Source organism: Microbulbifer sp. SE14, from assembly GCF_059834885.1.
This window is the reverse complement of sequence record NZ_JCBAJA010000038.1, coordinates 1-45,136: the sequence shown is the minus strand read 5'-3', so window position 1 is coordinate 45,136 and position 45,136 is coordinate 1. Positions and strand designations below refer to the sequence as shown.

Below are 45,136 nucleotides of genomic sequence, written 5' to 3'. Positions count from 1 at the left end.
TGAGCCTGGAGTTGCTGTTCGAGATCTTTGTTGTCCATTGTTCTGCTCATGGTATCCTCCGGTGCAGAGTACGGGGGCATGAGCAGTTACACAATTTAATTTACAGTCTCGTTGCGCGCGACTGTTTCCGAAACGCATCGTCGCTATACAAGGCGGATAAATTTCCGCGAAGGTTGGCGGGGGCATCTTTGGCAGGAGCGCTTTCATTCCTTTCCGATGGATGAGCCCTACTTGCTGGCTACGGTCCGCTATGTTGAGCTCAATCCCGTTAAAGCCAAGTTGGTTGTAGATCCACAGGATTGGCCTTGGTCCAGCGCCCGAGCGCGTTCTGGGGCGACGGTGGACAGATTGACGCAACGGGAACCGCTGAACAGCATGATACAAGACTGGCCTGCATTCTGGTCTTCCGGCGACGCTGATCGGGCTGAGGAAATCCGCCGGCATACACAGACAGGCCGTCCGCTCGGCACGAGCAGTTTCATAGCCAAAGCTGAACGACGATTGGGCCGCGTACTGCGCCGACAAAAGCCGGGCCCGAAGCGGGGCAGCAAAACTAATAATGCTCAGTTAGAATTTGAGAGTTAAGTATACTGTCCCCGGAAATCCTGGCGCCCTTCGCCGATGCCGGTGCCGACCAGAAGGTGGATACCGGTGCGGCGGTGATGTTGGACGGCAGCCAGTCCTCCGACAGTGACGGCAGTATTGTCGGCTATCGCTGGCGTCAGGTTTCCGGAACAGTGGTCAACCTCGAGTATTCCCCGGAAGGCTACGCGACCTTTGTCGCCCCGGATATCAGTGGCCCGGTAAAAGAGATCCTGGAGTTCGAACTCGAGGTTGAGGACAACGGAGGCTTGCGGGCGACGGACCGGGTGTCGGTTATTGTCGAAGGTGCGGCGGCCCCCGTCGCCATTGCCGGTGAGGACCAGTCTGTACACGCGGGCGCTTCGGTTCTGCTCGATGGGGGCCGGTCATGGGACAGCGATGGCAGTATTGTCGAGCACCGCTGGACCCAGGTCTCCGGCACGCCAGTGGAGCTGGTGAACACGTCGGGTAGTTCCGCCAGTTTCGTGGCCCCAGTGAACGCCAATGGATTGGACATCGTATTGGTGTTCGAACTCGAAGTGGTGGATGACGACGGCCTGACGGGAAGGGATACCGTCAATGTCATCGTCGAGGCGAATGAGGCTCCGGTCGCCGTCGCCGGTGTTGCGCAGACAGTCAGGCAGCAGAGTGTCGTCGAACTCAATGGCTCCGAGTCGACGGACATTGATGGCAGCATCTCCAGCTACCGCTGGGCCCAGCTGTCCGGTCCCGGCGTTGTGTTGGCCGGTGTCGATACGGCCATCGCTACCTTTACCGCGCCCAAGCTGAAGTCCCTGAAGCAGGCAGAGTTGGTCTTCGAACTTTCGGTCACCGATAATCTGGGCGAAATCTCGACCGACCGGGTGACGATAACCGTTGTGAAGTAGTTTGCGCGGGTTCTCCCGCCTTTCCGATAGCTTCTCTTTTGGGGCAATCCGACGGTCAGAGGGTTCAGGGTGAAACCTTTGGTCGCCGGATTGGGTCCATCCCTTCGAGCTCTACTTTTCTTCCATCTGTAGTTTCGCTTTGAGGTGGTTGTTTTTTGAGCGCTTGGGATTTAGTGGGCGATTGTGCGACCCTGTCCTGTTAGGATTGTTGGAGATAACCGCCGTCTGGCTACGAGGAGAAAACAATGACAGAACTTCTGCATAGCCTGCCGCTCTGGCTGTGGTTCCTGCTGGCGCTGGTGGCATTGTTTGTCGCGCGCAGACCGGTGCACCAGGGCATCTTTTCCCTGGCGCGCTTCTTTCACCAGTCCCTGCGCCTGGGCGCCAATGCGGTGGCCGGCGCCGAGCAGCGGCTGCAGGAGCGCAACCGCGAGGTGCTGCTGGCCGTCGGGCGCGAGGCGGCGGAGCGCCATGTGGAGCGGGAGTTCGACCGCATCGAAGCCACGATGAAGAAGGAGCTGGCGCAGTACCCGGCCCTGCACCGCAAGCTGTGCGAGCAGCTGACCGCCATCGACGAGGACTATGTGCGCAGCGCCGAGGTGCCGCCGGAGCCCACCAACTGGGCCAAGGCGATCAAGGCGGTGGCGGAAATCCCCGCCAAGAGCGACCCGGTGGTGGGCGACGTGCTGGAGACCATCCACCACTCGATGCGCAAGGCGGAGGCCAAGGCCCTGGAGGCCTACCGGGAGTCCGCCCGCGAGCGCCACCAGCTGCTGAAGCGCATGATGCCCAACTGGCGCTCCATGCTCTCCACCCTGGGGCGGGTCAACAAGAGCGTCGACTCGGTGATCCGCCGCGCCAAGGCGGTGGACGGCCATATGGAGCGCTACGAGGAGATCGTACAGGGCAGCGACCGCGCCCTGCGCATGCTGTCCTCCTCCTCCCTGAGCCAGTTCTTTATCGCCGCCTTCGTGCTGGCGATCGCCGTCGGCGGGGCCCTGATCAATTTCCACCTGATCGCGCGACCGATGACCGAGATGGTCGGCGGCACCAGCTATATCGGCAACTTCAAGGTGGCGGACATCTCCGCGCTGGTGATTATCCTGGTGGAGATCACCATGGGCCTGTTCGTGATGGAGTGCCTGCGCATTACGCGGCTATTCCCGGTGATCAGCGCCCTGAACGACAAGCTGCGCATGCGCATGATGTGGGCGGCTTTCGTGCTGCTGTTCTTCCTCGCCTCGGTGGAGGCCGGCCTGGCCTTTATGCGCGAGATATTGATGCAGGAGGACCTGGCGGTCAGCGCCCAATTGCGCGGCGGTGAGGTGGAGGCGGCCACCAGCGGTGTCTACTGGATCACCACGGCGGCGCAGATGGGCATGGGCTTTATACTGCCGTTTGCGCTCACCTTTGTCGCCATTCCATTGGAGAACTTTATCGCCTCCGCGCGCACGGTGATCGGCCTGCTGACCACCTTCACCCTGCGCATCCTGTCCGTGGTGCTGCGCCTGCTCGGCACCGCGGCATTGCGCACCGGTTCCCTGCTGGTGCGCCTCTACGATATCGTAATTTTCCTGCCGCTGTGGCTGGAGAATCTGTATTTCAGCTGGCGGGCCGGATCGGCCGACACGGCAGCCGCGGAGAAAGCCTGATGAAAAGAATAATCGCAATCCTGAGTATCCTGCTGCTGGCCGCCTGCGGCGAGCCGGTGGCGCGCAACCAGGGCGTCTATATGCTGATCGACACCTCCGGCACCTATACGAAGGAGCTGGACAAGGCGCAGCAGGTGATCAATTACACATTGGCGAAAATGAATCCCGGCGACACCTTTGCGGTGGCCAGCATCAATACCGGCAGCTTCAGCGAGAAGAATATCAAGGCCAAGGTCACCTTCGACGACCGCCCCAGCGTGACCAACAGGCAGAAGCAGGCCTTTCAGCAGGCGATACAGCAGTTTGTCGATGAAACACAGCCGGCGGCCTATACGGATATCACCGGAGGCCTGCTGCAGGCGGTGGAGTTTCTGAATGAGAAACAGCCGGGGCGCAAGACCATCCTGATCTTTTCCGACCTGAAGGAGGAGATCAAGGAGGGCTACAACCGCGACGTGCCACTGGCGCTGGAGGGCTTCAGCCTGGTGGCCCTGAACGTGACCAAGCTGCGCAGCGACAATATCGATCCCACAGAATACCTGGGGCGGCTGCAGGAGTGGCAGGGCAAGGTGGAGCAGAGTGGGGGCAGCTGGCGGGTGGTCAACGATCTGGAACGGCTGGAAAAAATCCTTCCCTAACTGACCATTGAAATATTCGCTGTAGGAACGGCGGGGCGGCCACCCGCCGTTGGCCGCGATCGATCCATCAAACCCCTCTGGAATTCGATCGCGGCCAACGGCCGCTCCTACAAGGGCAACTGAATACTTTTGGGTGATCGATGTTCTGGCCTTCACTCTTCTGCGTACTGTTAATCATACTCTGGCTCTACGCCAGGTCGCGGCCCGCGCCCCCATCATTGCTCAACCTGCCTCAAAAAGATCGTCCACTGGTCATCGCCCACGGCGACGAGGCCGGCAACGGCCTCTACCCGGGAAATACGCTTTTCTACCTGCAGAAGATGGTCGAGCTGGGGGTGGACGCGCTGGAAATCGATGTGAACCTCACCGCCGACGGCCACCTGGTGCTGATGCACGATTCGCGGCTTGAGCGCACCACCGACGGTGAGGGCGCCGTCGCGGACAAGACGCTGGAGGAACTGCGCCAACTGAATATGGCCCACAACTGGAGCCCTGACGGCGAGACTTATCCCTACCGGGGCCAGCCGCTGCGCATCGCCACCATCGACGAAGTGTTTGTGGCCCTGCCGGACACGCCGATGATTATCGAGCTGAAGGACAAGAGCCCGCGCGCGGCCCGGGCCATGTGCGAAAGCCTGCGGCGCTCGGAAAAGCGCGGCCAGGTGATCGTCTCCTCCTTCCACCAGGGGGTGATCAACGAGTTTCGCCGCCTGTGCCCGGAAGTCGCCACCGGCGCCGCCACCCTGGATGCGATGCTGTTCTTTGCCGCCCAACTGCTGCACGCGGAAAGACTGCTGCGGCCCGCCTACCAGGCGATGCAGTTGCCGATGCGCTACTACGGCATCCCGGTTTTCTCGCGGCGGTTTATGCGCGCGGCGAGAAAGCTCGATCTGCATGTGTCCGCCTGGACGGTCAACGAGCCGGGGGATATGCAGCGCTATATCGACCTGGGCCTGGACGGCCTGGTCAGCGACCGGCCGGATAAATTAATGGCCCTGCTCGCGCAGTAGCTTTTGTAGGAGCCTGCTTGCAGGCGATCAAATCGCCTGGAGCGATTTGACGCAGCGAAGTTGCCCGAAGGGCCGGGCACAGGGATGTGCCCGGCGAATGGCTACGGAGTCATATCCTTTTCGCCTGGCAGATTTTTGCTCCTGCAAAATCTGCATTTCCGCCATCCATGGCGGTCACAGCAGGCTCCTGCAGTGGAGCCCAACCTACGATTCTGTGGAACGGGACAGTTTGCGGCTCACCGATTGCCAGATTCCGAGCAGCAGCGCCCCCAGCTGCGCAAAGGCCCGGGCCAGTCTGCCCGGCTGCCGCTCTTCCGCCATCTCCCCTTCTCGCCCCCCCTCTCTAACTCGAAAGAAGGCCGCATAGAGCGCCGGCAGGAACAGCAGCGTCAGTGCCGTGGCCACTATCAGCCCGCCCATGATAGCCACCGCCATGGGGCCGAAGAAGTCGCTGCGCGAGAGCGGGATCATCGCCAGCACCGCGGTCAGCGCGGTCAGAACAATGGGCCTGAAGCGGCGCACCGTGGACTCGACGATGGCGTCCCAGGGCGTCAGCCCCTGCCCGATATCCTGCTGTATCTGGTCCACCAGGATGACCGAGTTGCGCATGATCATGCCCGCCAGGGCGATGGTGCCGAGCATGGCCACGAAGCCGAACGGCTGGCCGAACAGCAGCAGGAACAGGGTAACGCCGATAATGCCCAGCGGCGCGGTCAGGAACACCATCGTGGACAGGGAGAAGCTGCGCAGCTGCAGCATCAGCAGCGTGATCACCACCAGCACGAACAGCGGCATGCCGGCGTTGACCGAGTCCTGGCCGCGGGCGGACTCCTCCACGCTGCCGCCGATCTCGAGCAGATAGCCCGGCGGCAGCTGCGCGCGGATATCCGCGAGGCGCGGCCAGACTTCGTTGACCACCGTCGCCGGCAGTTCTTTGCCATAGATATCCGCGCGCACCGTCACCGTCGGCAGCCGATCGCGGTGCCAGATGACCCCCTCCTCGAAACCGTATTCCAGGGTCGCTACCTGGTTCAGCGGCACCCTGTCGCCGCTGTCGGTCTGTACGGCCAGGTTGCCTATCCGGCCGAGGGCGTGGCGCTCGCGTTCGTCGCCGCGCACCTGCACGTCGATCAGCTCGTTGCCCTCGCGGTACTGGCTGACGGGAATGCCGGTCAGTGAGCTCTGCAGCGCGCGCGACAGGCTGGCGGAATCGACGCCCAGGGTGCGGGCGCGGGCCTGGTCGATATCCAGCTGCACCGACTTGCTCGGCTCCTCCCAGTCCAGGTGCACATTGGCCACCGCCGGGTTTGCGCGCACCTTTTCCGCCACGGCGCGGGCAATTTCCCGCACTTGCGGAATGTGTTCGCCGGACACGCGGAACTGCACCGGGTAGCCCACCGGCGGGCCGTTCTCCAGCCGCGATACCCGCGAGCGCAGGGTGGGGAATTCCTCGCGCAGGGTTTCGATCAGCCAGCTGCGCACTGTCTCCCGCTCCTCCACGCTGCGGGTGAGCACCACGAACTGGGCGAAGCTGGCCGCGGGCAGCTGCTGGTCCAGGGGCAGATAGAAACGCGGTGAACCGGTGCCCACATAGGCTACATAATTGTCCACCAGTTCGTTCTGCGCCAGCAGGTTTTCCAGGCGCTCGGCCTGGTATTCAGTGGACTTCAGTGAGGCTCCCTCGGCGAGTTTCAGGTCCACCATCAGTTCCAGGCGGCTGGAAGAGGGGAAGAACTGCTGCGGCACCTGGCGGAAGAGCGCGATCGAGCCGGCAAATATCGCCAGGGTCAAAACGATCACCGTCTTGCGATAGCGCAGGCACCACTGCACCAGCCTGCGGAAGCGGCGGTAGAAGGGTTTGTCGTAGGGATCGTGCACGGCACCTACGCTGTCGCGGCGCGCAAGGTTCGGCAGCAGTTTGTCGCCCAGGTAGGGCACGAAGACCACCGCGGCGATCCAGGAGGCCAGCAGCGAAAGTGTCACCACCTGGAAAATCGAGCGGGTGTATTCGCCGGTGCCGGACTGGGCGGTGGCGATGGGCAGGAAGCCGGCGGCGGTGATCAGGGTGCCGGTCAGCATCGGGAAGGCGGTGCTGGTCCAGGCGAAGCCGGCCGCCTTGAGGCGGGACAGGCCCTGCTCCATTTTGATCGCCATCATCTCCACGGCGATGATGGCGTCGTCCACCATCAGTCCCAGCGCCAGCACCAGGGCGCCGAGGGAGATCTTGTGCAGGCCGATATTGAAATAGTTCATCAGCGCGAAGGTCATCGCCAGCACCAGGGGTATCGACAGGGCAACCACCAGGCCGGTGCGCGCACCCAGAGAGAAGAAACTCACCAGCAGCACTATCGCCAGCGCCTCCGCCAGTACCTGCAGGAATTCACCCACGCCGCGCTTCACCGCTGCCGGCTGGTCCGACACCTTGCGCAGTTCCAGGCCCAGGGGCAGGTCCTGCTGCAGCTCGGCAAAGGTGGCGTCGAGGTTTTTTCCCAGCTCGAGAATATCGCCGCCGGCCTTCATGGATACGGCGATGCCGATGGCGTCCTCGCCCATAAAGCGCATGCGCGGCTGCGGCGGGTCGCTGAAACCGCGCTTGATTTCGGCGATATCGCCGAGCATCTGGGTGCGGCCGTAGGCTGTGATCGGGAAGCGGCGGATTTCCTCCACCGACTGGAACTGGCCGCTGACGCGGATGCGCACCCGGTCGCTGGCGGTTTCCACGAAGCCGGCGTCGGCCACGCTGTTCTGGGATTGCAGCGCTGCCTGCACCGCGGACATGGGGATGCCGAGGGACGCGAGCTTGGTGTTGGAAATCTCCACCCAGATTTTTTCGTCCTGCAGGCCGAGCAGCTCCACCTTGCCCACGTCCTTCACCCGCTGCAGCGCCAGCTGCAGCCGCTCGGCGTAATCCTTTTTCAGCGCGTAGTCGAAGCCGGAGCCGGTCAGCGCGTAGATATTGCCGAAGGTGGTGCCGAACTCGTCGTTGAAGAAGGGACCGCGGATATCCGGAGGCAGTGTGTGGCGGATATCGCCGACCTTTTTGCGCACCTGGTACCAGAGATCGGGGATCTCGCTGGAGTGCATATCGTCGCGGGCGACGAACAATACCTGGGACTGGCCGGGGCGGGAGAAGGAGGTGATGCGCTGGTAGTTTCCAGTCTCCATCAGCTTCTTTTCGATGCGCTCGGTGATCTGCCGCGACACTTCTTCGGCACTGGCGCCGGGCCAGATGGTGTTGACCACCATCACCTTGAAGGTAAAGGGCGGGTCCTCGCTCTGGCCCAGCTGGGTATAGGACATGGCGCCCATAAGCCCGAGCACGAGCATGGCGTAGAGCACCAGCGGGCGGTTCTTCAGTGCCCATTCGGAGAGATTGAAACGCATGGCGGTTGTTCCGATTTTTCGCCCGCGTTCCGCGGGCGTTGCACAGGTTTTTTCTTCGCTTGTAGGGCCGAAGGCGCCGTGAATGCCTGGAGCGGCCGGGGCGGCCCATGGCCGCGATCAATGGTGGTTAAGTTGTAAGATTCTGCGGTTTCGGCAGAGTCCAATCGCGGCCATGGGCCGCTCCTACAAGGACAGTTTCGAACTCCGGGTTTTTATTCCTGCCGGGCAAAGGTTCTGTCGAGATCGATCGGGCGGTTCATCCGATCCACCGGCCGCACCCGCTGGCCCTCCCGCAGCAGGTGGGTGCCGGCGGCCACCACCCAGTCGTCGGGCCCGAGTCCCGCCAGCACCGGCACCTGCTCCTCGCCGTAGGGGCCGAGGGTTACCTCTGTCTTGTGCAGTGTCTGCTGCAGCGGATCCAGCACCCACACATAGGGCTGGCCGCCGTCGGCGGTGACCGCGGACAGGGGCAGGGACAGGGCGCCGCGGGGCGCGTCGCTGTCGACGAATACCCGCGCGCTCTGGCCCAGTTCCGCGCCCACTTCGGCGTTGTCGAAGGCCACCCGCGCCTCGAAGGTGCGCGATGCCGGGTCGGCGGCAGGGGAAACTTCGCGAATATGCGCGGGGAAGGGGCGGCCGGGCTGCGACCAGAGTTCCACCGCCAGCACCTGGCCCACTGCGAAGCGGTTGATATCCTGTTCCGGCAGGTCGATGCGCACCTCGCGGTCGCCGTCCGCCGCCAGTGTGAAGACCGCCTGGCCGGCGGCCACCACCTGTCCGGCCTCGGCCTGGCGCCGGGCGATAACGCCATCCCGGGGGGCTTGCAGCACCGCGTATCCGGCCTGGTTGCGCGCCACATCCAGCTGCGCCCGGGCCTGCTTGAGCCGCGCGGCACTGGCGTCGAAGCGGCTCTCCACCGCGTCGAACTGGGAGGCGCTGACCAGCTGGCCCCGGAGCAGTTTGCGGTAGCGCTCCAGTTCGCTCTTGGCCAGGCGGTGGTCCGCCTCGGCGGACGTGAGCTGCGCGCGCGCCGTATCCAGTTGCAGGCGCAAATCCTGCGGGTCCAGTTCCGCCAGCGGCTGGCCCTTCCGGACCCTGTCCCCTACGTTTACCAGGCGCCGGCTGATCTTGCCGCCAATGCGAAAGGACAGCGCCGGCTCGTAGCGGGCGCGGACCTCTCCCGGGTAGATATCCTGCTGGGCCCCGGCGACCTTCGGCAGCACCATCACCGCCGGGCGCGGTTTCTCCTCCCCTTCCTTCTGTTCCGCCGGGGCGCAGGCGGCCAGGGCCAGGCAGAGCGGAAGTGCGGCGAACACTAGCGGTCGATACATAAGCGGGTTCCTTCCTCTGTGGGTAAACAGTTCAGGTTCAGATTGGCAGTGCGGTGAAAAGCGGCGCCGGCGGGGCCGGTAATGCTATACTGGCCAGTATAGTAAATTTAATGAACTCACGAGTCCAGTATTTGGAGACCTATGTCCGAACAGACTTCAGAGGTCGCGCCCCGCGGCCGCCCCAAGGACCCGGCCAAGCGCCAGGCCATTCTCGATGCGGCCAAGGGCCTGTTCCTGACGCAGGGCTTCGCCGGCACCAGCATGGATGCGGTGGCCGCCGCTGCCGGTGTGTCCAAGCTCACTGTCTACAGTCACTTTTCCGACAAGGAGACCCTCTTCACCGCGGCCATCGAGGCCAAGTGCGAGAGCATGATGGCGCAGCCGATCTTTGCGCTGGAGAAGGGCGATTCGATTGAGGTGGTGCTGCAGCGGGTCGGCGGGGCCTTCCTGAGCGTGGTCGACGGTGAGGACGCCATCCGCCTGAAGCGGCTGCTGTGCGCCATGGCGGAGCGGGAACCGGAAATGGCGCAGCTGTTCTTCGAGGCGGGACCGAGGCGTATGCTGGAGCAGATGGAGCGCCTGCTGAGCCGGGCCGATGAACTGGAGCTGCTGGAGGTGGCGGACCCGGCCGTCGCCGCGGAACAATTCTTGGGCATGCTGCTGGGCTGCGGGCATATGCAGGTACTGATCGGCTGTTGTCCGCCGCCCACAGAGGCGGAAATCCACGAGCGCGTGGCCGCGGCGGTGCAGACATTTATGCGTGCCTACGGAGTCCGAGTATAGGGGGCTGCTTGCAGTATATGCCGCGCACTTTTGTCTCTACTACTTTTTTGATTCACGGTTTCTGCCTCGATGGACTCAGATAAATTCACACAACGCGGAATCCCGTTTATTGTCAGACAGGGAATAACCAGATGGCATCAGGGACCGGCCCTCGTAGAGTACCGCTGTGAATTCAATCCAGGCGCCTACGACGATACTCTGTTCCCGGCCCTGTTCATTCCCTTCCACGAATCACTGAAGCGCGCGGTGGTAAAGCGCAAAGCAGAGTTTTTGGCCGGGCGTCACTGTGCCCGAAACGCTCTGGCGTCACTGGGCGTTGAAAACGCCACCGTCGGTATGGGGCCGCATCGCAATCCACTCTGGCCCGGTGATGTCAGGGGATCGATCAGCCACTGCCACCAGGTGGCGACCGCGGTTGTCTGCTCAAGCCCCGAGATTCGGGGGATAGGTATAGATATTGAAAGCCTGGTTGAGGCGAGAGTCCTGGACCAGATTCGGTATATGGTCCTGAATCAGGACGAATTGCCTCTTCTCCAGCACTCCGGCTTCAGCGATTCTGAGATATTTACGCTCATATTTTCCATGAAGGAGAGCTTTTTTAAAGCGGCCTACCCTATAGTAGGAAAGTATTTCGGATTTAATGCAGTATCAGTGGTCGATATCGAAGCAGAGAAAGAGGAAATCACCTTTAGAACCAATATCGACCTGCATAACAGTCTGCCGAAAGGTCAAGAGTTTACGGCGCGGTATGTATTTTCAGGCTCGAATATACTGACTACGATTGTCTGGATTTGAATATTCCCGTGCTGTCGGATGGCACAGGCATCGGGTCGAACCGACGCCTCGACAGGGAAACCCCGGTAGCCGGCCCACCCCGGGTGCTGATTCGGTATCATTGCCTCAATGTCAACCTGGATCTTTGTGCCCCCCCCCCCTAAAAATTCGTTTTTCGTCAACCCGGGAAGGCAGGGGGAAGTAGCCACAGGGTTTCTGAATTCCCCTCCACGGGAATGACGGTTTTTAGGGGTTAAAAGTACGCTTTCACACCGACGGATAGCTGCCGATTCAGGAAGCGCCCGAACTCGGTATCCTCCGCACCGGAGAAATGGTTGACGCCGCCATAGAGCGTCAGGGAATCCAGCCAGCGGTACTCAACGTTCAGCGACTGTTGGCCGCTTTGGTCACTGAGGTTGCGAATCAGCACATAACTGACATCGGTATCGTCCCGGATATTGTTCCGCTGCAACATGGTGAACACGTAGGAGTTCCCCAGCTGATAGAAGGGTAAGTTATTCACCCGGGTCAAAAAATCCAGGTACTCGACCTCGGTCTCCCCCGCCAACAACCGCGCAGTATATTCGCGGTTTAGCGCCAGCAACTGCTCGCTGCCGGACTCGTCCAGGCCCACCTGGTTGTGGTAGTAGTCCAGCGCGAGGTTCCAGCCGTTTTCGAAGGTGTAACTGGCTCCCGCCACCGCTGCCAGCAGCGATTCGCCTGCCGGTGCATCTTGCCCCGGCAACAGCCGCTCCAAATTGCGCCCCTCGCTGAGATAAAGGAAATCCCCGTAGACAATCAGCGCGTCGTTCACCGTCCACTGGCCGTAACCCCCGACGCCATAGCCCCGCTCGGGTTTGGATACCAGCGCGGTGGTGCTGACCTGCGTACCTTGCCAGGTCAGCTGCAGATCGCCGGTGGTTTTAAAATCCTCCAACTCCTGCCCTCCCTCGCCGGTGTTCACGGTCAACTGGAGCTGCCAATTCGAGTCCAGGTGGCCGCCCCACTCCACATACTCCCGGGCCATCAGCTCGGTGTTGGGGTCCGTCTGCCCGGTGTCCGAGTGGTAGCGGTTGCTGGGAGACAACAGGCGCGCCGGCCCCCAGGAATTCACATAGCGGCCCGCCTTGAGCCACTGGTCGCCGAAGTAATAATCCAGTTTCCAGTAGCGCAGACTCAAGTCGCTGTCGGATCTGTCACTGCCTCCCGGAACGCGTACTTTGGAATGGGTCGCGCGCGGTTGCAGCGTCAACTCGAACCGGTCGCTACTGAGTAGAAGCTCCGGTCGTAGCTCCAGGCGGTCCGTCTGATCGGACAAACGCAAGATGGCGTTGCCGGGGTTGTTGCCGCGATCCAGATCAAACTGCTGCCATTGCTTTTGATACTGGGCCTGCCAGTACCACTCCGCATCGATATCCGCGTGCGCGGTAGCGGCTAGAAACGAAAGGCCGATCAGTAATTTTCTCCGCATCACTCAGAGCCTGAACCTTGCCGCCGGAATGGACTTCACCTCGATATCGCTGTACTCCAACACCGAGCGCTGAGTGCGGTTGATCTCGTCCTGGATCACCATGCGACTGATAAACGGTCGCGTATCGTCATTTACTTCGATGGTGTTGTCGTACTCGAAGGTGGCGGACTTCAACAACCGGCCGGCCGAGGTGTAAAACTCCGCCTTCACGCCCAGTCCGCTCTGCTGATCCACCCAGTACTTGATACGGTCATAGGTCACCGAGGCGCTCTTGGCCTTGAGGTCGAATACATAAGCCGGTTTGTCATTCAGCGTATCGTCTGGCAGACGCGCAGACTCGTAGTCATCAACGTAGTTGGTGGAAGCGATGTCGCCGTTGGCGGCGCTGCCTGTGAGCCGCTGGCGCTGGGAAATGGGCACCGGCTTACGCAGCCCCTTCTTGGTGAACCACATATTGTCGCCGATCTGCAGCAATTTGTTGCCCAGCACATTGCGCGGTCGCTTGAACTCCGCCAACCAGTCACCGGAGGTGGCGCTCACCTCCAGCTTGAAATGCTCGCTGCGATCACGCTTGAGCGTGGATTCCACGTCCACCTCCCACTGCAGCCCGGGCAGGCCGCCGCCACGGGAGGTGTCGGCATAGCGAAGAATTTCCTCGTCGGTCTTGGCCAGGGCTGTCGCGCTGAGCAGCGCCACGAACAACAAACCTACAAGTTTCGGGATCGTGAGTTTCATATAGAGTCGCCTCCTACACATGTCGCAGGGAATCGGTGATGCCCGCACTGGCTGCGCGCCGGGCAGGAACAATGCTGGACGCAATGGCAAAGGCGGACAGCGCCGCCAGAGACCCCAGTATCAGCACCGGCTTGAAGTCGATCAGCAGTCGCACCGGCGAGGAGGAATTGGGTGGCGTATAGGTGAACTCCGCCGCATTCACCAAAGCGCCCACTCCGAAGGTCACCAGCAGGCCGATGGCGCAGCCCGCCACGGCGATCATAAAGCCCTCCAGGGAAAACAGCCGCAGCACCCGCCCCCTCTGCATGCCCAGCGAACGCAGGGTGCCGATTTCCCGGGTGCGCTCCACCACCACCATGCTCATGGTGTTGATGATGCTCATCACCACGATGATCAGCACAATGGAAAAGATAAAACTGAAGATCATGTTGAACAGGTTTTTCACCTGGCGGTAGAAACTGGACAATTCCTCCCAGGTGCGTACTTCCAGCCCCAGGCCCTGTTCGGCGAACAGCGCCTCCATCTCCTTGCGCGCGGTTCCGGTGGCCGCCGCGTCCTTCAGCACCACGGTCAGGCTCTCGGCGCCGTCGGTGGCGAGCAGGTTGCGGGCCAGCTCGAGGGGCAGGATGATGGCTTTGTCGTTGGTGGCGGCGTTGCCGGTATCGTAGACGTCGATGATGTCCACGTCGTAGGCGTTGGCTTGGCCCGCCAGGGTGGAGCTGAACAGCACCGCCGTGCTGCCCGGCTCCAGCGCCAGGGCCTCGGCCAGGTTTTGCGCCACGACGATGCCCAGCGGGTTTTCCTCATCCAGAAAACCGCCGCGCTCCGGGCGGAAGTCCCTGCGGATACGGCGCAGGTCGGTGCGCACCAGGGCATCGCCGATAAAGATGGTGGACAACTCGCCATCGCTGATCAGGCCGCTCAGGGACAGCCGCGGCGAGACAAATGTCACCGACTCCATGTCCGCCAGCAGGCTGGAAATACGATCGATCTCGTCGCCGCTCAGGATGTAGTCTTCCTGACTGATGTTGCCCTGCTCGAAATAGCCCGAGCGGGCGACCGTGAGGTGTCCCAGCTTTTCCCCCTGAATGGCCTGACGCTGCAGGCCGGCGAACACATTGGCGATGTAACCGCCGAACAGGTTAACCGACGCGAAGCCGGCCATAATGGCCAGCACGGTCACCAGGCTGCGGCGACGGTTGCGAAAAAGGTTTCGAATGGCAAGTTTCAGCAACATTTACTGGGCCTCCGCTTCGGTTTCTGTTTCTGCTATTTCAGCGTTTTTGTTCGGTGAACCAACATCGGAAGCTGTAATGTCCGACGAGATTTCGCCGTCCACCAACTGAACGCGGCGTCTGGCACTGCGCAGCAACACCTGATCGTGAGTGGAAAACACGAAGGTGGTGCCGTGTTTGCGGTTCATCTCCGCCAGCAGATCGATAATTTTCTGACCGTTGACCGAGTCCAGGTTGGCTGTGGGTTCATCGGCGATGACCAGCTCCGGCCGGTTGACCAGCGCCCGCGCCAGGGCCACGCGCTGGCGCTGGCCGCCGCTCAGTTCATCGGGCCGGTGATCGGCGTATTCACTCACCCCCACCTCCTCCAGCAGGGCGGCTGCGCGGCTTTTCAGCTCCGGGTCGACCCTGCCGCCGTGCAACTGCCCCGGCAGCATGACGTTTTCCAGCGCGGTCATCACCGGTACCAGATTGAAGCTCTGGAAGATGATGCCCACCCGCTGTTGCCGCAGGCGGGTCAGTGCCCGGTCGCCCATGTTCAGCACCGATTCGCCGTCGATATGGTAATCGCCCTCGCTGGGCAGATCGATGGTGGACAGCAGGTTGAGCAGGGTGCTCTTGCCGCAGCCGGAAGGACCCCAGATCACCGTGAACTCTCCGGGTTCGATATCCAGTGTCACGTCCTTAATGGCGGTGACCCGGGTGGCGCCGAGCTGGTAGTGCTTGGTCGCCCGGTCGAGCGAGAGAAAACTCATGGCAGTCTCCTATTGGTCCACGTGATGGGAAATGTTCATGTGATGGGGATCGCAAAAGGCATCGGGTTTCTCGGCGATGCGGATCGGCATAAAGCCGAACATCGAGCCCTCTTCGAATTGGCGTTGCATGACCGCAAAAACGCGCTCGACCTGTTCGCCGCTGGGATAGTCGACATCCGCGTTGAGGTGGCGCCGCACCCGCAGCAGGCAAGTGGGCAGCCAGGTCAGATCCGCCAGCAACGGTTGCAGGTCGGTGTGGACTGCCACGTGAACGCAGATGGCGGCCGCGTGCAGCAGGGCGTACTTTTCCGCCAGGCGGTAGCTCTGGGGGCTGTAGTTGTAGTTTTTCTGCAGTTTTGCTTTTTGCGCCTGCATCTGTTCGCGCAGGCGGTCGATGTCTGCCGGAATCTGTCGTGCCAATTCGAGGGTGCTCGAACGGGTCGCCGCGTCCAGGCCCCGCTGGTCCAACCTGGCTTCGAGTTTTTCGAGGCTGTCGTTCAACATCAGCAGCACCAGATCCTTGCGGCCGCTGAATACCGACAATTCGGAAAAGCGCGCGTCCGGCTCGCGTTGGTTCAGATCGAAAAACTCGGCGAAGCTGGCCTGTTCCTCCTCGCTGGGGGTGCGGTCTTTCTGCAGGTAGGGCAGGGTCACCTCCATGTGCAGGGCGATGTTTTTCAGGTTCACCTTTTCATTGCCGTCCACGAAGCTGGTCATTTCCGCATCGCGCATGGCCTTCTGGAACAGACCGTAGGCGAAGGTTTCCCGCAAGTAGTAGCGCGCGCCTACGGCGCCTGCCAGGCGCGCGAACCCCTGGCGGGAGAAGGTAGGTACCAGGTACTTGGACACCGCCGCCTGCAGGAACATGGCCTTGGGCGCATAGTGCAGTGCGCGGGTGGCAGCGGTGACCACCAGCTCGGACAGCAGCAGGTCGCAGAAGGTATCCGTCAGCTCCAGGCGCGTGATCGGAATGTCCGCCAGCCGCTGGCCGAAGATGTGGCGCGAATTGGCGAAGCTCAGCGCGATGCGCAGCCCCGTGTCCAGCGCGCCCAGGGCCATGGTGACCGCGCCCACGCGGTGCAGTTGCGCGGTGCGCAGCATCAGCTCCAGGCCGTTGCCGGGCTTGTCGATGACGCAATCGGGTTCCACCCGGCAGTTCTCCAGGCGGAAGCCGCTCAGATCCAGGCCGCGCACGCCGTGGAGTTTTTCTTTCGGCAGGCGCTGGTACTCGCGCTCGCTGTGGCGGCGGCTGTCGACGCAAAACATTGTGAAGCTGTCCGGCGTATTGCCCCCCGGTGCCTTGGCCAGAAACATGGCCATCTCGTTGTGTCGCGCCATGCCGATCAGCCACTTGGCACCGTCCAGCCGATAGCGCTCACCGTCCCACTGCGCCGTGGCGCCGCTGTTGATCAGGTCGCTGCCGTGTTCCCGCTCGGTGACGCCCCAGGAGATGCCACAGCCGTTGAGAATCTCCCGGCCGTAGTAGCGCTTCTGCTCGTCGGTGCCGGCGATCAGCACCGGACCCAGGCCGATGGCTTTGAGTACGTAGAGCGTGGCCAGGGTGACGTCGCGGCGGGACAGCATCCGGATGACGTAGTACAAATGCTGGTAGGAGTGCAGCTTGCCGCCCAGGGCCTGGGGTACCAGGTAGTCGATTACCCCCAGGTCCCGCAGCAGGGTCATGGCGTCTCCCGGCAGGGCCTCGCCTTCGTCGTGTTGCATCGCCTGTTTGTAGGAAAACGGCTGCGCCTCGTCGAAGGGGTCGCCCAGTTGTCGTTCCAGTTCGTTCAGGTCCGCAATGTGATCGGGTAGGGTCATGGCTTGGGTCTCACTGTTCGTACAGCGCCACCGGCAGCAGGGACAGCGCCCTGTCGCCATCCAGCGCCCGCGTCAAGAATTCGAATACCCGGTTTTCCCGGGCCTGGGGCGCCGCTTCCGGCTGCAACTGAAAGGCGATCAGCTCGCCCAGGCATTCCGGTGCCAGCGACGGATTGGCGGCGCTCAACAGCACCAGGGACGCGCAGGCGTGCACGCGGCTGTAGGCTTCCGCCAGTTCGATGGCGCCGGCGGACTCGGCGAAGGAGGCGCCCGCGCTTCGCGACAATCGCTGCCACAGGGCCTCGATGGCCAGGTGCACCCAGCCCGCGGCCTCGGCGAGGGCGGCGCCCCGGCCGGGCTGCCGCGCCAGGGCGCCGAGGGCATTGATCACCCAGTCGCCGCCGGCATTGGTCACCGACAGATTGCGACGCTCCTCGGCGAAGTAGCTCCGCTCCAGGTCGAGCAATTCCAGCACGCTGTCCAGTTGCGCCGTCGCCTTGGCCTCGTCCAACCGTTGCCATTGGGCGTGCACCGCCGGCAACTGGGTGGCGATGTTTTTCAGGTTCACCACCGGGTTGGTGTCGATGTAGCGCACCATGGAAAGGTCGTCCGCCACCTTGTGGAAACGGTGGAAGATGGGCTCCCGGTCCAGGGCGTAGTTGACGCTGATGATGTCCCGCAAACGCACCACCACCGCGTCGCTGCCGTGGAGCGCCACCTGCTTGGCGACGCTGGAGGCGATGCTGAACTGGGAGCGTTTGGCACCGATCATGCAGCCCGCCGACAGGGCCGCGGCCTCCGCCAGCAGCAGGTCCGATACCGACTGCGCCAACAGATGGCGCACATGGGCATAATCACAGAGCCGGCGTCGGTGGCGCTCGGCGCGGGCGAATTCCGCCACGTCCCGCACCAGGCAGTGACAGCCGCCCACGTTGGCGGCGGTGCTCAGGTACTTCACCAGTTGCTGCACCTTTAATGTGGTTTCGAAGCCGCGCCCGGCCTCGCCCACCAGGGCGCCTGCCCCCACCGCCAGGCCGTCGAACTCCAGATCCACGAACTGCTGACCGGACATGCCCAAGCCGCGGCAGTGAAACACCCGCGCCGCGTCCATCGGCACCTGAAAAAAGCTCAGGGACTCGGGCCCGCCCCCGCCGGTGCGGGCCAGGATCAGCGCCTGCTGCGCCCGCGGCGACCAGCCCAGCGGCCCTTTGCGGCCGGTGATGCGCCAGCCGCTGTCGCCGGGTTCGGCGCGGGTGCCTATCTTCAGCAGCTCGGTGCCGGACACCGCCTCCGACAGCCCGAAACAAAACTGTTCGCCCTCCGCCAAGCGGGCGAAGGCGGCCTCCCGCTGGGCTTCGCTGCCCACCAGTTCCAGCACCGCCGCCGGCCCCACGCTGTACATCACCGCCGGCATGACGTTGATGTTGCGCCGGGTGGCCAGCGCCACCTGCAGCCACAACTGCAGCCAGTTGCGGCGCAGACCACCGGAGGACTTGGGCACGAATACCTGGTGGAAGTTGAGCCGGTAGAGCGCCGCCTTCAGGTCACTGACCGACTTTTCGTCGTCCTCCTTGCTGTTGCGCCGCCAGGACAGCGGATTGCCGCGGTCGCGCCCCGGTCCAAGGGCCCGCTCCCACTCGGCGAGATCCTCGATCAGGTCACGCGGCATGGCGACGCGCCTCCCCCGCCAGCGGTAGCAGCGGGTAGCGGTTCAGCGTTGCGGGCAGACACTGGTTCTGCAGGCCCAGCAAATGCAGACGCTGCTTGTAGGCGCAGCCACGCACTATGTGCTCGGCCACATCCACCACGCGGCGGTTCTGCGGCGCTTCCAGGTAGCTGCCCGCCACCCAGTCGTTGAAGGCACCCATGGCCGGGCCGGCCCAGATCTGGTAGTCCATCACCCGATCCGCCACACCGGCGTTGGCCCAACCGGAGGACTGGCCCAGATAGGAGCGGAACACCAGCGCCATCTTGCGTTTGGGATCGTTTTCCGCGCGCTCTATCTGAGCCGGGTCGCGGCGGTTGAAAAAGTCGCGGGTTTCGGCCCAAACCTGCTCCAGTGAGCGTTTGAAAATCTGGCTTTCCAGTTTCGCGCGCACCTCCGTCGGTATGGCGTCCAGGCCCGGGTAGTTCTGGTACAGCTCGTAGAGCTGGCGCGCGCGCATGGGAAACAGGGTGCCGCGCTTGAGCACCTGCAACTGCACACCCATCTCGAACATGTCCGCCGCCGGCGCCATGTCCACGTCGGAAAAATCTGCCTGGGCCAGGAGTTTGCGCACCGGGTCGCTGCTGCCGGATTCGATGCAGCTCTGGTTCACCGAGCCGGTGACCACGTAGGCGGCGCCCATGGCGAAGGCGGCGAGGGCGGATTCCGGCGTGCCGATGCCGCCGGCGGCGCCCACCCGCAGCAACCGCGGGTAACCGAAGTGGGCCTGCAGGCGATCGCGCAGGGCGATGATGATGGGCAGCAGCGCGGTGAGGGGGCGGCGGTCGGTGTGGCCGCCGGAGTCGGCTTCCACGGTGATGTCGTCCGCCACCGGCAGGTGTTCTGCCAGAGCGGCCTGATCCGCGCTCAGTACCCCCTGTTGTACCAGTCTGTCCACCATCGCTTTGGGCGCCGGCGACATGAAGCGCTCCGCCACTTCGGGGCGGGAGATCTTGGCGATCACCCGGTTGCGGCTGACCACCCGGCCCTGCGGGTCTCGGCAGATGCCCGCCAGGCGATAGTGAATCAGCGGCTCGGTCAGCGCCATAAACGCCGAGGCCTCCATCACCGACACGCCGTGCTTGAGGAAAATTTCCACACCGCGGCGCTCCATCAACGGCTCGTGGGGCGAGTGAATCAGGTTGACGGCGAAGGGCTGATCCCCCAGGGCCTGTTTGATGCGCTGCACGTCCTGTTCCACCTGTTCCGGCAGCACACCGCCGGCGCCGTAGGAGGCCAGCAGCCCCGCGCGCCCCATGGCAATCACCAGTTCGGCGGAGGCGATGCCGTTGGCCATGGCGCCGGTCATGTAGGCGTAGCGGCTGCGGTAGGCGCGGCAGAAATCGGCGTCCCCCAGTTGTTCCGGCGCCACGCCGGGCAGTGCGGCCAGGGCCTCGACGGTGTCGGGCAGTTGCGACGGATCGCCGTCGAAGAGTCCGGTGCGGTCGCCGGCGCGCACCAGCAGCAGGGGCCGGGCGGTGTCCGCCAACAGGTGGTGCATGGCGTCGGTGTCAAAAACCGGTTGAGTCGCGAGTTGTTCAGACATGGGCGAAATCCCCCTCGGTGATGGCCACGGCCATGCGGTCCACGTGGTAGATGCGTAGTTTGTTTTTGAACAGATCCGCATCGGCGATCACCACAATGCGGTCTGCCTCCTCGCGCACGGCTTGGATGTGTACCTCGATATTCATGTCGCGGTCGCTCATCAGCAGTTGCCCGCGGTAACGCCACTCGGTTTCCACGTCGGTGGCGATGCCGAAACGGGGCGACTTGAACTTGTCCACGCCCAGCCCGGCATCCAGGGCGAACAACTGAATGGCCTGCACGAAAGCCTCCAGCCCCAGGGAGCCGGGCATCACCGGATCGCGGTGGAAGTGACATTTGAAATACCAGTCGCTGTCGCGGATTTCCCGGTAGCCGTGCACATAGCCTTTGCCGTACTGGCCGCCGTCGCGGCTCAGACCTGCGCGGTGCAGCAGGTTCAAGGGTCCGTTCGGCAGGCGGTAGTACGGGCGCGCCGGGTCGGCGGTGAACAGCGGGTTGTCGGTTTCGGTTTCCAGTTCAAACTCGATCAGCTCGGCGCCCTGGGATTCAAACCAGAAGTCCCGCTCGCGACCGTTGTCCAGGCCCAACTGGTTTTGCAACGCTTGTTCCGGGAAGTACCCGAACAGGGACTCACCCTCGTAGATGGGCTCGCCGTCGGCGGTCAGTTCGAAGCGGAACTTCTGCAGAATGGAACCGTTCAGGGCGCTGGTGGACAGCAGGGTTTCCCTGTGGCGAATGGTCTTGCCGCGCAGGTCCATGTCGCTCAAGTAGGTGGCCTTGCCGTCCAGGTTGCGGATGGACAACTCCTGATCGGGGAAGTCCAGGGTCACTCCCAGGAAGTAACCCAGCAGGATACTGGCCTGCAGCGCCGACTCCAGGTAGACGCAGTTGGGCATGGCGGGGTAGCTGTTCCGGCGGAAGAACCAGTCGTCGGCGGGCACGTCGTACTCGGTAATCATCACCGAACCGTTCTGGTATTTCCCGCGGTCGCCGGTGAGGGTGACGGCCCGGTCCACGAACTGGAAGTCGCCGTTGGGGATGTGGGGCGCGCGGTGGTTGGGCCCGTAGATGTCGAACTCGCGACCCATGGCGGTTTTCAGATCGCCCTTGGCGGCGTGTGCCAGGTGGAATTCGTTGAGCGTCACCGGCGAGCCGTCGGTCAGGCGCCGGCCGCTGAAATAGTCCGTTTCGCCATAGCGCGGGTAGACGCTGCAGCCCGGCTTTTCCTTGAGGCACAGTCCCAGGTTCTCCACCGCCACCAGGGGCCGGTCGCCGTCGTAGACCACCACATTGGCCTTGACGTAGGGCCGCGGCAGAAAGCCGTTTTCGAAGATCTCCACGGCGTAGCGCAGTTCCCGCACCTTTGGCGTGATCTGGCCGCGCACCTTGATGTCCATAAGCAGGTCGGGGATGGGCTGGAATTCCGCACCGGGAAAGCACTGCTGCATGCCGATGGACATCAGGTGCACTTTCAACAACTGGGTGGCGCCCTCCGCCACCAGACTGCCGGGCAGCACCGGGTCGTCCACGAAGTGGGATTCGAAGTACCAGCCCTTTGGGTCCAGCTTCTTGTAGGCTTCAATCGACAGGTAACCGGAGTCCAGCGGGCGGTTGAGCACGCTGACCCGGTCGATCATCAGCAGCTGCTGTGGCGGCAGGCGCACGCCCGAGGCGGCGGCGGGGTTGGCGCCGGGGCCGAACACGGTTTCCAGTTCGCCGCGGCTCAGGGTGACGATGTCCCGTTCGTCCAGCGCCGTTTTGGCGCTGTGGTACAGCGGTTTGACCAGGGAGGCGCGCTGGTTTTGCGGGTGGCTCACCAGGCCCTGGCCCTGTTCCAGTTGTTCGCGGGAAAAGAAGCCGGCACAACCGCGTTCCAGTTTCAGCGCCAGCTCCCCGTCCACATAGCCTTCGTAGCTGAAGAAGAACAGCAGCACGCCGCCCTGGCGCACGTAGGAATTGATGTGGATGTCGAAGCGCAGTGTCTGGCCGGCGCGGGGCAGGTCGCCGACAAAGGCGAGCTTGCCGTCCAGCAACCGGTACATACGCTCGCCTTTGTTTTCAAAATCGATGCCCAGGTAGCTGATCAGCAGCAGATCGCTCTGTCCCGCCTCCACCGCCACGCCCGGCGGCATGACGCCGTCCACCAGATACCAGGCATCCTCGGGAATGTCGTACTCGGTGGTGAGCATGCAGGGCTCGTAGCGGCCGCGCTGGGCTTCCAGGCGCGTCACGCGGCTGACGAAAAAGTACGGCGGCGAGGGCAGGCGCACCCGCACCGGGAAGTTATCGATCTCCGCGTACTCGGGGCCGAAGGCGTCGGCGATGCGGCCCTGGGCGAAGGCCAGCAGTTGCGCTTCGTCCATCAACGGGGCATCTACGGGGTCTGGTGCGTGCACCAGCGCCGTTTCCTCAGTCTCGCCCCGAGTGTTTTCGGCCGGTTCGGCAACCGGTATCGCCGTCGGCAGCGGTGTTTTCGCAGCGGCGGGCAGCGCCGGTGTGGACGCATCGCCGTGCAACTGTTCCCGCAGTTGATCGAACACCATCTGCCGGATGCGCTGCTGGCTGTCGAGAAACACCTTTTGCACCGACGTCATTTGTCGAAGGTTGCTGCGAATCAAAGCGGCCACCGGGTTGTTGTCCGGCGCCGAATGGCTGTGAGGCTTCATGTCCGGTTTCCTTGCTGGGGCCAGATTGGAGGCGGGGCGCGCGGCAGGCGGCGGGGTGACGTCGTGCGCGGATTGGTTGGCGGCACGCAGTCGCGCGCGCCCGCCCTGTACCAGGCGCCCGGCGTCCAGTTGCCAGTAGATCAGGTCGCGCGCCGACGGTGCGGGCGTCCTCGACGTTTCGGTGTTGCCTGTCGCGACGTGCGCCAACTCGACGGTGGCTTCGTTGGCGGCGACCGAAGGCGCAATCTTTTGCGGCGCCGGCTTTTGCAGGGCCGCGAAATCCGGCCGGCTGGTGTTGGAGCGAAAGCGGATCTCCACACTGCGCCCCGACGTCGAACCGGCGCCGTGCCCGACCAGGCCGGACAGGTCCATGGGCACCCGCAAACTGATCAACCGTGCCAGCAACTGTTCCAGGCAGCCGAGATCATTTTTGCCGCGCTGGGTAACCGACAGGGTCGCCACCTCGCGCCCGGCCCCCTCGCGCCCGGAAAAGTGGGCACCGATCCAGCGGCTGCAGGTGCCGCCCGGTCCCACCTCGACGAAGGTGCGCGCACCCAGGTCGTAGGCGCGCTCCATCAGGCGCGGGAAGTCCACCTCCCGGCAGAGGCTGTCGGAGTTGAGCGCCGCGATGTGCGTTTTTTCGAAGGTATCCAGCACTTCGTAGTGACCCGCCGAGATCAGCGCTATGTCGTTGATGGGCGGTTGTGACGGGTAGCTGTTCAGCTCCGCCAGTTCGCCCTGGGCGTCGCGCATCACCTCGGCGTGGAGCACGTGGGCGGTGGGCGTGGGCACCGCCTCGCAACCGAGCGCCGCCACCAGCGCCCGGAGCTGTTGCGGATCGCCGGCCACCAGCAGTTCCCGGGCGGTGTTGATGTGGGTGATGTAGAGGCGGTCGAATTCGCGCATAAGTTCGCGCACCGCGTCCACCTCGGCGATAAGCACGCTGCTGGCCCAGACGTCGCGGTCGTCCCGTTCCGGTTCGATCTGCCATTTGTCGCGGATCAGGTTGCGGCGGCCGGTGAGCCGATCCCGGAACAGGGGGCTGCGCGCCAGTTGGTCGTAGCTGCGCCCCTGGGCGGGCCAGACGCCATTGGCGAACAGCATGCTGGACTCGCCCAGGCTGTAACCGAAAGCCACTTCCGGGCGCACCCGGAAACTGTCCCGCAACACCCGGGTGTAGAGCAGCGCCAGGCTGGTGCCGTTGGTGAGCATGGCGGGGATGTCCTGCAGCATGGCCTGCTCGCGGGTCATCAGATCGCGGCTGCGCGGCGTCGCCAGGCTGCGGGGGAAGATCCACTCGGCGCTCATGGCGCGGCCGACGTCGTCCACCGTTTCCTCGAAATCCTTCAACACCCCGGGAAACAGGCGAAAGAGACCCTGGGCCAGGTAGGGGTAGGAATTGAAACCGCCGGGGTAGACGAAGGCCACCTTGCCCGGCAGGGGCCGCGCCGCCAGGAAACTGCCGGCCGGGGTTTTCCAGTCCTTGTCCGCACCGGAAACCAGGTGTTTCTGCAGCCGCTGGCATTCGCGCAGCAGGGCCTCACCGCCATCGGCCGCAAGCACCGCCACGGCACTGTGTGCGTCGGTGTCCAGCAGCTCCCGCCAACAAAGCTCGCGCTGGCGATCGAATTCGCGGGGGAGTTCTTCCATCAATTCATCGACCCGCCGGGCCAGGTGCGCGCGGTCGGTGGCCACCAGGGGCACCAGCTGCAGCTCGCGGCGCACCACCGACCAGTCGTCCGGCCAGTCCGCTTCTCTCAGCAGCAGCTGATCTCCCTCGCCGGTGAAGGAACGGGTGCATACCAGAGCGGCGCGGGGCTGCGCTGTGCGCCTGAACCAGGGATAGCTGACGGGGGGGCGGAAGTTGTCGCTGTCGGAGAGTGTCTTCTCCAATACCTTCAGATACTCCGGCGACGTCTTGCCCTGGGCCGGCAGGTAGCGGTGGTGCAGCGCCAGGGCGGCGGTGATCAGCCCGGCGATGGGCGCGGCGATGCGGCTGTAGCCGAACTGGTCCGCGAGGGTGGAAACGGCGGCGCCGGGGGCCCGGCGGGCGATGGGCGCCAGTGCCCCCGCCGCACCCTCGCGGTCGATCAGCCCGGCCAGTTGCACCAGGCCGATGTCCGCGTCGCGCCCGCGTTCGAACAGGTTCAGGGTGGTGTAGCGGCGACGCGCCTGTTGTTGCGCGTCGCGGTCGCGCACGAGCACCACGGCGCCGGCGCCCTCGCCCATGGGGAACTCGAAATCATTGTTCAGCAGCGCGCCGCCCTGGGCCCGGATGCGCTCGCCCAGGGACATTTCCTCGGCGATGCAACCCAGGTCCACGGCGCCCACCAGCACACCCTCGGCGTCCCCTTCGGCCAGCATCAGTTGTGCGGTTTCCAGGGCGCGGTTGACGCCGTTGCCGTCGCCGGACAGGGTGAAAGACGGGCCGGTGAGGTTCCACAGCGAGGAGATGCGGCTGGCCATGATGTTGCCGATGTAGCTCAGCACCTCGTTGGATTCGATGTCGCTGTGCAGGGCGTTGCCGCACACCCGCACCAGCTCGTCGAAGTCCACCGCATTTATGTCCACGCCCGCCGAGCGCAGTAGTTTTTCCAGGTAGTGGGGCAGTTCGCCCTTGGCGCGGCGCAGGTGGCTGATCAGGTCCAGCTCCATCACCAGAATCACGGCGATGTTGCGCGGCGCCGGGCTGTTGCGTTCCAGGCCGGCATTCAGCAAAGCGTCGCCCGCCACCTTCAGCATCAGCAGCTGCTGCTGATTGAAGTGTTTGAGTTCTGCCGGCGGAATGCGAAACGCCAGAGGCTCGATGGATACGGATTCCACGTAGCCGCAAGGGGTGTCCGTGTCCTCCACCAGGCCGCCGCCTTCGCCGCCCGGCGCGCGCAGGCCGCTGTCGCCCTCGAAGAGCGCGCGCTCCAGCTTCTCCAGGGTGTCGAAGGGACCGAAGTGCGCGCCCATGCCCACCACGGCGATGTCCGGTGTGTCCGTGGGCGTATAGGTTGTGTCACTGATTTTCCGGTCCGAGAGTACCAGGTGGGCGTTGGTGCCACCGAAACCGAAGGCGGACACGGCGGCGTAGCGCGGTTTGTCTCCGGCGGGCCAGGGCCGGGTGTCGGTGAGCAGGCTGCGCCCGTCGATGGTGCCGTGTTGAGATTGGCGGCTCTGCCCGGCGTTCACACCCGGGGTGGGCACCAGGGTTTCGTGGCGCAGGCTGAGGATGAGTTTGATTAAGCTGGTGAGGCCGGCCACCGTCAGCAGGTGGCCGGTCATGCCCTTCACCGAACCCAGTTTGATGTGTTGCATCTCCTCGCCGAAAAAGGATTCCAGCGAGTTGAGTTCGGTCTGATCCCCCAGGGGCGTGCCCGTGGCGTGGCACTCGATGTAATCGATCGCCCCGGGCGCTATCTGCGCTTCGTCGTAGGCGCGCCGGTAGGCCACTTCCTGTCCCGCCGGGTTGGGAGAGAGCAGGTGCTTGCCGGCGCCGTCGTTGGACAGGCCCAACCCTTCGATGGTGCCGTAGATGCGGTCGCCGTCGGCGACGGCGTCCTCCAGCCGCTTGAGCACCACCACGCCGGCGCCCTGGCCGGTCTGTATGCCGGTGGAGTCGGCGGAAAACGGCTGCGAGCAGCCGTTTCTCGGGTAGGCGCGCAGGTCCGAAAAAGAGGTGTGAATCAGCCAGGGATCGGGCGCGCAGACCCCGCCCGCCAGCATCACGTCCGCCTTGCCCGCGCGCAGGTAGTAGGAACTCATCTTGATGGCGTAGAGCGCCGAGGAACAGGCGGCGTCGATGGTGTAGGCCGGCCCCGCCATACCGCAGGCCCGGGCGACGATGGAGGCGGGCAGGCCGCAGACGAAGCGGTTGAAGCCGTCGGGTAGTTCGTCTTCCCGGTCCAGTGGCGGCAGTTCGGTGTCCAGGTGCCGGCCCAGGTGTTCGCGGATTTTTCGGTACCAGACGGGCAGCGCCAGTTGGTTGGACAGTTTGGTGGGAAAGGCGTAGTTGCCCATGATCAGGCCGGCGGAGGACAGATCCTTATCGCCATGCCACAGCCCGGCGTCCACCAGTGCTTCGCGGGCGACGTGCAGCGGCCACTGGAACACCTCGTCCAGACGTTCCAGAAACGACGGCTCCAGGGCGAAGCCGTCGCTGTCGAAGGCGAAGTCGCGCACGAAGCCGCCTTTCAGGCAATAAATTTTGTTGGCGCCGGGCTCTTCGCTGTAGACGCTGTCGACGTCCATGCCGAAGTCCTCGTCGCGCGCATCCTCGCGGCAATCTTTCCCTGTCTTGAGCGCGTCCCAGAAGGCCTCGGCGGAAGAGGCTCCCGGGAAGAGACAGGAGATGCCGACAACGGCAATCTTGCTCATGATCCTGTCTCCCCCGTCACCGGGCGCTGGCTGTTTCGACCGCGAACTTCTCGGCCAGCGCCGCGCTCTTGACCACCGCCGCCTTCATGGCCAGGTGCACCTGGCCGTTGTGCTTGAGCGCGCTGAGGTACAGTGTGCTCTGGCTGTCGGACTGCTCCACCAGCCCCACGCGAATGCACAGGGTTTCGCCGCGCTCGATGGGTTGGTGGCAGCGCAGGTCCTCGATCACCATGGGCAGCGACGGCAGCCCCTCGTTCTTCTTGACCCACACCAGCGCTGCCTGCAGCAGGGCGTCGGCGTACATGGGGCAGAAGGCGCGGGTGCTGTGGCCGTCCACCAGGTGCTGTTCGTCGTGGGGCAGCCACTGGCAGGTGAACAGCATCTCCCGCTCGTCGGTCTGTTGATAGGACTTGAGCAATTGGAAGTCGTCGCCATGAAACAGGGTCCGGTCGCGGTAGAGCTCGCCGCCGTTGTCCCGGTTCAGTTCGATGGCGATGGAGTCCTGGTGGCTGCTGGTCAGGTCGTGGCTCAGTTCGATGCCCTGGTAGCTGTAGTGCACCTGACCGCTTGCCGGATTGCGGATGACGGCGTCCAGGGTCAGGCGCTCGTTGCCGTCGGCGCCTCTGGCGTCAATGGCCAGCAGCAGGCGCTCGGGTAGTTCCTGGGTTAGCGCCAGCCCTTTGTTGACGTTCATACGCTCGCAACCGGTGACCACCACACCGGCGAAACAGTTTTCGATCACATTGGCCACCCAGCCCATGGCGAAGGTGGCTGGCAGCACCACCTCGCCGCCGATGGCGTGGTGGCTGAGCAGTTTGCTGTCGGACAGGGCCCGGGTGCTGAGCAGCACCTCGCTATGGAAGTCGCTCAGCTCGCCGAATTCGGTCTGGCGCGTGGACAGGCCGCCGCTGGGACCCACCATGGTCAGGGGGGCCGCGCCGCCGGACTGGCACAGCTCGGCGAAGTGGGCGGCGCCCTCGTCCACTTCGATCAGGGCGATGCCCCGGGATTCGAACATTTTCCTGATGGCGGGTGTCACCATGCCGGCGTTCCACGCGCCCCAGATAACGGACAGGGCGCGACCGTTTGCCGCCATTTGCGGCTGCAGCGCCAGCGCCATGCGGTTGAGGATTTCGTTGGCCATGGCGTAGTCCACCTGCCCGACGTTGCCGAACAGACCCGCCACCGAGGAGAAGAAGCAGCTGAACTGCAGCTTGCCCAGGTCCAGGTGGGCGAGCAGGTTGGACAGGCCGTAGAGTTTGACGCTGAATACGCGCTTGAACTCGGCCATTTGTTTGTCCTCGATGCGCTTGTCCGCCAGGGCGCCGGCGCCGTGGATCAGCGCCAGGCTTTCGCTGTCGCGCAGCCAGTCGTCGGACTCGGCCCAGGCGCGCACCGCCTCGGCGTCGCTGATGTCCACCGCGGCGTAGCGGGCCGGGACGCCGCACTGCTCGAGGCGCTTCAGGGTGTCGCGAATCTCGCGATGGCCCTGCACCCGGTTCACCAGTTCGTTGATGGCCTTGGGTGTGGCCTTGCCTTCGGTGTCTTTCAGGCGGGCCGCCGCTTTGGCTTTGAGATCCGCGTCGGCCACGCCGCGGGCCCAGCCCGGCTCCTCGCCGTCGAAGGGCGTGCGGCCCAGCAGCAGGTAGCGGCCCGACTGGCGCTCGGCCAGCGCCCGGACGCAGTCGGCGGTGATGCCGCGGGCACCGCCGGTGACCACGAAGCATGTGTCCTCCGGCAGGGGCTGCACGGCGTCCACTGCGGGCGCTTCGATGACATCGAAGGTGTGGCGCGCTTCAAGGGTCACGCCGACGTCGGTGAGGTTGACGTTGTGGTCGTGCAGCTCGGCCAGCAACCGCTGCGCCAGTTGTTTGTGGTCCAGCGCCGGATCGATGTCCACGGAGCGGCAGAACAGGTGCTCGGTTTCCACCGCCAGAGTCTTCACCAGCCCGAAGCAGCCGGCGGCCAGGGCGCCCCGGCCGGGTTCGGCCAGCCCCAGGCGGCCGTCCACCCGCGCCAAGGTGACGAAGGCGCGGCGGCCCTCGCCTGTCGCGTCCAGGTGGCGCTTGTAGTGTTTGGCCAGCAGCAGCAAGTGTTTGAGTGCCCGCACTTCGTCGTGGCGATCGCCAATGTCATCGATGGCCGTGCACACCGGCGGGTGCTGGTAGACGACCGCGTCCACCTCGGGGATTTGATTCAGCGCGTCCACCAGCGCCTGCTCGGTCCAGCCGTCCAGAGCGATGTGATCGCCGGGAATCCCGTCGCCGGCATTGGGCAGGCTGAGGATGTACACCTCCAGGCCGGCGCGCTCCAGTTCCCCGGTCACCGCGAGCGTTTGTTCGCGTTCGCTGTTGACCAGCAGCACCCGGGCGCCGGGGCGGTAGCAGTCCAGCAACTGATCGACGGGGCCGAGTTGGCGCAGCCCCACCTTGTGACGGCGGATGGGCGCCACCGCCGGCACTTCAGGCGCGGCGATCTCCGTGGCCGGTGCCGCCGCGTTTTGAGCCGCGTCACCGCCGTTGCCAAGAAAGTCGAGAATCTGCTGCAGTTTGCGCAGTTCTCCGGCGGCCTCCGGTGAGGGAGCGGGCAGGTCCGGGAAGTGGGATTGCAGGCCACCGAGAATCTCCACTCGCTTAATGGAGTCGATGCCCAGGTCTGCTTCCAGGTCCATCTCCAGTTCGATCACGTCCCGTGGGTAACCCGTTTTTTCCGACACCAGATCCAACAGGGTTTCCGCTACCGTCTGCACGTCCACGGCGGTGGCGCTTGCGGCTTCGGATATTCTGGTGGAGGCCGTTTCGCCATTCGTTGGGGTGCCACTGGACGCGGCTTGCCCGATGTAGGCGGCGATGTCCCCAAGGGTGCCCAGTTCGCCCAGGGCGGCCGGGTCGAGGGTCTCACTCAGGTTCAGGGTCTTTTGCAGTTCGCCGAGGATTTCCACCCGCTTGATGGAGTCGATACCCAGGTCCGCTTCCAGGCTCATGGACATTTCCAAGACGTCCTTGGGGTAGCCGGTTTTTTCCGACACGATCTGCAGGAAGGTTTCGGTGATCCGCTCGGCGCGGATGCCGGTCGCTGCGGGCGTCGCCGTCTGGGGTTTGTGGTCGGCGGATTCGACGGTGCCGGATACTTGAGTCTGCCCAATTTCGCGGCCGGCGATGTCGATGATGTCCTGCAGGGAGCGCACCTCCGTCAGGGCTTCCGGCTGCAACTGGGTCAATCCCGGCAGTGCCCTGTGCATCTCGCCGAGGATTTCCACCCGCTTGATGGAGTCGATGCCCAGGTCCGCCTCCATGTCCATCTCGGGGGCGAGCACGTCTTCCGGGTAGCCGGTTTTTTCCGCCACCACGCGCATCAGCGCCTCGCGCACCTGATCCAGACCGATGCCGGCTTTTGCCTGCGGGGCGGGTGCCGGTTCTTCGTTTTCCCGGCGGGGCACCGGAGCTGCGGTGGCCGCAGGCGCCGGGGGTTCGGTGGTGGCGGACGCCTGAGTTTCGGTGGCCGCGGGTGCAGGTTGGGCGTGCGGCGTTTGCGCCGCCGCTTCGGACACCTGTGACATGCCATGGCTTATCGGCGCCAGCATGTCGGGCATCTGCACCGGTGCGACCGGGGATGGACGCGGGCTTTCGGCGTTGCGCCCGGAGGCCAGGGACGCCAGCTCTACCGTCTGCTGCAAGAACTGCCGGTGGGAGTCGGAGCTGTGGGCCTGGCCGTCGGCGACAATCTGCAAACCCTGGCGCGCCAACTCCGACACCGACTGGAAACGCTGCGGATCCGCGCGGTAGCTGTCGTTCAGGTTTTCCAGCAGCGAGACCGTTTGACGGGAGGTCTGGCCCACCTGGGCGAGATAGGTCTGGTGAATGTCGGAATTGCCGCGCATCAACTCGCCCAGCATTTGCAGCTGAGCGCCGACTTGGGTTTGAGCGCCCGCGGTTTGAGATGCGGCGGCCGCCGTGGTTGTTGCGATCTCGGTGTTCGGTTTCTGTTGGCTCACGATGCTTAGCTCCCGCTTAGGCTGGGCGATTGGTTGAGGCTGTTCGGTGACGGGTTCGGAGGCTTCGGCGCGCGGTACTTCCGCGACCGTCGTGTGCGGCGGTTCGGCCGTTTTCCAGGCATCGGCCGGATGCCCCAGGCGCTCCTGCCAGGCCCGGCGGCGGTTGTCGCTGACGTAGTTGATGCCGTTGAGTTCGACGGCGAAGCCCGGCTTTTGCGGTGCGTCGCGGTAATCGGGTTCGAACTCGTCCAGGCTGTCCACCGACACGCCGGCCACCGCCAGCTGCACCAGGGCGCTGTTCAGTTGTTCTGCCGAGTCCTCCGGCTTGCCGTTGTCCAGGGCGATCACGGTGACCGGATGGCCCGCCGTTTCGCACAGGCTGCCGACCATTTTGCTCAGGTGGCCCTTGGGGCCGAACTCGACAAAGATGCGTACGCCGTCGACCAGCATTTGCCGGACTATGTCGACAAAGCGCACCGGTTCCAGCAGTTGTTGTTTGAGGCCGGTCTTGAGCACCTCGGCGTCCTGGATGGCTTGGCCGTCGCGGTTGCGGTACAGCGGTAGGGTCGGCGCGCTGAAGTCCACCGCGTCGATGGCTTCGGCAAAACTTTGTTGGGCGTGGGCCACCAGGGGCGTGTGGAAGGCGGCGGACACCGGCAGGGGCGTGAAGTTGATGTCGCGCCGGGCGAGAAAGCGCCCGAACTCGGCCACGGTATCGGCGCCGCCGCCGATCACCGTCTGCGTGTCGGTGTTGAAGTTGCACAGGTACACCGACTTTACGCCGCTTTCTTCGATCAGGCGTTCCACCACCTCGCCGGGGGCGGAGACCGCCGCCATGGTGCCGCTGTCGGCCTGATCGTCCCGCGGTGCCATGGCGCGGCCGCGGGCGATGGCCAGGCGCACATAGTCTTCCGGTTGCAGGGCGCCGGCGGCCCAGAGTGCGGTGAGTTCGCCGAAGCTGTGGCCCGCCACGCAATCGGCTTGGAAGCCGGCGCGGCTCAGGGTTTGATAGGCGCCGGCCGAGACGCAACCGATCGCCGGCTGGGCGTACTGGGTTTGGCGCAGGGTGAGTTCCTGCTGTTTGGCCGTCTCCTCGTCGTAGGCGGGGCGCGGATAGATTTTGTCGCTCAGGTACTCGCCGGCGCTGTCGTGCATCAGCCGGTCGGCGGTTTCCAGCAGTGCCACGTAGGGCGGGTAGGCCAGGGTTGCGGCCCTGCCCATGTTGACGTACTGGCTGCCCTGGCCGGAGAAGAGCGCTGCCACCCTGCCGCCACCGGCTTCGCGGGAGAAATAGATGCCTTTCGGGTGCTGCCAGCGCGCGCTGTCCTCCTGGCGCGCCAGGTGTTCGGCGGCGAGCCGCGCTTTTTCCCGAAGCTGATCCAGGGAGTCAGCCACGAAGCCGAGGCGGTGGCTCTGTCCACTGCCGGCTTCAAACGGCCAGGGTTGTTCGGCGTCCTCCAGGCGGCCCAGCGCTTCCAGTCGCGCGCCCAGAGCCTCGGCGGAATCGGCGCTCACCATCACCGGCCGGGCCACGGCGTGCAGGCGGCGCCGTTCGGCATCACCCGGCGCCGGGTACTCCTCCAGCACGGCGTGAAAGTTGGTGCCGCCGAAACCGAAGGCGCTGATGCCGGCGCGGCGCGTCTGGCTGCCGTAGTTCAGCAGCCAGGGCCGGGCGCTGTTATTGAGGTAAAGGGGGGAGGCCGGGTCGCGCAGTTCCTCAGTGGGTTGTTTCACGTTGATGGTGGGTGGCAATGCCTTGTGGTACAGCGACAGCGCCACCTTGATCAGTCCCGCCGCGCCGGCCGCGGCCTTGGTGTGGCCGATCTGGGACTTGACGCTGCCCAGGGCGATGTGGGGCGCCTCAGCGGGGCCGATGACTTCCTTCAACGCGCTCACTTCCGTGGCGTCGCCCACCTTGGTACCGGTGCCATGGGCTTCCAGCAGGCCGACGCTCCGGATGGGGAAGCCGGCGTCCTCGTAGGCGCGGCTCAGGCATTTCATCTGGCCTTCCTTGCGCGGGGCGTAGATGCTCTTGAACTTGCCGTCGCTGGAGGCGCCCAGGCCCTTGATCACGGCGTAGATGCGGTCGCCATCCCGCTCGGCGTCGGACAGGCGCTTGAGCGCCAGCATGCCGATGCCCTCGCCGATCAATGTGCCGTCGGACTCGACGTCGAAGGGACTGATGATGCCGCGACGGCTGAAGGCGGGTGTTTTGGAAAAACACAGGTACATCAGGATGGTGTTTTCCGCATCGCAGCCGCCGGTGAGCATCATGTCGGCGCGGCCGCACTGCAGTTCGTCCATGGCCATGCGCAACGCGGCCAGGGAGCTGGCACAAGCGGCGTCGATGGTGCAGTTCACGCCGCCCAGATCGAAGCGGTTGGCGATGCGGCCGGCCACCACGTTGCCGAGCATGCCGGGGAATGAGTTTTCCTCCCAGGGCGCGTATGCTTTTTTCAGGGTATCGACGATGTCGTCGATCTGGGCATCGTTCAGTCCACGACTGGCCAGCACCTGTTTGATTTTCGGGTACTGCAGGCGATTGCTGAGCGGCTGGGTCAGGGAGTTGGCGCCGGTGATGCCGAGCACCACGCCGGTGCGCTCTTTTAATTTCTCAAACGCCTGGGGCTCCAGGTAGCCAGCGTTGTGCAGCACCGACTTGGCCACATTCAGGCTCAACAATTGCAGAATGTCGATCACGTCCAGTGCATTGGGTGGAATGCCGAACTCTACCGGACTGAAACGGGTGCGGGGCACGAAACCGCCGCGGCGGCAATAGGTTTTGTCTTCCGCGGAAGGGTCGGGGTCGTAATAGTCTTCCAGTTTCCAGTGGCTTTCGGGCACTTCGGTGATTGCATCGGCTGCGCGAAAAATGTTGCTCCAGAACTGCTGCAGGTTTTCCGCCTCGGGAAACAGACTGGACAACCCGATGATTGCAATGGGTTCTTTGACCATATTCATAACGCTAGCCCTCGCCGGTTTCTGTTTTTGGTTGCCGTTGACAATTGCCAACATATTCAGAGATGAGTCTGCCGAGGATCTCGATGGCGGCCCGCTCACTGATGATCTGGTAGTGGTCGAAGTCCAGGGACTCGACCGAGAGGTGGGACACAAGCGGCTTCCACCCCATGTGTCGAATCCAGGAGAAACGACGCAATAGACCTTTCCTGGCACGAATCAACAGTAAGCTTCCGCCATAGGGTTTGGGTTGATAGACGGAACCCAACCGCGCATTGCGCACCAATCCCTGGGTGAAGGTGGTGAATACTTTTTTGAAGGCGACCAGCTTGGTGCGGCGGTCAAAAGCACCCTGATCCTTGGTTTGGTTCAGGATGTCCCGCAGTATCTCGTCGCCGTCCCGGCGCCCGAACCAGGGCAGCTGTAAGCGGATGCGACAGCGCTTTAGCGACTGAAGGTATTGCACGAACCATTTCAGGGTGGTGCCGGAGGTGACGTTGCCCTCCGAAAACGCCAGGGTGGTGATTGGTGCAATACTGTCGATAAATGCCAGTTTCGGCGGCGTCTCCCCCCGCCAGCGGGAGGCTGCTTCGAAGGCCACTACGCCGCCGAAGGACCAGCCGACGAACAACAGGTTAGGTTCCTCCACCGGCAGTTGCGGGACTATCTCTTCGGCGATCTGCTCGATGGTAGTGGTGAGTTTGCCCTGTCGGTCCATAGCCTCGACATAGGCGGTGCAAAGCATCAACTCCACCGACAATACTCGCCAGTCAGTCAGCGGCCGGGTCACGTCCTTGATCACTTGAGATGGCAGGCCGCCGGGGTGGAAATACACCAGGGTACCGACCGGGTTATCCACTTTCCGGACGGGAAACACACAGGGCACCTTGGATGATAGGGGGGCAGTCATGGTTTCACCGGTGGTTGGTATCTTGTTATTCAATTCGCATTTCGAAGTTCAAGAGTTGTCGCCTGGTATCCCGGATAGAACTCCGGACCCAGAACGGTGGAGTTACGCCTCAGCCATGGCTTCGTACTCTTCCTCGATAAACTGTGCCAGCTTGCCGATGGTGGGGTGGTACCACATGGCCGTGGGCGGCAGTTCCAGGTCGATCCAGTCCTCTAGTTCACCGGCCAGCAACAGCACTTCGGTGGAGTCCAGGCCGAAGTCCACGAACAGCTTGTCCGGGTCCACTTCCTCCTTCGGGCAGTCGAGCTTGTAGGCGAATTTCTCCAGCAACCAGTTTTTGATGGCTTCCGCATCGATATTTGAGTTTTTCTCGGTCATAGCGAATCACTCCCTTGTGTTGAATCAGTCTTTGATGGACACCGCGCACCGCCCGCGCGCCAATTTCCGGCGCAAGGGCACCCATGCCCTGTCAGAGACAGAGCTGTCATTGTCAATGAATACTTGGGGGTCGGCCGATCCGGCCGAGAGTGTTAAGTCACAGCATGGGTTTGGTAACCATGAGGTACAGGGAGAACGCCGGCAGCGCCGTGGCGACGGCCCCCACCAGATTCCATTGGCGAGACAACTGCCAGTAGCGCTCGGGAATTTCCGATCCGTTGGCAAACTCCAGCGCCAGCTTGCTTTGCTGGTGTTGGATGGGCACCAGGATCAGCGCCCAGAGCACCGCCGAGGCGTAAAAGGCAACCTGTGCCCAGAGTAGCCAGGATTCGGCCACCACCAGGTTGGATTTGGCCGCGTAGGAATAACCGCTGGCGGCCAACAGTGTCGCCCCCAGCGCTGTAAACAAGCGGTCGGTTTTGGTGACCATGCGCTGGGAGAAGGCTAACACCACCGGGTCATTGGAGCGGTTGGCCATGAGCTTCCAGAAGAAGGTGACGATGATGTTGCCGAGGAAAATCACAGCACCCAGTACATGGGCGAAAAGCAGTATCCGTTCCATTATTGAAATCCTTCTTGTTTCTTGATGCACTTAACCGCCTCCAGGGCGGAAGATATGCCGCTTTCGTGGAAGCCGGCAAAATCGGGTCCGGCACGCTTGATGCTGAAGTAGGTGCCGGAGAAAAAGACGTTGCCTTCGCCATTGAGGGTATAAAGCTCGTCCTGCGCGCGGTAGACACCCATATCGATGATCGGATGTTCCATGTCCATGCGTTTGATCACCTTGCCTTCATCCAACGGCAAGGGGCTGTCGATGGAGACCAGGTAATCGCGATTCGCGGTAAAACCGTGAATCTTGTTCATGTAGTACACCAGGTACGGATGGGCGGTACCGTCTCTGGTGACACGGCCGTAGTTCCAGCTCGCCCAGCGCTCGCGTTCGGCCGGCAGCACACTGGTGTCGGTATGCAGCACCACCTCGCTGCAGTTGTAGCGTACCTTGCTCAGTACCCGGCGCTGCAGGTCGGTGGGGCTTTCCAGCAGCCGCAGCGCCTGGTCGGCGTGGGTGGCTATTAGCACCTTATCGAACAGCCGCTCCTGGCCGTCGATTACAACTGCCACCTTGTCGCCTTTGGGGTAGACGGCCTGCACTTCGGTGTTCAACTGCACCGGGTTTCTCAGCACTGCCTGAATCCGGTCGAGGTACTGTTTGGAGCCGTTCTCGACTGTCTCCCAGCTCACCTTCTTGCCACCCAGGCCGCTCTGGCCGTGGTTCATGAAAAACCCGATCAGGGTCGAGGCTGGCATTTCCCCCATTTTGTCCGCCGGCAGTGACCAACAGGCCGAACCGAGCTGAACCACGAAGCTTTCGATGAAATCGTCCGCGTAGCCGTAGGTGTCGAAGTATTCCCGCAGGGGGATATAGGTTTTTCCTTCGTAGAAGTGTCGCGGTGCTTCCTTGAAGAATCTGTTTGCCTCACGCCAGATGTGCACGAAGCTTTCCGGGTAGCGGCCCACCACGTCTTCCTCGCTCAGGGATAGCTCTTCGGTGCCGTAGTGAATGCCAGTGCCCAGTTCGAAGAAGTTGTAACCGCCCTCGTGAGTCAGGGTGGTCACGCCCAGATCATCGAACATGCGTGTGAGGTTGTAGTAATTGTCTCGGTTGAACACCATGAATGCAGTGTCCACTCCGTAGGATTCCTCTCCTTCGAATACTTCTATGGTATTTGTATGGCCGCCTACGTAATCCGCCTTTTCATACACATGGACATCAAAGAAATTGTTGAGATAGTAAGCTGCCGATATTCCGGATATGCCGGAGCCGACGATAGCAACCTTTTTCAATGTTCCCCCTAAAACTCAAATAGATTGACGCGATATGATAATTTTAACGCCAAGTCATCAACCGGAATTCAAGTTACCTCTACGAGGTGAAAGGAATATTACGTTCCGGAATTTATTGTATTTTTTTTCGAATGTGAAAGGTAACGCGCGGTTTCAGACTGCTAATGTTTCTCCTTGTCATGGTCTAGGCCAACTTTGAGAAGCTCTTCGAGAGGTGGGCGTTCGTGTGGTAGGCAATGGCAGAACGTTGAATTAACGCCGTCATGCCTGATCTTTCAATGGGGTGGTGCTGAGGTTCTGTAAGATGTCGAAGTTTGAAGTGAGAGCGGCGGAGGTCGTCTGGAAGTGTGCCGAGACACCTGTCCTCGGTGTTGATATGTTTCAGAAATGCGTCAAAGCCGGTGAGTTTTTGTAATTGTGGCTTGTTGCTGGCCATGGTGAATTTCCTTATTAACCAATGGGTAGTATGTATGCCTATATAAAATCGTACAGGATTTTTTGATTAAGAAGTGAATGTTTTATTCGAATTTTTTTGGAGATCATCAAGGTTAAGTAAGAACTAATCATTTATTGAAATATTTTCAACTAAAAAAACAGTTGTATTTATAGGATTATTTTTTAATTGCTTAACAAGAGCGATAAATATAGCGACAAAAATTATGCGATAGCAATGGGGGGAGACACTCATTTTTATATCAAATTGGAATAACTCATTCGTGCTCGCCCTGAACGGTAGGTGGTAAGTGATGACCGTTATCCATACCCGGTTGGACTCTGTCACCACAAACTTTCGATTCAAGACTTTTTCAGTCAGCGGTAAGTGGTGTTTACGGTTGGTGGTCGACTTGATGCATGGCTTATGCGTTGCGATCAATCCCAGCGCCTCAGCGGACTGGGATTGATGCCCAGGCTTTTGCAGCAGCCTTGGCCGCATTTCTCTACTTCTGTACCAGCTGAATTACATCAGCCCTAGATTCCTCGGTGTGCTTGCGCCAGATCTCCACATTCCCAGTCCAGAACCTCAGGTCTTAATGCGATATCCAGTGCGGAAGATCCACCACACCGCGATCAGGCACAGCAGCAGGAACAGCAGCGTCATCCCCAGGCTGATACCCACATTCACATCCGACACACCGTAGAAGGCCCAGCGGAAGCCGCTGATCAGGTAGACCACCGGGTTGAACAGGGTGACTGTGCGCCAGGGCTCCGGCAGCATATCGATGGAATAGAAGGCGCCGCCGAGGAAAGTCAGCGGGGTGACCACCATCAGCGGAATCACCTGCAGTTTCTGGAAGTCGTCGGCCCAGACGCCGATAATGAAGCCGAACATGCTGAAGGTCAGCGCAGTCAGCACCAGGAAGCCCAGCATCCAGAAGGGGTGCACTATCTCGTAGTCGACGAAGAAGCGCGCGGTGACGAGGATCAGGCAGCCGAGGATGATCGACTTGCTGGCCGCGGCGCCCACATAGCCGGCGATGATTTCGAAGGCCGACACCGGCGCCGACAACACCTCGTAGATGGTGCCGGAGAACTTCGGGAAGAAGATGCCGAAGGAGGCGTTGGAAATACTCTCGCTCAACAACGACAGCATGATCAAGCCGGGGATGATAAAGGCCCCGTAACTGACTCCGTCGATGTCCCCCATGCGCGAGCCGATGGCGGCGCCGAAGACGATAAAGTAGAGGGATGTCGACAGTACCGGCGAGGCGATGCTCTGCATCAGGGTGCGCCAGGTGCGTGCCATTTCAAACTTGTAGATGGCGCGGATTCCGTACCAGTTCATGCCTGGGCCTCCTTGGTCAACTGCTTCTCATTTTCTTCACGCGCGCCCCGCACCAGGCCGACGAAAATCTCCTCCAGGGAGCTCTCGCGGGTGTGCAGGTCGCGGAAATCGATATTGGCCTCGTTCAGGCGGCGGAGGAACTCGGTGATACCGGTATCGCTACTCTTGATGTCGAAGCGGTACACCAGCTGGCTGCCGTCGGCGGAGAGCGTCAGCGGCAGGTCGGCGAGGGACTCCGGCACCGCCGGCAGCGGCTCCGGCAGGTGCAGGCTGAGTTCCTTCTCGCCCATCTTCTGCATCAGGGTGTGCTTGTCCTCCACCAGCACCAGTTCGCCGCGGTTGATCACGCCGACCCGGTCGGCCATCTCCTCGGCCTCCTCGATATAGTGGGTGGTGAGGATGATGGTGACCCCGGATTCGCGCAGGCCGCGCACCATTTCCCACATGTCCTGGCGCAGTTCCACATCCACGCCGGCGGTGGGCTCGTCGAGGAAGAGAATGCTGGGCTCGTGGGACAGGGCCTTGGCGATCATCACCCGGCGCTTCATGCCCCCGGACAGGGCCATGATCTTGCTGTCCTTCTTCTCCCACAGGGACAGCTGGCGCAGCAGCTTCTCGATATAGGCCGGGTCTGGTGCCTTGCCGAACAGGCCGCGGCTGAAGTTCACCGTGGCCCAGACACTCTCGAAGGAGTCGGTGGCCAGCTCCTGGGGCACCAGGCCAATTTCGCTGCGCGCCCGGCGGTAGTCGCGCTGGATATCGAAGCCGCCGGCTCGCACGCTGCCACTGGTCGGGTTGACGATGCCGCAGACAATGCTGATCAGCGTGGTCTTGCCGGCGCCGTTCGGGCCCAATAAAGCGAAGATCTCGCCGCGCCGGATCTCCAGGTCCACATTCTTCAGGGCGGTAAAGCCGCCGGCGTAGGTCTTGTTGAGCCCCTTGACGGAAATAATCGGTTCCACTTTGTCTCCTTCCTGCAAAAGTTACCCCAGGGGTCTGGTCGGTTGAGCGCTGGGCAGATCGACAGTCTGCCCGAAAAGTTTTCACTTCCGGTTGTGCGATGTCAGTCGCGGGCACTGGTGTAGTTGCCGATATCGGCCTCGATTCCCAGGCTGGCGATCAGCTCCCGGGGATTGAAGCCCGTTTCCCTGTGCATGGCAGCGACGGCTTCGCGCGCTCTTTGTACCGATTCGGAGTCCTGCCACTCGACTAGTGTAACAAGTGTGAAATTCCCATCGGTAGCCGGTTTCTCCAGCAAAATATCCTGAACAAAGCCCGGCTGTTCCTGGAGCAGCGCATGTGTCTGCCGCACCCGGGCAAGAAATTCCTCCCGCGCGGTATTTGGTACTACAAATTTGTCCAGGCGATAGATTCTGGAGGAAGAGTTTAATACTGTGCTCATTTTATTGCCTCATCGGTTGTCTGGGTGGTTTCATGGGATGTGCGCGGCCACCGGGCGGCGACGAGCGCGGCTGTGGCCAGCAGCAGGAGCAGCAGCCCGGTGGCGGCGAAGCAGCCGGCGAGGCCGAAAAACTGGCTCCACGGCTGGCTCGCGAGCGGCGACAGGAACTGGCCGAGGAAAATACTGGTGGTGAGCCCGCCGGCAATGCGCCCGCGCATCCGCGCTGGCGCCAGGTGAATGGCGCTGGTGAATAGGTGCGGCATCAGCGCGCCCATGCCGATCCCGTACACCGCCGTCGCGGCCGCAACCGCGGCGAAGGAATCCGCTGCGGAGATCAGCAGCAGCCCGGCGGCCATAAAGACGAAGCAGAAGGCGAAGACGCCCGGGCCTCCCAGCCGTGCGCGGATGCGGCGGTAGAGAAACAGCGACGACACCGCCCCCATCAGGTTGCCGCCGGCGATGGCGAGGCCCGCGTGGCTCGGCAGCAGGGTGCCGATGTCCCGCAGCAGGAAGGGCAGCTGGGTCGGGATCAGGTAAAAGGCCAGGCTGTTGAGCAGCGCCGCGGCAAAGAGCGCCGCCAGCAGCAGGTAGGACGCTTTCTCTTTGTCGTCGGAGCCCGCGACGACATGACTTTTGCGCGGCGGCTCGGTGAGAAAAGCCATTGCGGCCGGCAGCAGGAGCAGGGCCATGCCGTAGACCGCGAAGGGCGCGCGCCAGTTAAGGTCCGCCAGAAGGCCGCCGCCGACCAGAAACACCACGCCGCCAAAACTGATAAAGGCGCCCTGCTGGCTCATGTATTTTTCCCGCTCGGAACCGATGAAGTAATCGCCCACCAGCGCGGTCACCGAAGTCATGGTGCCGGCCACCGCAATTCCCAGCAGGGCGCGCCCCGCCAGTATGGCCGCCAGGCTGTCGACCAGCAGGCCGGAGAGGCCCGCCAGCCCGTACAGCAGTATGGACGCCAGTAAAATCCGCAGGCGACCGAAGCGGTCGGCAATGGCGCCGGCGACAGGGGCGCAGAGGGCGATAAACAGCGCCGGCAGTGTCAGCACCAATCGGCTCAGCAGTGCGCTGTCCGGATGGCCGGCAAAGTGGTCCTGCAGTGCCGGCAGGGACGGCGCTATGGTCGCGCCGGACATCACCGTCAGTGCGGCCAGGCACAACAGGGTGCCGCGGCGCAGCGGGGAGACCGCCGGATCAATGTCCAGGGTTGCGGGATATGCACTCATGCGGCAATCTCACCGTAGGGAGTTTTGCCGCGAGCCTCGCGCAGGGCCGCTGCCCACCAGCGCAGGTGCGCCAGCATGCGCGCCAGGGATCTCTCCGCCCGCGCCGGCTCGCGCAGCTTGCCGCTGCCGTCGAACTGCTCCCAGGCATTGATAAAGCTGACGCTGTCGCGCAGGGTGACCGAGTGCAGCTCGGCGAACACCTGGCGCAGCTGCTCGACCGCGCGGGAGCCTCCGGAGATGCCGCCGTAGCTGACAAAGGCCACCGGCTTGGCCTGCCATTCCGCCTTGGCGGAATCGATCAGCGCCTTGAGTGGCGCCGGGTAGCCGTGGTTGTACTCGGGGGTGACGACGATAAAGGCATCGGCCGCGTCCAGGCGCCCGCGCGCATCGGTGATCCTGTCGAGTGGGTCAATAAAGCTTAGTTGGTAGCGACCGCTGCGCTCCAGCTGTGTCGCCAGCCAGTCGACGACGGTATCGCAGAATCGGCCCTCGCGGTCGCTGCCGTAGATGACGGCCAGGCGGCATTCACTCTCCATTTTTCCCATTGTCGTTTCTCCCGGTGGTTGCAAATGAACGCTGCTCCTGAAAGGGGGTGATGCCGCGCGGCTCCCCTGATGTCGGCTTTTTGTCGATAAGCCTTGCTACCAAGCCGAGACTCTGTGCCTCAGCCGCCACCAGGAAAGCAACATCAATTTTCTTGTTCACAGTGGTTTTCCCTGTAGTTGCAATCGAACGCCGCGCAGTGTAAAAGCTCAACTTAACTTGAGGTCAATTGGTTGTGGCGATTTTTTTTGATAAAAAGTCGCTATGGCGAAAATCGGAGCTGGCTATGGGCAAGAGTGACACGGGGCCGCGTCGGGAGCTGTCAGTAGGGGAGGTGGCCGAGCGCAGCGGCCTGGCGGTTTCAACCCTGCACTTTTACGAGAGCAAGGGGCTGATCAAGAGCTGGCGCACCGGCGGCAACCAGCGTCGCTACAGCCGCGATGTCTTGCGGCGGGTGGGGATTATCAAGGTGGCGCAGAGCACCGGCATTCCCTTGGCGGAGGTCAAGGCGGCGCTGGATACACTGCCGGACGGGCGCACACCCAACAAACGGGATTGGGCGCGACTGTCCGCGCGCTGGCGCGAGGACTTGGACCGGCGCATTGCACAGCTGGCACTGCTGCGCGACCGGCTGGAGGGTTGCATCGGTTGCGGCTGCCTGTCGATGGACAGCTGCCCACTGCGCAATCCGGGGGACGTGGCGGCGGAGAGGGGCAGTGGGCCCCACTACCTGGATGTCAATCGGTGAGCGCCTGATCCGGGCGAACACAAGGTTCGCCCTTACATGGCTTTTCTCAGTGGTTCCAGGGCGGTCCTTTGAGTTCCACCACATTGCCTTCCGGGTCGGAGATATAGATCGACGGCCCCTCGCCCTCGGCGCCGTAGCGGGACTCCACCTGGCCTGGCTCCACGCCTTTGCCGCGCAGGAAGGCGACGATTTCCTCTGCGTCGAAGGGGTCAATGCGCAGGCAGAGGTGATCCAGGTTACGCCCCTCCTTGCCCGGTGCGGCGCCGCCGGCGCGGCCCAGTTTCTGGTTGACCGGCACCAGGTCGATCAGGCTGCTGCCGGCGCGCAGCTGGTAGAGGCCTATCTCCCGCTGCTCGCGCTCCATGGTGCAGCCGAGAATGTCCATATAGAAATCCAGCATCGGCTGCAGTTCTTTTACCCGCAGCACGATATGGTCGATCTGTTTGATTTTTAACATCGGCACTTAAACCAGGGGTTTCCGGAAGGGTTCGATGATAACCCAGTCGCCGGTTTCGCAGTTACTGCTCTCCCGCGGCAGGACGATAAAACAGTTCGCCTCAGCGAAACCGGATAGTATATGGCTGCCCTGGATACCGGTGCTTTTCACCACCTGGATACCGTCGTCGTCGCGATAAGTAAATCCGCGCTGGTAGTCGGTGCGCCCGGGGGCCTTGCGGATCGGATTCAGCAGGCGCGCGCGGCCCTGGAATGTTGCCTGGCCATTTTCCGCGGCCATGCCGCGCAGTTTTTCCAGCGCCGGCAGTACCAGTTGGTAGAGGGTGACCAGCGCCGACACCGGATTGCCGGGCAAACCGAAAAACAGCGCCTCGCCGTTCTTTTTCGGCAGCTTCCCGAAGGCAAAGGGCTTGCCGGGCTTGATCGCCAGGCGCCACATTTCCAGCTGCCCCAGTTCCTCCAGTACCCGGCGGGTAAAGTCCGCCTCGCCCACGGAGACACCGCCGCTGGTAATCACGATATCCGCACTGTCCCGCGCCTGTACAAAGGCGTCGCGAATCGCCGCCGGCTCGTCCGGCAGGCAGCCGAGATCGATCACCTCCAGATCCAGCTGTATCAGTGCGGCTTTCAAGGCAATGCGGTTGCTGTCGTAGATATCGCCCTGATTAAAGTCCGCCACCGGCGTGCCCAAGGGTTTCAATTCGTCGCCGACGGACAGCAGCGCGGCCCGCACCCGGCGCAGTACCGTCACCTCACTGATACCTGCCGCGGCAAGCAGCGCTATGTCCGGCACCCTGAGCGGGCGGCCGCCGTCAGCCAGCACCTGGTCCGATCGCACATCCTCGCCGCGGCGGCGGATATGGTCGCCGGCTTTCGTGTCGGTGTGCAGGGTCAGTGTGTCATCCCGCAGTTCCGCCTGTTCCTGCATCACCACCCGGTCGGCGCCGGCGGGCAGGGGCGCGCCCGTTGTGATGCGCACGCATTCTCCCACCTGCAGGCTGCCTTCGAACGGGTGGCCGGCCAGGCTCTTGCCCCGCAGCCGGTATTCACCGCTCTCTCCGCAGAGGGCGTAGCCGTCCATGGCCGAGTTGTCGCAGGGGGGCAGGTCCAGCCGGGCACTCGCCGGCTCCGCCAGCACGCGGCCACAGGCCTGTTCCAGGGGCAGGGTTTCGGTTTCCCCCAGCGGGGTTATGGCTTGAAGCAACTGCTCGCGGGCCTGTTCGACGGAAATCAGGCCGGGTTGCAGGCAGGTATCGGTGGTCATGGATGTTTATCTTTAGTTGTCGGCGGTCGGTCGACATTAGCGCGCTGGAAGGGAATTGCAATACTGATCGGGACTCGGGACTCGGGACTCGGGACTCGGGACTCGGGACTCGCAGGATTGTGCTGTAGGAGATGTAATAAAGCGGCGAGGCATTGATCTAGCTTTGGAAGGGGTCAGTCCCCTAATCTGGTTGAGATTGAATCACAAGGTCGCTAAGCGCCTTAAACCAGAAG

32 protein-coding genes are annotated in these 45,136 nt (G+C 63.0%); 7 read left to right on the top strand and 25 right to left on the bottom strand.

Translation table 11 applies throughout. From position 1 onward, the window contains the following. The first annotated feature begins 587 nt into the window (after positions 1–587). The 4 genes from AC6R19_RS20530 (at position 588) to AC6R19_RS20515 (ending at position 4,769) form a co-directional block, all read left to right on the top strand. Positions 588–1,469, top strand: coding sequence for a PKD domain-containing protein (locus tag AC6R19_RS20530; RefSeq protein ID WP_500581743.1), 882 nt, complete (start codon positions 588–590; stop codon positions 1,467–1,469). Positions 1,470–1,714: 245 nt separating this feature from the next. After that, complete coding sequence (locus AC6R19_RS20525) at positions 1,715–3,121, top strand: hypothetical protein (protein ID WP_500581742.1); 1,407 nt, start codon at positions 1,715–1,717, stop codon at positions 3,119–3,121. Further along, complete coding sequence (locus tag AC6R19_RS20520; RefSeq protein WP_500581741.1) at positions 3,121–3,759, top strand: VWA domain-containing protein; 639 nt, start codon at positions 3,121–3,123, stop codon at positions 3,757–3,759. Before AC6R19_RS20525 ends, AC6R19_RS20520 begins: the two co-directional genes overlap by 1 nt. Before the next feature lie 140 nt (positions 3,760–3,899). Continuing rightward, entirely contained in the window at positions 3,900–4,769 is an 870-nt protein-coding gene (locus AC6R19_RS20515) for a glycerophosphodiester phosphodiesterase family protein (RefSeq protein WP_500581740.1), read from the top strand. A gap of 204 nt (positions 4,770–4,973) precedes the next feature. Here AC6R19_RS20515 and AC6R19_RS20510 read toward each other — a convergent pair whose 3' ends face one another. Together AC6R19_RS20510 and AC6R19_RS20505 are read right to left on the bottom strand one after the other, a co-directional pair. Then, on the bottom strand, positions 4,974–8,153 hold the full coding sequence (locus tag AC6R19_RS20510) for an efflux RND transporter permease subunit (RefSeq protein ID WP_500581739.1): 3,180 nt from the start codon (positions 8,151–8,153) through the stop codon (positions 4,974–4,976). Between the two features lie 212 nt (positions 8,154–8,365). Continuing rightward, a complete protein-coding gene (locus tag AC6R19_RS20505) occupies positions 8,366–9,484 on the bottom strand; it encodes an efflux RND transporter periplasmic adaptor subunit (RefSeq protein WP_500581738.1) in 1,119 nt (372 codons plus the stop codon). Positions 9,485–9,625: 141 nt separating this feature from the next. Here AC6R19_RS20505 and AC6R19_RS20500 point away from each other — a divergent pair, with 141 nt between their 5' ends. Both AC6R19_RS20500 and AC6R19_RS20495 read left to right on the top strand, forming a co-directional pair. After that, on the top strand, positions 9,626–10,267 hold the full coding sequence (locus AC6R19_RS20500; protein WP_500581737.1) for a TetR/AcrR family transcriptional regulator: 642 nt from the start codon (positions 9,626–9,628) through the stop codon (positions 10,265–10,267). 69 nt (positions 10,268–10,336) lie between these two features. Next, on the top strand, positions 10,337–11,062 hold the full coding sequence (locus AC6R19_RS20495; RefSeq protein ID WP_500581736.1) for a 4'-phosphopantetheinyl transferase family protein: 726 nt from the start codon (positions 10,337–10,339) through the stop codon (positions 11,060–11,062). A 232-nt stretch (positions 11,063–11,294) separates the two neighbouring features. On the opposite strand, the gene AC6R19_RS20490 is transcribed toward AC6R19_RS20495, so the two are convergent. The 21 genes from AC6R19_RS20490 to AC6R19_RS20390 form a co-directional block, all read right to left on the bottom strand. Continuing rightward, positions 11,295–12,512, bottom strand: coding sequence for a hypothetical protein (locus tag AC6R19_RS20490; RefSeq protein ID WP_500581735.1), 1,218 nt, complete (start codon positions 12,510–12,512; stop codon positions 11,295–11,297). Between the two features lie 3 nt (positions 12,513–12,515). Beyond that, positions 12,516–13,247, bottom strand: a complete 732-nt coding sequence (locus AC6R19_RS20485; RefSeq protein WP_500581734.1) for an outer membrane lipoprotein-sorting protein — start codon at positions 13,245–13,247, stop codon at positions 12,516–12,518. Between the two features lie 13 nt (positions 13,248–13,260). Next, a complete protein-coding gene (locus AC6R19_RS20480; RefSeq protein ID WP_500581733.1) occupies positions 13,261–14,484 on the bottom strand; it encodes an ABC transporter permease in 1,224 nt (407 codons plus the stop codon). Next, entirely contained in the window at positions 14,485–15,237 is a 753-nt protein-coding gene (locus AC6R19_RS20475; RefSeq protein ID WP_500581732.1) for an ABC transporter ATP-binding protein, read from the bottom strand. Between the two features lie 9 nt (positions 15,238–15,246). Beyond that, positions 15,247–17,055 (bottom strand): acyl-CoA dehydrogenase family protein, encoded by a 1,809-nt coding sequence (locus tag AC6R19_RS20470; protein WP_500581731.1) that lies wholly within the window; start codon positions 17,053–17,055, stop codon positions 15,247–15,249. 10 nt (positions 17,056–17,065) lie between these two features. Then, the gene (locus AC6R19_RS20465; RefSeq protein WP_500581730.1) at positions 17,066–18,724 is read right to left on the bottom strand and encodes an acyl-CoA dehydrogenase family protein; all 1,659 of its coding nucleotides are present in this window, start codon (positions 18,722–18,724) and stop codon (positions 17,066–17,068) included. Beyond that, positions 18,714–20,306 carry a PfaD family polyunsaturated fatty acid/polyketide biosynthesis protein gene (locus AC6R19_RS20460; protein WP_500581729.1) on the bottom strand — a complete coding sequence of 531 codons (1,593 nt, stop codon included), beginning with the start codon at positions 20,304–20,306 and terminating at the stop codon, positions 18,714–18,716. Before AC6R19_RS20460 ends, AC6R19_RS20465 begins: the two co-directional genes overlap by 11 nt. Further along, positions 20,299–27,333, bottom strand: a complete 7,035-nt coding sequence (locus AC6R19_RS20455) for a beta-ketoacyl synthase N-terminal-like domain-containing protein (RefSeq protein ID WP_500581728.1) — start codon at positions 27,331–27,333, stop codon at positions 20,299–20,301. Before AC6R19_RS20455 ends, AC6R19_RS20460 begins: the two co-directional genes overlap by 8 nt. 16 nt (positions 27,334–27,349) lie before the next feature. Next, entirely contained in the window at positions 27,350–34,288 is a 6,939-nt protein-coding gene (locus AC6R19_RS20450) for a beta-ketoacyl synthase N-terminal-like domain-containing protein (RefSeq protein ID WP_500581727.1), read from the bottom strand. A gap of 4 nt (positions 34,289–34,292) precedes the next feature. Beyond that, positions 34,293–35,195 carry a thioesterase domain-containing protein gene (locus AC6R19_RS20445; RefSeq protein ID WP_500581726.1) on the bottom strand — a complete coding sequence of 301 codons (903 nt, stop codon included), beginning with the start codon at positions 35,193–35,195 and terminating at the stop codon, positions 34,293–34,295. 102 nt (positions 35,196–35,297) lie between these two features. Further along, positions 35,298–35,573 carry an acyl carrier protein gene (locus AC6R19_RS20440; RefSeq protein WP_500581725.1) on the bottom strand — a complete coding sequence of 92 codons (276 nt, stop codon included), beginning with the start codon at positions 35,571–35,573 and terminating at the stop codon, positions 35,298–35,300. 157 nt (positions 35,574–35,730) lie between these two features. After that, a complete protein-coding gene (locus AC6R19_RS20435) occupies positions 35,731–36,195 on the bottom strand; it encodes a DUF2269 family protein (RefSeq protein WP_500581724.1) in 465 nt (154 codons plus the stop codon). Further along, a complete protein-coding gene (locus AC6R19_RS20430; RefSeq protein ID WP_500581723.1) occupies positions 36,195–37,478 on the bottom strand; it encodes an NAD(P)/FAD-dependent oxidoreductase in 1,284 nt (427 codons plus the stop codon). The genes AC6R19_RS20435 and AC6R19_RS20430 overlap by 1 nt, the downstream gene beginning before the upstream one ends. A 184-nt stretch (positions 37,479–37,662) precedes the next feature. Then, complete coding sequence (locus AC6R19_RS20425) at positions 37,663–37,914, bottom strand: hypothetical protein (RefSeq protein ID WP_500581722.1); 252 nt, start codon at positions 37,912–37,914, stop codon at positions 37,663–37,665. A gap of 123 nt (positions 37,915–38,037) precedes the next feature. Then, positions 38,038–38,412 carry a hypothetical protein gene (locus tag AC6R19_RS20420; RefSeq protein ID WP_500581721.1) on the bottom strand — a complete coding sequence of 125 codons (375 nt, stop codon included), beginning with the start codon at positions 38,410–38,412 and terminating at the stop codon, positions 38,038–38,040. A gap of 87 nt (positions 38,413–38,499) precedes the next feature. Further along, complete coding sequence (locus AC6R19_RS20415; protein WP_500581720.1) at positions 38,500–39,261, bottom strand: ABC transporter permease; 762 nt, start codon at positions 39,259–39,261, stop codon at positions 38,500–38,502. Continuing rightward, positions 39,258–40,223 carry an ABC transporter ATP-binding protein gene (locus AC6R19_RS20410; protein ID WP_500581719.1) on the bottom strand — a complete coding sequence of 322 codons (966 nt, stop codon included), beginning with the start codon at positions 40,221–40,223 and terminating at the stop codon, positions 39,258–39,260. The genes AC6R19_RS20415 and AC6R19_RS20410 overlap by 4 nt, the downstream gene beginning before the upstream one ends. 101 nt (positions 40,224–40,324) lie before the next feature. Beyond that, a complete protein-coding gene (locus AC6R19_RS20405; RefSeq protein WP_500581718.1) occupies positions 40,325–40,663 on the bottom strand; it encodes an antibiotic biosynthesis monooxygenase family protein in 339 nt (112 codons plus the stop codon). Further along, positions 40,660–41,892 (bottom strand): MFS transporter, encoded by a 1,233-nt coding sequence (locus AC6R19_RS20400; RefSeq protein WP_500581717.1) that lies wholly within the window; start codon positions 41,890–41,892, stop codon positions 40,660–40,662. The genes AC6R19_RS20405 and AC6R19_RS20400 overlap by 4 nt, the downstream gene beginning before the upstream one ends. After that, positions 41,889–42,437 (bottom strand): NADPH-dependent FMN reductase, encoded by a 549-nt coding sequence (locus AC6R19_RS20395; protein WP_500581716.1) that lies wholly within the window; start codon positions 42,435–42,437, stop codon positions 41,889–41,891. The genes AC6R19_RS20400 and AC6R19_RS20395 overlap by 4 nt, the downstream gene beginning before the upstream one ends. After that, positions 42,418–42,597, bottom strand: coding sequence for a hypothetical protein (locus tag AC6R19_RS20390; RefSeq protein ID WP_500581715.1), 180 nt, complete (start codon positions 42,595–42,597; stop codon positions 42,418–42,420). Before AC6R19_RS20390 ends, AC6R19_RS20395 begins: the two co-directional genes overlap by 20 nt. A gap of 124 nt (positions 42,598–42,721) precedes the next feature. On the opposite strand from AC6R19_RS20390, the gene soxR reads away from it, so the two are divergent. Further along, entirely contained in the window at positions 42,722–43,183 is a 462-nt protein-coding gene (gene soxR / locus AC6R19_RS20385) for a redox-sensitive transcriptional activator SoxR (protein WP_500581714.1), read from the top strand. Positions 43,184–43,229: 46 nt separating this feature from the next. Here soxR and AC6R19_RS20380 read toward each other — a convergent pair whose 3' ends face one another. Then, positions 43,230–43,640 (bottom strand): VOC family protein, encoded by a 411-nt coding sequence (locus AC6R19_RS20380; RefSeq protein ID WP_500581713.1) that lies wholly within the window; start codon positions 43,638–43,640, stop codon positions 43,230–43,232. 6 nt (positions 43,641–43,646) lie between these two features. Beyond that, positions 43,647–44,903 (bottom strand): molybdopterin molybdotransferase MoeA, encoded by a 1,257-nt coding sequence (moeA, locus tag AC6R19_RS20375; RefSeq protein WP_500581712.1) that lies wholly within the window; start codon positions 44,901–44,903, stop codon positions 43,647–43,649. Positions 44,904–45,136 lie beyond the last annotated feature (233 nt).

Excerpts from the sequence above, each read along its gene's own strand:
- AC6R19_RS20525 (WP_500581742.1), top strand. The coding sequence starts at position 1,715 with ATGACAGAACTTCTGCATAGCCTGCCGCTCTGGCTGTGGTTCCTGCTG.
- AC6R19_RS20520 (WP_500581741.1), top strand. The coding sequence starts at position 3,121 with ATGAAAAGAATAATCGCAATCCTGAGTATCCTGCTGCTGGCCGCCTGC.
- AC6R19_RS20515 (WP_500581740.1), top strand. The coding sequence starts at position 3,900 with ATGTTCTGGCCTTCACTCTTCTGCGTACTGTTAATCATACTCTGGCTC.
- AC6R19_RS20510 (WP_500581739.1), bottom strand. The coding sequence starts at position 8,153 with ATGCGTTTCAATCTCTCCGAATGGGCACTGAAGAACCGCCCGCTGGTG.
- AC6R19_RS20505 (WP_500581738.1), bottom strand. The coding sequence starts at position 9,484 with ATGTATCGACCGCTAGTGTTCGCCGCACTTCCGCTCTGCCTGGCCCTG.
- AC6R19_RS20500 (WP_500581737.1), top strand. The coding sequence starts at position 9,626 with ATGTCCGAACAGACTTCAGAGGTCGCGCCCCGCGGCCGCCCCAAGGAC.
- AC6R19_RS20495 (WP_500581736.1), top strand. The coding sequence starts at position 10,337 with ATGGACTCAGATAAATTCACACAACGCGGAATCCCGTTTATTGTCAGA.
- AC6R19_RS20490 (WP_500581735.1), bottom strand. The coding sequence starts at position 12,512 with ATGCGGAGAAAATTACTGATCGGCCTTTCGTTTCTAGCCGCTACCGCG.
- AC6R19_RS20485 (WP_500581734.1), bottom strand. The coding sequence starts at position 13,247 with ATGAAACTCACGATCCCGAAACTTGTAGGTTTGTTGTTCGTGGCGCTG.
- AC6R19_RS20480 (WP_500581733.1), bottom strand. The coding sequence starts at position 14,484 with ATGTTGCTGAAACTTGCCATTCGAAACCTTTTTCGCAACCGTCGCCGC.
- AC6R19_RS20475 (WP_500581732.1), bottom strand. The coding sequence starts at position 15,237 with ATGAGTTTTCTCTCGCTCGACCGGGCGACCAAGCACTACCAGCTCGGC.
- AC6R19_RS20470 (WP_500581731.1), bottom strand. The coding sequence starts at position 17,055 with ATGACCCTACCCGATCACATTGCGGACCTGAACGAACTGGAACGACAA.
- AC6R19_RS20465 (WP_500581730.1), bottom strand. The coding sequence starts at position 18,724 with ATGCCGCGTGACCTGATCGAGGATCTCGCCGAGTGGGAGCGGGCCCTT.
- AC6R19_RS20460 (WP_500581729.1), bottom strand. The coding sequence starts at position 20,306 with ATGTCTGAACAACTCGCGACTCAACCGGTTTTTGACACCGACGCCATG.
- AC6R19_RS20455 (WP_500581728.1), bottom strand. The coding sequence starts at position 27,333 with ATGAGCAAGATTGCCGTTGTCGGCATCTCCTGTCTCTTCCCGGGAGCC.
- AC6R19_RS20450 (WP_500581727.1), bottom strand. The coding sequence starts at position 34,288 with ATGAATATGGTCAAAGAACCCATTGCAATCATCGGGTTGTCCAGTCTG.
- AC6R19_RS20445 (WP_500581726.1), bottom strand. The coding sequence starts at position 35,195 with ATGACTGCCCCCCTATCATCCAAGGTGCCCTGTGTGTTTCCCGTCCGG.
- AC6R19_RS20440 (WP_500581725.1), bottom strand. The coding sequence starts at position 35,573 with ATGACCGAGAAAAACTCAAATATCGATGCGGAAGCCATCAAAAACTGG.
- AC6R19_RS20435 (WP_500581724.1), bottom strand. The coding sequence starts at position 36,195 with ATGGAACGGATACTGCTTTTCGCCCATGTACTGGGTGCTGTGATTTTC.
- AC6R19_RS20425 (WP_500581722.1), bottom strand. The coding sequence starts at position 37,914 with ATGGCCAGCAACAAGCCACAATTACAAAAACTCACCGGCTTTGACGCA.
- AC6R19_RS20420 (WP_500581721.1), bottom strand. The coding sequence starts at position 38,412 with ATGCGGCCAAGGCTGCTGCAAAAGCCTGGGCATCAATCCCAGTCCGCT.
- AC6R19_RS20415 (WP_500581720.1), bottom strand. The coding sequence starts at position 39,261 with ATGAACTGGTACGGAATCCGCGCCATCTACAAGTTTGAAATGGCACGC.
- AC6R19_RS20405 (WP_500581718.1), bottom strand. The coding sequence starts at position 40,663 with ATGAGCACAGTATTAAACTCTTCCTCCAGAATCTATCGCCTGGACAAA.
- AC6R19_RS20400 (WP_500581717.1), bottom strand. The coding sequence starts at position 41,892 with ATGAGTGCATATCCCGCAACCCTGGACATTGATCCGGCGGTCTCCCCG.
- AC6R19_RS20395 (WP_500581716.1), bottom strand. The coding sequence starts at position 42,437 with ATGGGAAAAATGGAGAGTGAATGCCGCCTGGCCGTCATCTACGGCAGC.
- soxR (WP_500581714.1), top strand. The coding sequence starts at position 42,722 with ATGGGCAAGAGTGACACGGGGCCGCGTCGGGAGCTGTCAGTAGGGGAG.
- AC6R19_RS20380 (WP_500581713.1), bottom strand. The coding sequence starts at position 43,640 with ATGTTAAAAATCAAACAGATCGACCATATCGTGCTGCGGGTAAAAGAA.
- moeA (WP_500581712.1), bottom strand. The coding sequence starts at position 44,903 with ATGACCACCGATACCTGCCTGCAACCCGGCCTGATTTCCGTCGAACAG.